This is a genomic window from Clostridium phoceensis, assembly GCF_001244495.1.
Classification (GTDB): Bacteria; Bacillota; Clostridia; order Oscillospirales; family Oscillospiraceae; genus Lawsonibacter; species Lawsonibacter asaccharolyticus.
The window spans coordinates 431,287-486,882 of record NZ_LN866274.1 but is presented as its reverse complement, the minus strand read 5'-3'; the positions used below and the strand labels follow the sequence as shown (position 1 = coordinate 486,882).

Below are 55,596 nucleotides of genomic sequence, written 5' to 3'. Positions count from 1 at the left end.
CCCTGCTGGACAAGGCCGGGATGGACAGGGACCAGATCGACTGGTATGTGCTCCACCAGGCCAACCACCGCATCCTGGAGGGGGTGGCTAAGCGGATGAAGGTCCCCATGGAGCGGTTCTACGAGAACATCGGCCGGTACGGCAACACCTCGGCCGCCACCATCCCCATTGCGCTGGACGAGATGGCGGAGCAGGAGCTGCTGCGGCCGGGACAGTGGATCATGTGCCTGGGCTTCGGCGCCGGGCTGACCTGGGGCGGAGCAATGTTCCGGTGGTGAGGAGCGCCGGGCGCTCTTTCCGCTGGGGACGTGGGGATGACAAACAAACTGCCTCGAGGGGCGGATGCGGGAGGAAACCATGAAATTGAATGAGCTTTTGGGGACGGAGTTCCCCTTTATCCAGGGCGGCATGGCCAACATTGCCACCGGTGAATTTGCCGCCGCCGTCTCCAACGCTGGGGCCCTGGGCCTGATCGGCGCGGGCGGCATGACACCGGACAGCCTGCGGGAGAACATCCGCCGGTGCCGAGAACTGACCGACAGGCCCTTCGGCGTCAATGTGATGCTGATGCACCCCCAGGTGGAAGAGATGGTCCGGGTGGTGGCGGAGGAGCGGGTGATGGTGGTCACCACCGGCGCGGGCAACCCCGGCGCCTATATCCCTGTCTGGAAGGAGTACGGCGCCAAAGTGCTCCCCGTGGTCCCCGCGGTGGCGGTGGCTAAGGTGGCGGAGCGGGCCGGCGCAGACGCGGTCATCGCCGAGGGCACCGAGTCCGGCGGACACGTGGGTGAGCTGACCACCATGGCCTTGGTTCCCCAGGTGTGCGACGCCGTGGATCTGCCCGTAGTGGCCGCCGGCGGTATCGCCGACGGCCGGCAGCTGCTGGCCGCCTATGCCCTGGGGGCCTGCGGCGCCCAAGTGGGCACCTGCCTGCTGGTCAGCCAGGAGTGCCCCATTCATGAAAACTATAAGCAGGCCATCCTGAAGGCCAAGGACAGCGGCACCATCGTCACCGGCCGGATCGCCGGCACCCCGGTACGCATCCTGAAGAATCAGATGGCCCGCACCTATGTCTCCAAAGAGCGGGCCGGCGCCACCATGATGGAGCTCGAGCAGTACACCCTGGGCAGCCTGCGCCGGGCTGTCTTTGACGGGGACACCAAGACGGGAAGCCTGATGGCCGGACAGGTGGCCGGGATGCTCCACGAGATCAAGCCCCTGCGGCAGATCTTCGAGGAGCTCTCCGCGGGCTGCGACCGCCGCCTGGCGGAGCTGAGAGGATAAGAATGGAGATACGAGGACATCACCTCTCCATTCCCGTTCTCCAGGGCGGCATGGGGGTGGGCGTCTCCCTGGGCGGCCTGGCGGGCGCGGTGGCCGCCTGCGGCGGCATGGGCACCATCAGCACCGCAGACGCGGGCTATCAGGAGCCGGACTTCCCCACCGACCCCGCCGGTGCCAACCTGCGGGCCCTGCGCCGGGAGATCGGCAGAGCGAAGGAGCTGGCCCGGGGGGCTGGGATGGTGGCGGTCAATGCCATGGTGGCCACCCGGCAGTTTGCCGATGCGGTCCGCACCGCAGTGGCCGCCGGGGTGGACGCGGTAGTCTGCGGTGCGGGCCTGCCCCTGGAGCTGCCCGCGCTGACCCAGGGGAAGACAGCCATCGCCCCCATCGTGTCCAGCCCCCGGGCAGCCCGGCTGCTCCTTAAGACCTGGGACAGAAAGTACCAGACCACCGCCGACTTCCTGGTGCTGGAGGGGAGCAGGGCGGGGGGGCACCTGGGCTTTGGGGAGGAGGCACTGAAGGAGGGGACTTGTCCCTCCTTGGAGGACCTGCTCCCCGGTGTGCTGGCGGAGACGGCCCCCTACGCGGAAAAATACGGGCACCCCATCCCGGTCTTTCCCGCAGGCGGGATCTGGAGCGGGGCGGACATGGCCCGGCTCACCCGGCTGGGGGCGGCGGGGGTCCAGATGGCCACCCGCTTCATTGCCACCTGGGAGTGCGACGCCTCCCAAGGCTATAAGGACGTGCTGCTGGAGGCCCGGGAGGAGGACCTGGCCATCATCCACAGCCCGGTGGGGATGCCGGGGCGCGCGGTGCGCACCCCGCTGATCCGCCGGCTGGAGGCGGGGGAACGGCTGGAACCCCAGTGGTGCGCCCAGTGTATGCAGGGCTGCCGGCCCTCGGAGATCCCCTTCTGCATTACCCACGCGCTGATCCAGGCGGTGAAGGGCAACCGGGAGGAGGGCCTGTTTTTCAGCGGGGCCAGCGTGGGCCTGCTGGACCGGATGTGCTCCGTCCGGGAGCTGATGGAGGAGCTGACAAGAGAATGGAGGGCATTGGCATGAAATTGGCCTTTTTATATGCGGGGCAGGGCACCCAGCACCCGGGAATGGGGCGGGACCTGTACGAGACTTATCCCGCCTTCCGGCAGGTGCTGGACAGCGCCCAGCTGGACTTTGACCTGAAAGAGCTGTGCTTCGAGGGACCGGAGGAGAAACTGTCCCAGACCCAGTACACCCAGCCCTGCATGGTGGCCTTTGCCGCCGGGGTGACGGCGGTGCTGCGGGAGAAGGGAATCATCCCGGAGGTGGCCGCCGGCCTGAGCCTGGGCGAGTATTCCGCCCTCCAGGCCGCCGGGGCGTTCGACTCCAAGACGGCGGTGGAGCTGGTTGCCTTCCGGGGGAAAGCCATGGCCCAGGCGGTGCAGGACCGGCCCTGCGGCATGGCCGCGGTGCTGATGCTGGGCCGGGAGCAGCTGGCGGAGTGCTGCCGTCAGGCCGGGGAGGCCGGTGTGGTGGAGATCGCCAACTACAACTGCCCCACCCAGCTGGTCATCGCCGGGGACGCCGCCGCCGTGGAGAAGGCGGGTGAGCTGGCCCTCCAGGCGGGGGCCAAGCGGGTGGTGCCGCTGAAGGTGAGCGGCCCCTTCCACACCTCCCTGATGGCGCCCGCGGGGGAGGCTTTGGCGGAAAAGTTCCGCAGCGTCGCCTTTGGGGAGATGAGCTTCCCGGTGCTGTTCAACTGCAAGGGCGGTCCCATGGAGGCGGGAGAGACCATCCCGGAGCTGCTGGTGCGCCAGGTTCAGAGCAGCGTCTATCTGGAGGACACCATCCGCGCCATGGCGGGGATGGGCGTGGACACCATCGTGGAGATCGGGCCGGGCAAGGCTCTGTCCGCATTTGTGAAAAAGACGGAAAAGGGCATCAAGACCTACGCGGTGGAGACGGTGGAGGACATCGAGAAGCTGTGTGAGGCGCTGAAAGGAGAGCAGGCATGAGCTTGAAGGGAAAAGTGGCCCTGGTCACCGGCGGGAGCCGGGGGATCGGCCGGGCGGTCTGTCGGGAGCTGGCCCGCCAGGGGGCGGACGTGGCGGTGAACTACGCCGGGAACGAGGCTGCGGCCCAGGAGACGGCCCAGGCGTGCCGGGAGCTGGGCGTGCGGGCAGTGGTCCTCCGGGCCGATGTGGCTGACGCTGCGGCCTGCGACGCAATGGTGGCTCAGGTGCTGGAGCAGCTGGGCCGGCTGGACATCCTGGTGAACAACGCAGGCATCACCCGGGACGGCCTGATGCTGCGGATGCCCGAGGCAGACTGGGACGCGGTGCTGGACACCAACCTAAAGGGGGCCTTCCACTGTATGCGGGCCGCCTATAAGACCATGATGCGCCAGAAGAGCGGCCGGGTAGTCAACATCAGCAGCGTAGTGGGCCTGCGGGGCAACGCCGGCCAGACCAACTACTCCGCCAGCAAGGCGGGTCTCATTGGTCTGTCCAAGTCCCTGGCCAAGGAGCTGGCCACCCGGAACGTCACCGTCAACGTGGTGGCCCCTGGCTTTATCACCACCGATATGACCGATGCCCTGCCGGAGGGGGCGCGGGAGGCCCTGCTGTCCACTATCCCCATGAAGCGGCTGGGCGCGGCGGAGGACGTGGCCCGGGCGGTGGCCTTCTTTGCTGGCGAGGGCGCCGGCTATGTCACGGGCCAGGTGCTGTGCGTGGACGGAGGAATGGCGGTTTGAGCCGCAGAAAGGAAACTGCTATGGAAAAAAGACGAGTAGTTATCACCGGCCTGGGCGCGGTCACCCCCCTGGGCCATACCGCCCGGGAAACCTGGGAGGCGGCCAAAGCGGGTGTGTGCGGTATCGCCCCCATCACCCTCTATGACCACTCCGCCCAGAAGGTGTCCCTGGCCGGCGAGGTGAAGGAGTTCGACCCCTCCGGCGTGCTGGAGAAGAAGGAGATCCGGCGGATGGACCGCTTCGCCCAGTTTGCCGTGACGGCGGCCGCGGAGGCCATGGCCCACAGCGGCCTGGACCTGGAGCGGGAGGACAGGGCCCGGATCGGCGTCGCCCTGTCCAGCGGCATCGGCGGCATCGGCACCCTCCAGACCTCCTGCGAGACTGGGCAGAGCCGGGGCTTTGACCGGGTCTCCCCCTTCTTCATCCCCATGGTGATCACCAACCTGGCGGCCGGCCATATCGCCATCCGCTTCGGACTGCACGGCATGTGCATCTGCCCGGTGGCGGCCTGCGCCGGCGGCGCCAATGCGGTGGGTGACGCTTTCCGCCACATCCGGGACGGCTACGCCGAGGTGATGGTGGCCGGCGGAGCCGAGGCCTCCATCACGCCCCTGGCCATGGGCGGATTCACCTCCATGAGCGCCCTGACCGACGCCTCCGATCCCAGCCGTGCCTCCATCCCCTTTGACAAGGAGCGCAGCGGCTTCGTCATGGGCGAGGGGGCCGCGGTGCTGATCCTGGAGGAGCTGGAGCACGCCAGGGCCCGAGGGGCCCAGATCCTGGGCGAGATCACCGGCTACGGCGCCACCTGCGACGCCTACCACATCACCGCCCCCGACCCGGAGGGCGCCTGGAGCGCCGCCTGCATGGAGCAGGCCCTGGCCGATGCCGGCCTGGCCCCGGAGGCGGTGGACTACATCAACGCCCACGGAACCTCCACCCCCCTCAACGACAGCGGGGAGACCGCCGCCATCCGCCGGGTGTTCGGCGCCCACGCGGACCGGCTGATGGTCAGCTCCACTAAGTCCATGACCGGCCACCTGCTGGGAGCCAGCGGCGCGGTGGAGGCTGCCCTGTGTGTGTTGGCCCTGAAGGATGGGTTTGTCCCCGCCACTATCAACTATCAGGTCCCGGACCCGGCCTGTGACCTGGACATCGTGCCCAACGAGGGCCGGGAGGCGGACATCCGCTGCGCCATATCCAATTCTCTGGGCTTCGGCGGGCACAACGCCTGCCTGGTGTTCCAGAAGTGGGAGGGCTGAGACATGGAGCTTGACGCCAATCAGATCCAGGAGATCCTGCCCCACCGCCCGCCCTTTCTGCTGGTGGACCGCATCACCGGCGGAGAGCCCGGCGTCTGGGCCCAGGGCATCAAATGCGTCACTGTGAACGAGCCCTTCTTCGCGGGCCACTTTCCGGGGTATCACGTGATGCCCGGAGTGCTCATTATGGAAGCGCTGGCCCAGGTGGGGGCTGTGGCTATCCTGTCCCTGCCGGAGAACAAGGGGAAGCTGGCCTTCTTCGGGGGGATCAAGAACGCCCGGTTCAAGCGCCAGGTGGTGCCCGGAGACGTGCTGGAGCTGCGCTGTGAGCTGACCCGCCAGGTGGGCAGCGTGGGCTTCGGCAAGGCGGAGGCCCGGGTGAACGGCAAGCTGGCGGCCCAGGGAGAATTGACCTTCGCTGTTGCACAGCCGGGCGATCCCTGATAAAATGGACTCCAGCAGAGAAAACAGGGGAAAAGAGGAGGGGTCCATCTTGCTGGAGAAGGATTTTAACGAGGTGTACACCAAATTCAAGCTGCATTTTTACCGGGCGGTGTTCGGGCGTTTCAAGCGGCGGGAGGCCACGCTGACCACAGTGGAGACCTTCTGCATGGAGATCATCCTGGCCCTGGGGGAGCCCACGGTGAACGAGTTTTCTAATTTCGTGGGCATCTCTCCCCCCAACGCGGCCTACAAGATCAACAGCCTGGTCCAGAAGGGGTATGTAGAAAAGCGGCAGTCCCAGGAGGATAAGCGGGAGTACCACCTGGTGGCGACCCAGAAGTATCTGGATTATTACAACATCAGCTATCATTATCTCAACACTGTCATGAGCCGTATCCGGGCCCGCTTTTCCCCGGAGGACGTGGCCAAGCTGGAGGGGATGCTGGAGATCATCTCCCGGGAGCTGATGCCCGAGATCCCCCTGGGGGACCAGATCCATCAAGCAGAACAGGCATAAAAAACCCGGCGATCACAGGATCGCCGGGTTTTTATCCATATAAAACTCGATCAGTCAGTGACGTAGGGCAGCAGGGCGACCTGACGGGCGCGCTTGATGGCCTCAGTCAGCTGGCGCTGATGCATGGCGCAGGTGCCGGTGGTGCGGCGGGGCAGGATCTTGGCCCGCTCGGAGATATAACGGCGCAGCTTGGCGGCGTCCTTATAGTCGATACACTCCACCTTGTCCACGCAGAAGGCGCAGACCTTGCGGCGCTTGCGGCCGCGAGGGCCCCGGTTATCACGATCCATAGGCATGAGAGAAACCTCCTTTTCAGACCATATCGGTCAAAGTATCACGGGTGTCCCCTCTCAGAAGGGCAGCTCCCCGTCGTCATCAGAAAGCTCGGCAAACTGGTCGCCCATGTCGGGGGCGCCGAAGCCGGAGGGGGCGGGAGAACGCCCGCCGGAAGGGGCGGAATAGCCTCCGCTGTACGGGCCGGCGGATTCCGCGTCCCGCTTGGAGTCACCGAAATAGACGTTATCGGCAACCACCTCGGCACTGCGGCGCTTGTTGCCGTCCTTGTCCGTCCAGTCGCGGATCTGGAGGCGGCCCTCCACCACGGCCATGCGGCCCTTGGTGAAGTAGCGGCTGACAAACTCGCCGGTCTGCCGCCAGGCAACCACATCAATGAAATCGGTGGTGCGGTCGCCGGTGGCCTTGTCCTTAAAGTCCCGGTCCACTGCCAGAGAGAAGGAGGCCACAGCCGTCCCGGTCTGGGTGTGCCGGAGCTCGGGGTCACGGGTCAGACGACCCATGAGGATGATCTTGTTGAGCATATGCCCGCCTCCCTCACTGGTCCTTGCAGACGATCAGGGAACGCATCACGCTGTCGTTGATCCGGAACAGACGGTCCAGCTCGTGGGGAATGGCGGCGGCGGCATTGAAAGTCATCAGGACGTAGTAGCCCTCGTTCAGGTCGTTGATGGGATAAGCCAGACGGCGCTTGCCCCACTGATCGATCTCAGAGACGGTCCCGTTGGCCTCCACCACACCCTTGAACTTCTCCACCAGAGCGGTGATCTCCTCCTCGCCCAGGGCGGGGTCCAGGATGTAGAGCGCCTCGTAGTTCGCGTTGATTTTTGCCATAGTTCTTGCACCTCCTTATGGACATATGGCCCCCGGAAGACCCGGGAGCAAGGATATCTCCTGTCTCATCAGAAAGACAGGCTTAATTATTATATAGGAAATCCCCGGGATGTCAAGAGAAAATCCCGGGGATCTGGCAAAAATTTTATTTCAGAGGCAGGAAAAACACCTGGGCGGGACTCAGTAGCGGCGGACTACCGCCACCACCTTGCCCAGGATCTCGGCCCGGTCGCCGTCGATGGGGGTATAGTCGTCGTTGGCCGGCATGAGCCACACATGGCCGTCCTTCCGGCGATAGGTCTTGACGGTGGCCTCATCCTCAAACAGGGCCACCACGATCTCACCGCTGTGGACTTCCTGCTGGCGGTGGACCACCACTAAGTCCCCGGGCAGGATGCCGGCGTCCAGCATAGATTCCCCCCGCACCCGCAGGGCGAAGTGCTCCCCGGACAGGCCCTGGGTATCAAAGGTGAGGTAGTCCTCAATGCACTCCTCCGCCAGGATGGGGGAGCCGGCAGCCACACTGCCCACCACCGGGATCTGATCGGCGCGGGGGTCCTGCTCCTCCGCCACCGGCCGGCCGGTGCCGGACAGGGTGATGGCCCGGGTCTTGCCCTCTGCCTTGATGATGACGCCAGCCTCCTCCAGCCCCTTCAGATGGAAATGGACGGTGGAGGGGGACTTGAGACCCACAGCCGCGCCGATCTCACGGACAGAAGGGGGATAGCCATGTTCCGCGGAAAAGGTCTGGATGTAGTCGTAGATCTTCTGCTGCTTCGCAGTGAGTTTCTCCATGGTCTGACTCCTTTCCACAGATGGGCGTCGTCGGTTCATTTAATAAAAGCATAGCACAGGAAAGCAAAAAAGTCAAACGAATGTTCCAAATAAGCTTTCTGAAAATGAAATAAATGGAGGATGGGGAGCGGTGGGGCCTGTATCCCGTGCAGGGCCGATGGGGGCACTACGCCCTACACGGGGACGCAGCCTCCGCAGAGGCGAGGGCCGGTCCATTTATGAACAATTTTTGAAACATACAGGGCTCCCCTTGACTTTTTATGGCCGAATGCTAAAATAATCAGCATGTTAATTATTAAGCCGTTAATGATTGAAAAATATTCCGTAAGGGGGCGGAGATATGTCCAGTCTGAACATGGATCTGGGTGTGTTGGAACACCAGATGCATCAGGCGCATCGGAATGCGGTGCAGGCGGAATTGAGCGCGGCGGGACTGCAGGAAGTGGGCCATCCCCTTCTGCTGTGCATCCTGCGCAGCGCGGGGGAGCGCTGCCCGGACGGGCAGGCCCAGAGGGAGCTGGCGGAGCTGCTGAACATTTCGCCGCCCGCAGTGGCAGCATCCCTGAAATCCCTGGAGAAAAAGGGGTATATTCACCGGGAGCCGGAGCCTGGGGACGCCCGGAGGAACCGGGTGCGGCTGACCGCCAAGGGGGAGAAGGCGGTGGACGACTGCTTCGCCTGCCTGCAGCGGGTGACCCGCAGAATGTTCACCGGCTTTACCACCGAGGAGCAGGCAGTGATGCGGGGCTTCTATCTGCGGATGCTGGAGAACCTCCAGGCTCCCCTGGCCGGCGTGCGGGCTTCTCCCCTTGCCTGAGGGCGGGAACGATGAAGCGGCGGGCGCGCGGCTGGATTTCTCGTCATTTTGACCATAAGCTTCTTAAAAAACCAAGAAAGGAAGATGATCGATTTGCTTCAGTTGTTTCTGACCCACCTGCAGGGCTACAAGCGGCAGGCGGTCTGGTCTCCCATCCTCATCGTGGTGGAGGTCATCTGTGAGCTGCTGCTGCCCCTGGTCATGGCAGAGATCGTGGATACGGCCATCCCAGCCGGCGACGAGACTTACATTTTTCAGCTGGGTGCGGTGATGCTGGTGCTGGCGGGCGTGGCCATGCTGTGCGGTGTGCTGGCGGCCAAGTATTCTGCCTTTGCCAGCCAGGGCTTTGGCGCCAATCTGCGCCAGTGCCTCTTCGACAAGGTGCAGGAGTTCTCCTTTGCGGACATTGACCGTTTCTCCTCCGCCTCCCTCATCACCCGTATGACCAACGATGTCAATGCCATGACCATGATGCTGGCCATGGGTCTGCGGATGCTGGTACGGGCTCCAGTGATGCTGGTGGCCGCCCTGTGTATCAGCTTCTATCTGAACGCCAGGCTGGCACTGGTGCTGGTGGTGGTCATTCCTCTGATGGTGCTGGTGATCGGCATTCTGATGAAGGTGTGCACCAAGCTCTTTGAGACCATGCAGACCAAGATCGACAACCTGAACAATACGCTCCAGGAGAATCTGGTGGCCATCCGAGTGGTGAAGGCCTTTGTCCGGGAGGGCTACGAGCGCATCAAGTTCAAGAAGTCCAACGATGAGCTGATGGACGCCGCTCTGGCGGTGGGCCTGCGGATCATTGCGATCATGCCGGTGATGATGCTGGCCCTCAACGGGGCCACAGTGGCGGTGCTCTACTTCGGCGGAGGCATGGTCATGGGGGGCACCTTTGAACTGGGCGACCTCCAGGCCTTCATCAACTACATCGTGCAGATCCTCATGAGCGTGATGATGGTGGCCATGTCCCTGCTCCAGCTCTCCCGGGCTCAGGCCTGCGCCCACCGCATCAAGGAGGTGCTGGAGACAGAGCCCTCTGTGGAGAACAAGCCGGAGGGGGAGATCTGCCGGGCGGCCCTCCCCGGGGAGGCGGCGGACGGAACGGACCACGTCCTGCCCGCCCCCAGGGGCGAGGTGGAGTTCCGGGACGTCTCCTTCAAATATGTGGCCTCGGGCAGCGGGGACGACGTGCTCTCCCACATCAGCTTCCATGTAAGGCCGGGGCAGTTCGTGGCCATCGTGGGCGGGACCGGCACGGGCAAATCCACTCTGGTCAACCTGATCCCCCGGTTCTACGATGTCACCGGCGGCCAGGTGCTGCTGGACGGGGTGGATGTGCGGGACTACCCCCTGGAGGAGCTCCGGGGCCGCATCGGCATGGTGCTCCAGACCAACATCCTCTTTTCCGGCACCATTCGGGAGAACCTGCTGTGGGGCAACCCGGAGGCCACAGAGGAGGAGATGATCCAGGCGGCCAAGGACGCCCAGGCCTATGACTTCATCATGTCGTTCCCCGACGGCTTCGACACCAGCCTGTCCCAGGGCGGCGTCAACGTGTCCGGCGGCCAGAAGCAGCGACTGTGCATCGCCCGGGCCATGCTCCGCAAGCCGGCGGTGCTCATCCTGGACGACTCCACCTCTGCCGTGGACTCAGCCACAGAGGCGGCCATTCGGGAGTCCTTCGCCGCCAACCTGAAGGACACCACTGTCATCATCATTGCCCAGCGCATCTCCTCGGTGCAGTACGCCGATGAGATCCTCATTCTGGAGGATGACCACATTGCGGCCCGGGGCACCCATGAGGAGCTGCTGGCTACCAGTCCCATCTATCAGGAGATCTATCAGTCTCAGCAGGAAGGAGTTGGTGAATAATGCCGGGACCCAATCGCGCCCCCCGGGGGGGCTATCAGAAGCCCAAGGATCTGGGCAAGACCATATCCAGGCTGCTGGGTTATCTCACCCGCAGCAAGCTGCCCCTGATGGCCGTGTTCGGATGCCTGCTGATCTCGGTGTTCACCAACATCGGCGGCTCCTACATGATGCGGGGCATCATCAACGACTTCATCTGGTCGGGCTGCACCGACTTCGCCGGCCTGGGCCGGGCCATCCTGGTCCTGGTAGGCATCTACCTCATCGGCTGCGCGGCCACCTACGGACAGTCCGCCGTCATGGTGCGGCTGGCCCAGCGGGGGATCAACCGGCTGCGCAAGGACCTGTTCGACAAATTGCAGGACCTGCCGCTTTCCTACTTTGACAAGCACCCCCACGGCGAGTTGATGAGCCGCTTCACCAACGACGCGGACAACGTGCAGCTGGCCCTGGAGCAGAGCGTGGTCTCCATGTGCTCCAGCTGCCTGATGTTCGTGGGCTTGGTGGCCATGATGCTTTTCATCAACTGGAAGCTGTTTCTGGTCACCGCCCTGGTGCTGGCGCTCACCATGGTGCTGTTCAACAAGCTGGGCGGGCGCAGCCGCCGCTTCTATCAGAAGCAGCAGGCAGCCCTGGGCGACGTGAACGGCGACATCCAGGAGATCATCGAGGGGCTGAAGGTGGTCAAGGCATTCACCCACGAGGAGCAGGCCAAGGATCAGTTCCGCAAGCTCAATGAGACCTACCGGGACGCGGCACAGAAGGCCAACTTCTACTCCACCATGATCATGCCCGTGTCGGGCAACCTGATGAACATCAGCTACGCCCTCACCGCCGCATTCGGCGGACTGCTGTCTGTCATCCAGGGCTTTGACCTGGGCGGCCTGGTGGTCTATCTCAACTACTCCAAGCAGGTGGGCCAGCCCCTGAACCAGATCTCCCAGCAGATGACCACCCTCCTCTCCGCCCTGGCGGGCGCCGAGCGGATCTTTGAGGTGATGGACACCCAGCCCGAGGTGGACGAGGGGACCGTCACCCTGGTGGGGGCGGAGAAGGACGCCAACGGCACCCTGTCCGTCTTTGACGGCGCAGGCCGGCCCCGTGTCTGGGCCTGGAAGACTCCAAGGACCGCGGCCATGGCGCTGGTCCCCGTGCTGGTGGGAGCAAAGGATGCCCTCACCGAGCTGGGCCAGGCGGAGCGGACCGAGAGCGGCGGCCTGAAGCTGCTGCCTCCCAGCGTGGACTCCTCCCAGGGCATCTGGGTGGAGGTGGCTTCTGACGGCAGGCTCACCGAAGTGACCGACCTGGCCGCCCTGGCCGGCCACGGCTGGGCCTGGAAGTACCAGGACCACACGGGCAAGCCCTCCCTCCACCTGATCCGGGGCACCGTGCGCAACGTACCCGGGGAGGACTACTACCTCACCGAGCTGAAGGGGGCCGTCCGGTTCAGCCATGTGGCCTTCTCCTATGTGCCCGGCAAACGCATCCTGAAAGATGTGACCGTCTACGCCAACCCGGGCCAGAAGATCGCCTTCGTAGGCTCCACCGGCGCGGGCAAGACCACCATCACCAACCTGATCAACCGCTTCTATGAGATCGAGGGAGGACTCATCACCTATGACGGCATCGATGTGAAGGCCATCCGCAAGGACGACCTGCGCCGCTCCCTGGGGGCGGTGCTCCAGGACACCCACCTGTTCACCGGCACCATCATGGACAACATCCGCTACGGACGGCTGGATGCCACTGACGAGGAGTGCGTCGCCGCCGCTAAGAGCGCCAATGCCCACTCCTTCATCCGCCGCCTGCCGGACGGCTACCAGACCATGGTCACCGGGGACGGGGCGAACCTGTCCCAGGGCCAGCGCCAGCTGCTGGCCATTGCCCGGGCGGCCGTGGCCGATCCCCCGGTGATGATCCTGGACGAGGCCACCTCCTCCATCGACACCCGCACCGAACGGCACATCGAGCAGGGGATGGATGCCCTGATGGAGGGCCGCACCGTCTTTGTCATCGCCCACCGCCTGTCCACGGTCCGCAACTCCAACTGCATCGTGGTCATCGAGCATGGCGAGATCCAGGAGAAGGGCGATCACCAGGAGCTGCTGGACCAGAAGGGACGCTACTATCAACTCTATACCGGTCAGTTCCAGCTGTCCTGACCCCCGGACGTGGGCGGAAGGCACCGGAGACAGGAGGAGCGCCATGTCGCAGATCACAAAGCGGGCCCTGGCCTCTGCGCTGAAGGAGCTGCTGGAGCACAAGCCGCTGAATAAGATCACCATCGCCGACATCACCGAGCAGTGCGGGGTGAACCGCCAGACCTTTTACTACCACTTTCAGGATATCTACGCCCTGCTGGAGTGGATCTACACCACCGACGCCCAGCGCCTGCTGGAGGGAAAGCGGGACGGGGACACCTGGCAGCAGGGGTTCCTCCAGGTCCTGGAGTACATCCGGGACAACCGGGCCCTGGTCCGCAATACCTACCACTCCGTCAGCCGGGAGCTGCTGGAGGGCTACCTGTACCGGGTGACCTACCAGCTGATGCGGGACGTAGTGGAGGAGAGGGCGGCGGGGACCCAGGTCCCGGAGGAGGACCGGGCCTTCCTGGCCCACTTCTACAAGTACGCCTTTGTGGGGCTGACGGTGGAGTGGATGCAGGGGGGCATGAAGGAGGAGCCCGCCAGGCTGGTGAGCCGGGTCAATACCGTGATGGAGGGAAATATCGCCGCGGCCCTGGAGCGCATGGCCCGGCGGAAAGAGCCCTGAGATCCAGACAAAGGGGGCCCGCTGTCGCAATTTGCGACAGCGGGCCCCCTCTATCCATTGGCAGGCAGGGCCGGGGGCGCTATACTGACCTCACAAACTCGATCTGGAGGTCATGGATATGTATTACAGCAGCGGAAATTACGAGGCATTTGCCCGCCCCCGTAAGCCGGAGGGCGTGGAACGGAAATCCGCCTGGCTGGTGGGTTCCGGCCTGGCCAGCTTGGCGGCCGCCTGCTTCCTGGTGCGGGACGGGCAGATGAAGGGGGAGAACATCCACATCCTGGAGGAGCTAAAGCTCCCCGGCGGGGCCTGCGACGGCATCCAGGACCCCACCCGGGGCTTCGTGATCCGGGGCGGCCGGGAGATGGAGAATCACTTCGAGTGCCTGTGGGACCTGTTTCGCTCCATCCCATCCCTGGAGCACCCGGAGAATTCTGTTTTGGACGAATACTACTGGCTGAACAAGGAGGACCCCAACTATTCCCTGTGCCGGGCCACGGTGGATCGGGGAAAGGACGCCCATACAGACGGGAAGTTCACTCTGAGCGACAAGGCCGCCCTGGAGATCATGAAGCTTTTCCTCACCCGGGACGAGGACCTGTACGACAGGACCATCACCGACGTGTTCACCGAGGAGTTCTTCCGCTCCAACTTCTGGCTCTACTGGCGGACCATGTTCGCCTTCGAGACCTGGCACTCTGCCCTGGAGATGAAGCTGTATCTCCAGCGGTTCATCCACCATATCGGCGGCCTGCCCGACTTCTCGGCCCTGAAATTTACCCAGTACAACCAGTATGAGTCCCTGATCCTGCCCATGGTGCACTACCTGAAGGAGCACAATGTGCAGTTTCAGTATGACACGCAGGTCACCAACGTGATCTTCGACATCGCCCCGGGCCGAAAGGTGGCAAAGCAGCTGGTGTGGGTCCGGGAGGGCCGGGAGGAGGTCAGGGAGCTCACTGAGGACGACCTGGTGTTCGTCACAAACGGCTCCTGTACGGAGAACTCCTCTCTGGGCAGCAACGACCGCGCCCCGGAGTTCCTCACTGAGCCGGTGGGGGGCTGCTGGCAGCTGTGGCGGAACATCGCTGCCCAGGACCCGGCCTTCGGCCGCCCGGACAAGTACTGCACCAAGCCGGGCCTTACCAACTGGGAGTCGGCCACCGTCACCACCCTGGACGACAAGATCCCGCCCTATCTGGAAAAGGTATGCAAGCGGGACCCCTTCTCCGGGAAGGTGGTCACCGGCGGTATCGTCACGGTGAAGGACTCCGCCTGGATGATGAGCTATACCTTCAACCGCCAGCCCCACTTCAAGGCCCAGCCGGAGGGACAGCTGGTGGGGTGGATCTACGGCCTGTTCACCGATGTCCCCGGGGACTATGTGAAAAAGCCCATGCGGGCGTGTACCGGCCGGGAGATCTGCATGGAGTGGCTGTACCACCTGGGGGTGCCGGAGGAGGAGATCCCCCTGCTGGCGGAGCAGTCTGCCAGCACCATCCCCTGCATGATGCCCTACATCACCGCCTTCTTCATGCCCCGGACCCGGGGGGACCGGCCCGACGTGGTGCCGGAGGGCTGTGTGAACTTCGCCTTTATCGGCCAGTTCGCCGAGACGGCACGGGACACCATCTTCACCACCGAGTACTCCGTCCGAACCGGTATGGAGGCCGTCTACACCCTGCTGGACATCGACCGGGGGGTGCCTGAGGTGTGGGGGTCTTGCTACGATGTGCGCTGTCTGCTGGATGCCGCATCCAAAATGATGGACGGCAAAAAGCTGACGGAGATGGACTTGCCCTTCCTGTATGGATTCGTGGAGAAGAAGGCCCTGAAGCATGTGTCCGGGACCGTGATAGAGGAACTCCTCCTCCGCTACCACCTGATTTGATGGCTCCCGCCCCAGCCTAGTGCTGGGGCGGGACTTTTTTTGCCTTTTTTATTGACAAAAAGGGATATAGGTGATATGGTTAATTACACAAGTAATGAACCAATAAACCGAAGGACAGGAGGCGGTGAGATGCATGGGACCCTCAGCGATCAGTCACTGATCTATCTCCAGATCGCTCAGATGCTGGAGGACGACATCCTGCGGGGCGTCTACCGGGAGGAGGAGCAGGTGCCCTCCACCAATGAGCTCTCCCGGGTCTATCACATCAACCCGGCCACGGCGGCCAAAGGGCTCAACCTCCTCTCGGCGGAGGGGATCCTGTATAAGCGCCGGGGCATCGGCATGTTCGTGGCCCCGGGGGCGGAGCAGGCCGTGCGGGCCAAGCGGAAAGCGGCGTTTTACGACAGCTATGTGCGGCCCCTGGTAAAGGAGGGGGCCTCCCTGGCTGTGACCGGGGAAGAACTGCTGGCCATGGTGCGCCGGGCCATCGAGGAAGGAGAAGCCAAATGAATACAGGCATTTTGAAAGCGGAGGGGCTGTGCAAGTCCTATGGGAGCAAGCGGGTGCTGGAGGGGCTGGACCTGACCATCCAGCCGGGCAGGATCTATGGGCTGATCGGACGAAACGGGGCGGGTAAGACCACCCTGCTGGGCATCCTCACAGGCCAGAACACCAAGGACAGCGGGCAGGTGACCTGCGATGGAGAGCCGGTGTGGGAGAACTGCAGGGCGCTGGAGCAGATCTGCTTTTCCCGGGAGCTCCAGCCCACCCTGTTCTCAGGTCCCAACAACCAGAAGGTCCGGTACTACCTGAAGTCGGCCGCCATATTCTACCCCAACTGGGACCAGGAGTATGCCGACCGCCTGCTGAACGAGTTTCAGCTGGAACCAAAAAAGAAGATCAGTCAGCTGTCCAAGGGGCAGATGTCTATGGTGACCATCCTGATCGCCCTGGCCAGCCGGGCACCCATCACCATTCTGGATGAGCCGGCGGCGGGGCTGGATGTGGTGATGAGGGAGCGGTTCTATCAGCTGCTGCTGGAGGACTTTGCCCAGACGGGGCGGACCTTCCTGGTCTCTACTCACATCATAGAGGAGGCCGCCTCCGTCTTTGAGCAGGTCATCATCCTGGACCAGGGGCGCATCCTGGAAAACAGCCCCACAGAGGAACTGGTGGAGCAGTTCCGCTATATCTCCGGCCGGGAGGACGTGGTGGACCAGGCCTGTGCCGGCCTGGAGGTCCTCTCCGTCCAGCAGATGGGGCGGCACAAGACCGCTGCCGTCCGGGGGAGCGACGCCCAGTTCCGTCAGGCCCGGCAGGCCGATGTGGATGTGTCCCCCATGAACCTTCAGAACGTGTTTGTGGCCCTGTGCGGCCACGGCGATGCCCAGTAAGGAGGGGAAGGTATGAGAAAGGAATTCCGCTTCCTGCTTCAGTCGGCCAGGATCAATCTGGCCCTGGTGGCGGGATATGCGGCGGTGCTCACCTTGGGAGCCATCCTGTTCCCGGCCCCGGAGGGCGAGCGAAATCTGTTCTACAATTATTTCATTTCCGCGCCCATCACCGTCTCGTTCATCCTGTTTATCATGAGCTTTTCCATGGGCGCAAACAACCTAAACATCTCCCTCACTCTGGGCGGGCGGCGGCGGGACTACTTCTGGGCCCTTCAGCCGGTCCTGGCGCTCTATGTAGGGACCAGCTGGGCCATCCAGCTGCTGATGTCGGCGGTGCCCAAGGCGCTCCGGTGGACCGATCCCTGGGGGTGGGATCTCTCACTGCTGGGAGGCTGGCCCCTGTGGGTGTACCCCCTGGTGTGCTGGACAGTCCTGGCCTTTGGGACCCTCTGCGGTCTGCTGATGGTAGAGTCCAGGGTATGGAGGGGGATCGTGGTTGCCCTGGCCGCAATGGTAATGACGGCAGCCCTGATTTTCCTGATGGTGATGGCGGCGGGGCCCAAGATCCCTCTGTGGGGCGATCTTCCCTATATCCTGGGGGGTGTTCTGGCAGTGGTCCTGGCGGTCAGCGAGTTCTTCCTGTGGCGTAGGATCACCCGTTTTTCTGTGAGGTGAGCATATGATGATGAAAATGATCCGGGCCAACTGGGTGGATCTGGCCCAGGGCTGCGGAGTGGTGGCGGGGATTTTCCTGGCCATCCACCTGATCACGGCGGGGGTGCTCTTCTGGGGCCATCCAGACAGCAGCGTCACCATCTCCGGGATCGCTCTGCCCGCGGCGGCGGGGCTGATGATCCTGGTCGTTACCGCCACCTATCTGGCCATCACCTTTGACCAAATGGTGCGCTTCAGCCTGACACGCCGCCGGGCACTGGGGCTGCTGATGGGGATGGCCGGGGCACAAGCGCTGTGCTCCATGGGGCTGGCCGCCCTGTTGACCTGGGTGGAGCGGGCCACGGCGCCCATGCTGTGGAAGGCCATTTCCGGCGCAGCGTCGGTGACGCTGGAGCGGAGCGGACAGGTGATCCCGGAGCTGGGGAGCACGGCGGCAGCGGAGGCGGTGCCCTCCCTGCTGGTGGTGGATATGTATTTGGAATGGTGGTGGTATCCAGCCATCGTCCTGGCCGCCATTGCGCTGGGGCTGATTATCGGAGGCGTGATCCAGCGCTTTGGAGGAAAAGGAGGCTGGTTCCTGTGGGCCATCTGGATGGCGGTCATCTTCGGTGATTCCCTCTTCGGCGGCTTTGTGTTCCTGAAGGATCTGGTCCCCCTGATGGTGGTCCTGCTGGCGGGGTCCCTGGTCTGGTCCGTGTGGTCCCTGCTCCACGCAGTGGTGAAAAACTGAAAGGAGGGGGAGGCCATGATACCGGCGGGTGCCATCCGAAAGAGAGCCATCATCAGGCAGTTCCTGGAGGCGGGGGCGGTCTCGGAGGAGACGGCCAGAACGCCGGAGGAGGCGGGGGTCTTCCAGGGGCTGGGCATCAAATTTGACCAGCTGGTGGAGCGGGGCGTTCTGGTCCCCTGTGCTGGAGGACGGTATTACGTGGACCAGTGCAAAAGCGGTTGAAAAAGGGAGGCGCTTCCGCCGGAAGCGCCTCCCTTTTTTCATTATGCCGGTATTCCCCGGCGCCGCAGTCATTTCCCGCGCCGGGACCAGACTTCTATGGTATCCAAGGGATGGATCGAATGCTCTGAAAGCCGCTTATTTGATGGCCTTGGTCCGCACGTCCTCGGCCAGAAGGGCCTGGAACTGGACGCAGGACATGGCGCCCAGGTCCTCACCGGAGCGCATGCGGACAGAGACGGTCTGACCCTCCATGTCCCGGTCGCCCACCACCAGCATATAGGGGACCTTCTCCATGGTGGCCTCCCGGATCTTCTTGCCGATCTTCTCGTTGCGGTGGTCCACCTCTACCCGGAAACCGGCCTCATCCAGGTCCTTGGAGATCTGGTCGGCGTACTGGGCGGCCCGGTCGGTGACAGGCAGGACCTTCACCTGGACGGGGGCGAGCCATGCGGGGAAAGCGCCGGCAAAGTGTTCGGTGATGACGCCGATGAACCGCTCGATGGAGCCCAGCACCACCCGGTGGATCATCACGGGGCGGTGCTTCTGGCCGTCCTCGCCGGTGTACTCCAGCTCGAAGCGCTCAGGCAGCTGGCTGTCCAGCTGGATGGTGCCGCACTGCCAGGTGCGGCCCAGGGAGTCGGCCAGATGGAAGTCCAGCTTGGGGCCGTAGAAGGCGCCGTCCCCCTCGTTGATGACGAAATCCTTGCCCATGGCGGTGATGGCGTTTTTCAGGATGTCCTGGTTGCGCTCCCACTCCTCCACGGTGCCGATGTGGTCCTCTGGCATGGTGGACAGCTCAATGGTGTAGCTCAGGCCGAAGACGGAGTAGACCTCGTCGAACAGGCGGACGGTCTCCTGGATCACGTCCTGCATCTGGTCCCGGGTCATAAAGACATGGGCGTCGTCCTGGTTGAAGCAGCGCACCCGGAACAGACCGTGGAGGGCGCCGGACAGCTCGTGGCGGTGGACCAGGCCGATCTCGCCCACCCGCAGGGGCAGCTCCTTATAGGAGTGGGGCTGGCTGGCATAGACCAGCATCCCGCCGGGGCAGTTCATGGGCTTGACGGCGAAGTCCACATCGTCAATAACGGTGGTGTACATATTGTTCTTATAGTGGTCCCAGTGGCCGGAGCGCTCCCACAGCTGACGGTTGAGCATGATGGGGGTGGAGATCTCCACATAGCCGTACTTCTTGTGGACCTGACGCCAGTAGTCCAGCAGGGTGTTCTTCAGGGTCATGCCCTTGGGCAGGAAGAAGGGGAAGCCGGGGCCCTCGTCCCGGAGCATGAACAGGCCCAGCTCCTTGCCCAGCTTCCGGTGGTCCCGCTTCTTAGCCTCTTCGATCTTGGCCAGATAGGCGTCCAGCTCGTCCTTCTTGGGGAAGGCGATGCCGTAGATGCGCTGGAGGGTCTCCCGGTTGGAGTCACCGCGCCAGTAGGCGGCATTGCAGGCAGTGAGCTTCAGGGCGTTGCCCTTGATGCGGCCGGTGGAGTCCAGGTGGGGACCGGCGCACAGGTCGGTGAACTCGCCCTGCTTATAGAAGGAGATGTGGGCGTCTTCGGGCAGATCCTGGATCAGCTCCACCTTGAAGGGCTCTCCCTTCTCCTCCATAAATTTGACAGCCTCCTCCCGGGGCAGCTCGAACCGCTCCAGCTTCAGCTTCTCCTTGCAGATCTTCCGCATCTCGGCCTCGATCTGCTCCAGGTGCTCGGGCGTGAAGGCGAAGGGGGCGTCCATGTCGTAGTACCAGCCCTCGTCGATAGAGGGGCCGATGGCCAGCTTCACCTCGGGCCACAGGCGCTTGACCGCCTGGGCCATCACATGGGAGCAGGTGTGCCAGTAGGTCTGGCGGTACTCAGGGTTTTCAAAGGTAAATTCATTTTTGACTTCTTCGGACATCAAAATACCTCCTTGCGTCCGCGGGGGTGCGCAGGGCGCGCCCCCCAAAGGCTCTGAGGGGCAAAACAAAAGCGCCTCGCCCCTGAATCTCCATCAGGGGTGAGGCGCAGTAAGGCGCTCCACGGTTCCACCCTGCTTGCGGTTTTACAGAAAACCGCCGCTTGTGACCGCTGTAACGGGCGGGCCCGTCCCGGTCATCCCGGGCGGCTCAGGAGTGGTACCAGCCGCGGCAATGTCGCAGGACGCTTCCAGCCTTTGCGTCCCTCTCTGGGCGAGTCCCGCGGCCTCTTCTCCATCAGTGCTCATTTGACAAACGCACTATATCACCAAACGCCCGACCTGTCAAGTGGGGAATGGAAGAAGGAAAGGAGCCGATCTCAGCCCAGCACCTCGAAGAGCGCGCCCCACACGTAGTCCAGGTCCTCAAACCGGACAGAGGGGGCAAGGCGGAACACGGCGTCCTCCCCATCCTGAAGGACGGTGACACCCCAGTCCCGCTCCAGCCGGTCCAGCACCCCGCCGGTGTCCTGGCCGGGGAAGCGGGCGGTAACGGTGCCGGACGCCTCATCCACCCCCGTCACTCGGGGCCCGCCGGGGCCGAAGTCCTCCAGCCGGGCCTTCAAGTGCCGGGTCAGGCGGGCCACCCGGGCCCGGTCACCAGAGGGGGCTCCGGGCCGGGCCAGATCCACCCGCCTCACAGCTTGGTCTCCATCGGGGTACTGACCACGTACTCCCGATAGTTCAGCTGACGAAGCAGGGCGGGGAGAACATCCGCGGTCTGCCGGCTGTCATCCAGGGTAACATAGGCGCTGTTCAGGGCAGCCCGGCCCAGCTGGCGCAGAACGCCGTAGGAGTAGGAGGCGGCGCTCTGCTCCCCGTCCAGAGGAACGGCGTCCAGGCTCTCCTGCCAGCAGACCCAGCCCTCCGCCTCCAGCCCCTCCCACAGGGCCTCTCCGCAGTAGACATAGCGGGTGCAGCTGCGGGTCTGCTCCGCCAGGGCGCGGTTCCCTGCCTCCAGCTCCGCTCGGGCCCCCTCCGGGGTGCCGGCCTGGACAAGGATGCCAACGCTGTGCCCGGTGCCCAGCAGGCGGCGGACCATGTCCCCATGGACAGAGAGCTCCTCCGGGGCGAAGAAGAAGACGCCGGATTTTCCGGATTTCTCCAAAGTGGTGAGGATGCTGTCCAACGCCTCCCCCGTCTGGCAGCGGAAGGCCAGATAGGTGGGGATGGAGGTGGGGTCCAGCTCCTGGCCCGGGGGATCGGCGGGGACCGCTGGGGTGACGTCAGGGGTCTCAGGTTCCTCCACAGGGAGCAGGCTCTTTTGGTACTCCTTCAGCTGGAGGTTCATCTGGTTGCCGGCCGAGTCGATGAAGACATCGTCGGTGAGGATGGAGCGCCGCCCGTTGGAGGCGGTGTCGTCCCGGTTCTTGATGCGGACCAGATAGCCGTAATCGGTGTGGAGATAGGAGCTCCGCAGCCCGAAAAAGTCCACCACGATGTTCAGGGGGAGGTAGATGCGGCCGTTGCGGGTGATGGCCCGGCCGCTGAGCAGCTCGCCGGTCTGCTGGTCCACGCAGATGCCGGAGTTCAGGTCAAAGACCAGGATGCCGCTGAGGCTGTAAAGGGTGATGGTGCCGCTGCTCTGGCTCTGAGTGAGGCTGACCCCCAGGGTCACGCCGTAGCTGGCGTTGGTGGCGCTGCCGTCGAACAGGGAGGCGGGCACATAGAGGACGCCTCCGGACCAGAGGGGCATGGTGTCGGAGGCCAGGGGCAGCAGCTTGTTGTTCAGGGAGGTAAAGCACACCTCCTCCAAAGCCGAGGCGGGGGACAGCAGGGCCAGACACATGACCAGGGCGCACAGCAGGGCGCCGAGACGCTTTTTCAAGGGGCACACCTCCGTTTCCAGTTGATAAGGGGATTATAGCATAGTATAATGAGAATCACAAGCAGCCGCGGGAAAGGCGTTTTCATCCATTTTTAAGAAAGGCTAAAGGACACTTCAAGCCCGGGCGGTTATACTGACGTCAGAACAGGCAGACTGCCCGGAAAGGAGCGATTCAGGATGGAGATCACAGTGGAGATGGTAGAGCGCCTGCGGGAGAAGGCCCCCGTGTCCTACGCCCAGGCCAAGGAGGCCCTGGAGTACAGCGAGGGGAATCTGCTGGACGCCCTGATCTATCTGGAGGAGAAGGGGGCCATCCCCCAGGCGGAGGGGACCCGGTGGTCGGGCCGGGAGGAGAAGGAGTCCCAGCCCACGGCGGCCGAACTGGTGGTCCAGGAGACACCGGAGCCGGGAAAGAAAAAGAAGCACAGGAGCCCGCTGGGCGTGGTGGTGGTGTGGCCCAAGGGGGAGAAGCGGCGGGGCCGCTCCCTGCGGGAGCTGCTGTCCCGGCTCTACCGGGTGCTGGTAGATAACGAGCTGGAGGTGTGGCGCCGGGATGAACCGGTGACCTCCCTGCCCCTGCTGATCCTGTTGATCCTGTTTGTGTTCGCCTTCTATGTGACCATTCCCCTGCTGCTGATCGGGCTGTTCTTCGGATTCCGCTACCGCTTTTCCGGCCCCGAGCTGGAGCGGGACAGCATCAACGACGTGATGGAGAACGTGGCCAGCACCGCCGCCGACATGGGGCGCCAGGTAATGGATGAGCTGCACCTCCAGTATGAGAAGCGGACCCGGGACCGGGACGGCAAGGAATAGATCTCCGGGGGAGTGCCCGGATGTTGAGGTGAGAGAGGATATGGAAGAAAAGATCCTTCTGGTGGAGGATGAGGAAAAGCTGGCTCGGATGGTGGAGCTGGAGCTGCGGTATGAGGGCTATCAGGTGCACAAGAGCTTCGACGGCCGCTCCGGCCTGGAGCGGGCCCTGTCGGGGGAGTACGACCTGGTGCTGCTGGACATCATGCTGCCCCAGCTGTCCGGCATGGAGGTGCTGCGCCGCCTGCGGAAGGAGGGGGTACAGCTCCCCGTCATCATGCTCACCGCCCGGGACAGCGTGGTGGACAAGGTATCCGGCCTGGACTCCGGGGCGGACGACTATATCACCAAGCCCTTTGCCATCGAGGAGCTGCTGGCCCGCATCCGGGCGGCCCTGCGGAAGCGGGGGAGCGGAGAGCGGCCGGAGGAGCCGCTGCTGTCCGCCGGTCCCCTGACCATGGACGTGGAGCGCCACACCGTGGCAGTGTCCGGGACGCCGGTGGAGCTGACCCGCCGGGAGTTCGACCTGCTCCACCACCTGCTGGAGAACAAGGGCAGGGTGCTCAGCCGGGAGGCCCTGCTGGACAGCGTGTGGGGCTTCGACTTCGTGGGGGAGACCAACTCGGTGGACGTATATATCCGTTTCCTCCGCAGCAAGATCGACGAGGCCTTTGACATCAAGCTGATCCACACTGTACGGGGCGTGGGCTACGTCATCCGGGAGGAGTAAGGCCGGGAAGAAGGGGAGCTGATTCATATGACGATCGTTTATACCTCCAAGACCGGTTTTACCCGGGAGTACGCCCAGATGCTGGGCCGGGCCGCCGGGCTGCCGGTCTGTGCCCTGGACGAGGCTACGGGAAAGGTGGGGCCCGGGAGCGACATCCTGTACCTGGGATGGCTGATGGCCGGGCATATCAGCGGCATCGACCACGCAGTTAAGCGCTTTCATGTCCGGGCCGCCTGCGGCGTGGGCATGACGCCGCCGGGGGACAAGGTGCTGCAGGACCTGGCCCGGTCCAACTATGTGCCAAACGCCCCCATCTTCTACCTTCAGGGCGGTTGGGCCCCGAAAAAGGTGGGGTGGCTCCAGCGCCGGATGGTAGGGATGGCCACCAGGGGGCTGCGGCAGTCCCTCCAGCAGAAGCGGGAGCGGACCCCTCAGGAACAGCGGCAGCTGGATCTGCTGCTCCGCGGGGGCAGCTGCGTGGCCTTCCGGAATCTGACGCCCCTGCTGGAGTGGCTGAAAAAGCAGGAGGGCTGACCGGCTGCGGCATGGAAGGAGAGGAGGGGGCCCGGTGGGAAAACGGGACATGAAGAACAAGACGCCCCCCAGCGGGGCCAAGTCCCAGTCGCTGGTCCTGCGGCTGAATACCCGGCTGTTTTTCCGGCAGCTGGGGATCTTTCTGTGTATGGACCTGCTGCTGGTGGTGCTGGCCCTGATGGGGCAGCTGATGTGGGCGGAAAAGCGCTGCGCGGACGTGGCCCAGCTGGTCCAGGAGCGGGGGGTGCCCACCGCGGAGGCCGTCCCCTGGATGGCGGCCAGCGACTACACCATCATCCCCCTGGACCGGGAGCCCAAGGGAGTGGACGTAGGGGAGCTGGGGTGGTTCTCTGGCGGGGAGGCAACAGCGGACGGCCTGCGCACCTATGTGCTGTTCTCCTACTACACCGTGGAACTGCCCAACGGCGGGGAGCCCTACGCCATTACGGTGGATCTGTCCGGGATCGGGCGGATGTTGAAGTGGGCGGGCTTTATCCTCCTCACGGTGCAGATCATCTCCCTGATTGCCAACCTGTTCCGCAATGCCGGGACTATCCGCCGCACCCTGAGGCCCATCCAGGAGCTGGCGGCCACTGCCGCCCGGCTCAACTCCATGACCCACATGTCCAGGCGGGAGCTGGAGGCCCTGGCCGGTGAGCTGAGCAAGATCAACGCCACCCACCTGGACAGCCGCATCGACCTGCCCGGCACCCAGAAGGAGCTGAAGACCCTGGCCAAGGCCATCAACGACATGCTGGACCGGGTGAACGCGGCCTACTCCGCGCAGATGCAGTTCGTCTCTGACGCCAGCCACGAGCTGCGCACCCCCATCGCGGTCATTCAGGGTTACGCCGCTCTGCTGGACCGGTGGGGCAAGGACGACCCGGAGGCCCGGCAGGAGGCCATCGACGCCATCCGCTCCGAGTCGGACGCCATGGAGCGTCTGGTGGAGCAGCTGCTGTTCCTGGCCCGGGGAGACAACGACACCCAGCCCATCCGGCCGCAGCTGATGGACCTGACCGCGGTGGCGGAGGACGTGCTGCGGGAGGAGCAGATGATCCACCCGGAGCGGGCCTTCCTGGCCCGGTGGCAGGGGCCGGTGGTGGTCCGGGCCGACCCGGGGCTGGTGAAGCAGGTGATGCGCATCCTGATGGACAACAGCGTCAAGTACAGCGGCCCGGAGGGGCGGGTCTATCTCCGGGTGTCGGCCCAGAAGGACTATGCCAGGGTCACGGTCCAGGACGAGGGGATGGGCATCGTGCCCCAGGCCATCCCTCATATCTTTGACCGCTTTTACCGCACCGACAGCTCCCGGGCCCGCCAGACCGGGGGGACCGGGCTGGGGCTGTCCATCGCCCGGTGGATCGTGGACCGCCACGGCGGCTGGTTCGAGGTGGTCTCCCGGGAGGACGTGGGCACCCGCATCACCTTTGTGCTCCCCCTGGAGGGGACGGCATGAGCTGGTGGGTCTATCTTCTCCGGTGCGGGGACGGCACCCTCTACACCGGGATCACCGACGATCTGGACCGCCGTCTGGCCGCCCACAACGCGGGCCGGGGAGCGAAATATACCCGGAGCCGCCGCCCGGTGACGCTGGTGTGGCGGGAGGAGCAGCCGGACAAGTCCGCAGCCCTGCGGCGGGAATACGCCGTCAAACAGCTGACCAGGGCCAAGAAGCTGGCTCTGATCGAAGGCGGGCCGCTTGTGTAGATGGTGTTTTAAGACCTTCACTGCTTATGGCGCTGAAACCAAGGATGTCCGTTCAGCTTCCGATGAACCTCTTGATTTGCCAAAATTCTAAAGTGAAGGTGAGCTTATGGAAAAACACAATCATTTTAGTAAACGACGCTGCTTTGACACGAAACATACTGTTCTCCAGGCTTGATTTATCAAAAGACCCCGGCCCCTTCCGAATGGAAGGGGCCGGGGTTCTCATTTCTATTTAGCTCTTCAGCCTCTGCGTGAGAGCAGGGATGCGGCCGGCGGCGGCGATCATGCCGATGCTGGTACCGTCCGTTTGGGACGACCAATTTTGCCTTCTTCTTTATGTTTGGGAATAGCCCTCATAATTGGTTATTTGTGATATATCAGATATATCATATTCTACCCTGGATCACAAACGCATTTTCTCCCAGAGTGTGTTGAGCTTTCATCAAAAAGCGTCTGTTTCACCCCAAAAGGTGCGATTTTCCGGAGCAGGATGACAGATACAGCTGGATATGGTAAAATAGGGGAGCCGATCTTAGGAGGGCGCCATGCTGATCTATTTGACCATGATCGAGGCAGAGGAGGACCGACACCGGTTCCTGTCCCTCTACCGCCGATACAAAAAGCTGATGCTGTATATCGCCCACGACATCCTGCACGACCCCCACGACGCGGAGGACGCGGTGCACGAGGCTTTTTTGCGCCTTGCGGAAATGATCGAGAAAATTCATGAAATTGACTGTCCTGAAACCAGGTCTCTGATCGTTATGATTACAAAGAGCAAAGCCATCGACCTGTACCGGAAGAAAAAGCGGCGGGCGGGGACGGTCCCACTGGAGGACTGGACCGCCGCCGCACCACCCCAGGCCGAGGGTGTGGAGCGGGGGGACGGGGTGGCTCGGGCCATTGCGGCCCTGCCCCGGCGTGAACGGGATGTGCTGCTGCTGAAATACGACCAGGGATATGGCAATTCCGAGATCGGGAAACTTCTGGGCCTGCGGCCGGATCACATATCCCAGATCGCCCACCGGGCCAAAGAGCACCTGCGCAAAAATTTGGAGGAAATGGGGGTGGAGGTATGACCGATCAGGAGCTGGACCGCCTTTTGTACGCCCACGCCGGGGCGGCCCGGGACCTTGTGCTGGCCCAGCTGCCCCCGGAGGGCGAGCTGCCCGACATCCCCACCTCCCCCCGGTTCCAGCGGCGCATGAAGGTCCTCATCCGCCGGGCCGACCGCCCGGGCTGGGCCAAGGCCGCCCTGCGCTGTGCCCGCCAGGCGGCGGTCATCCTTCTGGTGTGCGGGACCCTCACCTTCTCCGGCCTGATGGTCACCTCCCAGGCCTTCCGGACCCAGGTCATTGCGGTCATCACCCGGGTGTTCCAGGAGTTCACCGAGTTCCGCTTCTCCGCCCGGGAGGAAACGGCGCGCGGGGCCGGGGACGTCGCCCTGACCTATCTGCCAGAGGGGATGGAGGAAATCCGCCGGAGCGGCAATCATATCAACCTCCACATCTTCTTTGAGGACGCGACAGGAAACACCATGCGGCTGACCCACACCGTCATCGGCGATAAAACCTCTCATGTTTCGATGCTGGACACCGAGGACGCGGAGGTGGAGAACTTCTATATCCAGGGTGAACAAGCTATTGCAGTCAGCAAAAAGGGCGTCAGCACCATCCAATGGACCAACGGCAACAGCGTCTATAATCTGCGAGGGACTATCCCCATGGAGGATCTGAAACGGGTGGCTGCGGGGGTCCAATGACCCAGTAAAAACTTTTCAAAAAATTTTTGGATTTTTTTGCGTTAACTGTCAAAAACAGCCTCCCCCCGTCGTTATGATATATGAACGCACGGAGGGAGGTGATTTTTATGCGTATCAAAGCAAGCAAGCTGCTGGCGGCGGTGCTGGCCCTGTGCCTGACTCTGGGGACCGCCCCCGCCGCCAGCGCCGCCGCTCTGCCCCAGTCGGCTCCCGGCAGCCAGGACATTACCCCGTACTCTCTATACATCGGCGATTCCAACTGCTCTCTGGACATCTCGGGCCGGACGGCGTACCTCAGTGCCTGGGTAGAGGGCTATCCCGGCGAGGCCACCAAGTGCAAGGTCCGGGCGGAGCTGCAGGAAAAGTCGGGCACTTACGCCTGGACCACCGTGGATTTCTGGACTGACCAGCAGAATGGAACCTGGGCCGAGGTGGACGAGACAGCGGCTGTGACCTCCGGTAAGACCTACCGGGTCAAGGCCACTGTCACCGTCTGGGCCGGGAGCCAGTCAGAGAGCAAGACCTTCTATTCCGACGAGGTGGAGGCGTAAGGCACACAACCAAACTCAAATGAATAAATGTCAGGAGGTTCTGTATGAAAAAGCAATTCGTAAGTATCCTCGCCGCAATAACCATCTTATGTAACTTGTGTTTTACAGAAGTTTACGCATTTGAGGATAGTACCTCGGCTTTGAAAGAATTTACGTTAACTGAGAACACCACATTTTTTAAATCATCCCATAGCACCGTAGCCCAGGATGATTCAGAGAACTACGCCAATATAAGTATTGACTCGGCTGGACAGGTTGCCTCTATTACGTTTTCTATCGATGAGCACGTCTATACCGTCAATATGACCGGTATGCTTGACGCAATCTCCTCTGGAACAAACACCGGATATGTTGGTGTATTTGAAGGCACATTTGATCCCGATTCAAATGACCCCACTTTTGCACCCTTATCTAAATCTGATTTACCCATTATTGCCGATATTGTATTCACGGGAAATGAATCCTTCTGTGCTTTGACTTTTGGAGATGCCTCCGAAAATAAAAACCCCATAATTTATCATTTTGGCATTTATTCTGACTCCATTCGTAATATCTCCAAGGCATACATAGTCAGCCTTGAAAACGATAATATCGCCATTGCCGCCAAGAGTACTTCCCGTGCCACCGTTGATGCAGAAATGCGTGTGCAAGATTACGCCGCAATTAAAAGCGGTACATACTCTCTGGGTGAAGTCAGTATTTTTCATGCAAATCAATTGCGAAACCAAAATACTATGACTGTGGCTGCAAAAGTAAATTCTGATAAAGATAATGCGGTTTCGTACATTAACACCAGCTTAGGTTATCCTGCTAGCAAGTACACCGTAGTTGCCTACCCTGATACAGCGTATATCTCTATTCAGGGAAATCATTCAAATTTCCATGCAGCGTCCGGTAGCATCACTCCCGACAATAACGAGACCCGTGTTAGTCTTCCCATCTATTTTTACGCTGGAGAATTCCTTGGCATACAATCGGTATCCCTATCTCTTGTAACTAGTAAGACCTCCGTTACTACTTCTCCTTATGGTTCAAACTCTCCCCATGATGATAACAAGGTATCTTGGGAAATCTATCGCCAAGGTGGTTTCAATGCAGATGGCTCTTATGAAGATAAAACAGGTATCGGTGTAAAAGCGAGCTATCAGTTCGAAGGTACCGTACAAAATTCTATGTACACCTCCCTTACTACGACTGGCAAGCTCCGTTACACCTATGTGGTAGAAGAAAAGAGTTCTTCTGGAAACACGGATGCTTTTGTTTATCATTTTACGACAGCAAGCAAATCCCTCTATACTGATGTTGAGATTCTGCCTTGATTAAGGTATGAATGTGCAAAATATGATCAAAAAATGCGTCTTCCCTTTGACCCTGTTTCTTCTCTTGATCTTCTGTTTGTTCACCGGAAAACAGCTTTCTCAGTTTTCTGATTTAGACAGCGCAGATTTAATTCCCAAACAATGTGAAATTGGAGTGATTTTCGAATATCAGAACGATCTCCCCGATTCCTTTAAAATCAATGACGGAAACAGCCTGGCTAGGTATTTTAACTCCCTGAGATTGGAAAAAGCTGATTCCGATTTTGATGAACCATGGGTTTTCCGTATCACGTTTTCTTCTGCGCTGGGCGGTTTTGGTGCTGTCAGTGGCGAATATGTTTCGATCCCCCCCGATGCTGAGACCCTGACTGTTTTAGTCGGCGATAGCAAAATGCTGATTGGAGATGTCTCTTACAGGCTTCCTTCTCCCGATTTCCTGGATATCTTAGAAGTAAAATACAATTATTTTAGTGAACGACTCTACTTTGATACCAAACACACTGTTCTCCAAGATTGATTAAGCCCCCCCGGGCCCTTTCATTTGGAAGGGCCCGGGAAGGGGCATTTTTATTTGGTTTTTCAGGCTCTGTATCGGCGATAAAACTACTCATGTTTTGGGGTGGACAGGTGAAGCAGTTCTTCACCCACGGCGAGCAGGCCGCCGCTGTCTCCAAGGGACTGGACCGCACCATCCTCTGGACCACCGGAAACTCCGTCTATCGGCTCACCGGGACCATTTCAATGGATGAATTGAAGCAGGCAGCTGAAGCGATCCAATGAGCCAAAAAAACGTTTCACAAAAATTTCCGGATTTTTTCTTCCCTTTCAACTCCCTCCGCCGGTATAATAGATAGATCGATACGAAGGGGGGTTTTTAGTATGGCAGGACAGATGTTCTCAAAAAACAATTTCAAAAATCTTTTTCTGCTCTTTTTTATCATCTGCCAGTTTGGCGCAATAGTTTCCGACAGCCATATCTGGGACTGGGGCGTTTATCTGGCCCTGAATATCCTGATCGTTCTGTACGTCTATCTGCGTCCAGGTGAAGCACGCACGAAGTCCTCCCAGCAAAAACTCCTGATCGCCGTGCTGATCCACACCGCAGTCATCATATCCACACTCTGGCGCGCCTATCGGGTCAGTTTTATCATGGATATCTTTTTTGATATTTTGGACTTCTGGGCAATTTTGGGATTTATTCTGATCCTGAAATTTGGCTTGTCAAAGAGATAGAACTGCTGCCGGGATGTAAGAGAACGGAACGGTCGCACAAAACCAGTATGGCAAACACATAGTCATACAAATTTTCAGAAGGTTTATCTTAACGGATTCGCTTCAATGGAATATTCAGCGGTCTATCCCAGCAAGGGCAGGCCGCTGAATATTTTAAAAATACAGAAACTATAACTGCACATCTGTTCCGCCGGGTGCAGGGTGAGTCCTATGAAATTTATTATGGAATTATTTACCATCCTAAGTTATTGTATCCCTTTCGTCACAATACCTGTATTCGCGGTAAGTGCCATCTTGATGATACGTACTTTTTTTGCTGAGCAGGCTCCCGAGCAAAGTAAGAAAAGGAGACGGTATCTTGGTTACATGCTGGTCTCCTTTCTTTTTTTCTGCCCTATTTTTTGGGGGGGAGTTTACTTCTCATTTTACTGTATCCCTTTCTTCACAATACCTGCATTTGTAATAAGTGCCATTTTGATGATACGTACTTATTTTGTTGAGCAGACTCCCGAGGAAAGCAGAAAAAGGAGACGGTATCTTGGCTGTATGCTGGTCTCTTTTCTCCTTTTCCTGCTCTTTTTTGGGGGAGTTATCTTAATGCTGTCATGTGTGATCGATTGATTTTCAAAGGAGTTTAGTAAGCAACTTGCAATTTGCATAAAATTATGGTGAATTGTCATCTGGACAACTCACCATAATTTTTTAACCACTGATTCTTTTTATTTAGTTTTTCAGGCTCTGCATCGGCGCCGGAATTCTGCCGCCCCGGTCCACGAAGGCCTTGGCGGAGAAGGGATGGACCGGCTGTACCGGGGCGGAGCCCAGCAGGCCGCCGAACTCCACCGTGTCCCCCACCTGTTTGCCGGGGGCGGGGATGAGGCGGACGGCGGTGGTCTTGGAGTTGACCATGCCGATGGCTGCCTCGTCAGCGATGATGGCGGAGATGGTCTCGGCGGTGGTGTCCCCGGGGACGGCGATCATGTCCAGACCCACCGAGCACACGCAGGTCATGGCCTCCAGCTTGTCCAGGGTGAGGGCCCCGGAGCTGGCAGCGGCGATCATGCCCTCGTCCTCGCTGACGGGGATGAAGGCGCCGGACAGGCCACCCACCGAGGAGGAGGCCATCACGCCCCCCTTCTTCACCGCGTCGTTGAGCAGAGCCAGGGCGGCGGTGGTGCCGTGGGTGCCGCACACCTCCAGCCCCATCTCCTCCAGGATGCGGGCCACGCTGTCCCCCACAGCGGGGGTGGGGGCCAGGGAAAGGTCCACGATGCCGAAGGGGGTGTCCAGGCGGCGGCTGGCTTCCTGGGCCACCAGCTGGCCCATGCGGGTGATGCGGAAGGCGGTCTTTTTGATGGTCTCGGCCACCACATCGAAGGGCTGGCCCTTCACGCTCTGAAGGGCGTGGTACACCACGCCGGGGCCGGAGACGCCCACGTTGATGACCCGCTCCGGCTCGCCCACGCCGTGGAAGGCGCCGGCCATGAAGGGATTGTCCTCCACAGCGTTGCAGAACACCACCAGCTTGGCGCAGCCGAAGCCGCCCCGGTCCGCGGTGCGCTCCGCCAGCTCCTTGATGGTGCGGCCCATGAGGGCCACCGCATCCATGTCGATGCCCGCCTTGGTGGAGCCCACGTTGACGGAAGAGCACACCAGGTCGGTGGTGGAAAGAGCTTCTGGGATGGAGGCAATGAGCTTCCGGTCTGCGTCGGTCATGCCCTTCTGGACCAGGGCGGAGAAACCGCCGATGAAGTTGACGCCGGTAGCTTTGGCCGCCCGGTCCAGGGCGGCGGCAAAGGGGGCGTAGTTGTCTGTCTCCGCCGCAGCGGCCACCAGGGCGATGGGGGTGACGGAGATGCGCTTGTTGACGATGGGAATGCCGAATTCCTTCTCGATGGCCTCGCCGGTGGCCACCAGATTTTCGGCGCAGCGGGTGATCTTGTCGTAGATGGCGTCACAGGCCTGCCTGGGGTCGCTGCGGGCGCAGGACAGCAGGGAGATGCCCATGGTGATGGTGCGCACGTCCAGATGCTGCTGGTCGATCATCTGGATGGTCTGCATGATCTCGTGTTGATTGAGCATAGTTTCCTCCTGTAAAAGGCGGTGTGGCCCCGCGGGGATCGCGCTGGGCGGCCGGTCCGCGGCGGTCCTCCGCCCTCAGATTCGGTGCATGGCGTTGAAGATGTCCTCCCGCTGGATGCGGATGGACAGCCCCTGTTCCCTGCCCGCCTGCTCCAGCAGGTCGGACATCTCGCCGATGGAGGCGGTGCAGGCGGAGAGATCCACCAGCATGACCATGGTGAAGTATTCCTGGAGTACGGTCTGGCTGATGTCCAGGATGTTGATGCTGTGCTGGGCCAGCAGGGCGCAGACGGCGGCAGTGATGCCCACCTTGTCCCGGCCGATGACAGTGACGATGGCCTTCATAGAAGACTTCCTTTCCACAGTAAATTTTGAGGAATGCGGAGAGACGGGGGAGGAGAAAGCCGCTGCGCGGCGGGGCCGGAGGCAGGCGCTGCTCCTCAGCTCAGCTCGTCCAGAGTGAGCTCAAAGCCGGGGAGGAACTCCTCCATAAAGCAGCGCAGGGCGGGCAGCGGGTTCTGAAGGAGCGCGGCGTAGGTCTGCTCCTTGGCCTTGCGGAACTCGGTGTTCCCCGCCTTCAGCTCCTCCAGGCACTTGAGGTAGGCGGAGAGCTTGTCCGCCGCCTTTACCAGGTCCCGCACATGGGGGTCCGGGATGGTGATGGCCTCGTCATAGGCGGGGCGCAGGTCGGGGGGCAGCATGGACAGCAGCTTCTGCTCCGCTACGGCCTCTACCGCCTTGTAGGCGGTCTGGATGTCCGGGTTGTCGTACTTGATGGGGGTGGGCATATCGCCGGTAAGGATCTCACTGGCGTCGTGATACAGGGCCGCCACCGCCACCACGCCCGGGTCGGTCTGCCCGCTGAAGCGCTCGTTCTCAATGACGGCCAGGGCATGGGCCAGCACTGCCACCATGTGGGAGTGCTCCTGGACGTTCTCAGGGTCGGTGTTGCGCATCAGGCCCCAGCGGCTGATGTAGCGCATCCGGGCGATCATGGGGAAGAAATGATAGGGCACGGGGCGCCCCTCCCTCTGTTGAGATAAAAGTTATTTTATCATAGCCCGCCCCGGATGTAAACTGTTAAAAGGGGAGGCGGGGCGGCAGTTGACGGATGGGCGGGAATCGGAGATAATAGATCAAAGGCTCAGGGTCTGCCGCTTCCGGGGCGGAGGGGGCCAGGGGCCGGAAAGGGGAGAGCCGCGATGGCAAAGAAAAATTCCCGCAATACCAAGGGGCGCATCATCCAGGCGGCATGGCAGCTGTTTTACCAGCAGGGCTATGACGATACAACGGTGGAGGAGATCATCGAGGCATCCGGCACCTCCCGGGGCTCCTTTTACCACTATTTCGAGGGCAAGGACGCCCTGCTCTCCTCTGTCTCATTCCTGTTCGATGAGAAGTATGAGGAGCTGATGGCCTGCATGGACCCGGAAAAGGACCGGTTCGAGGTGCTGATGGAGCTGAACCGGGAGCTGTTTGCCATGATCGAAAACTCCATCTCCCTGGACCTGCTGGCCCGGCTGTACTCCTCCCAGCTGGTCACCCGGGGGGACAAGCATCTGCTGGACCACAACCGCACATATTACAAGCTGCTGCGGCAGATCGTCCTTCAGGGGCAGCAGCGGGGAGAGCTGAGGGGAGATGTGACGGTAAATGAGATGGTGCGGGTCTACGCCCTGTGCGAGCGGGCCCTCATCTACGACTGGTGCCTGTCCGGGGGGGACTACTCCCTGCTCCAGTACGGCAGGATCATGATGCCCATGTTTTTGGGAGGATTTCGGACAAGTCAAAAGAATTTTGTACAAAATATCTAAAGGATGATTTTAGAAAGTGTACGGCTGAAATCCCGCAGTATAAAAGAGAAAAATGGGAAATAGAGAGAACACAGTATAGAATTTATTCTATACTGTGTTCTGTATTTTGTTCTTAAGATCTCCATGCTATAATAAAAAAACGCCGTGCGCTGCCGGCGGCCGTCCTGCTCCTGCTTTGTGTGTGGGGGAGCCGGAGGGTAACAGAATATGAGGAGAGATACTATGACCATTTCGCAGATCTGCATCTGCCTGGCCATCGCGGTCTATCTGATCGCCATGCTGGGCGTAGGCGTCTGGTTCTCCAAACGCAACAACTCCGTAGACGACTTCTATCTGGGGGGACGGAAGCTGGGCCCCTTCGTCACCGCCATGAGTGCGGAGGCCAGCGACATGTCCTCCTGGCTGCTGATGGGGCTGCCCGGCGTGGCCTACCTCTCCGGCCTGGCGGAGGCCAGCTGGACCGCCATCGGACTGGCTGTGGGCACCTATCTGAACTGGCTCATCGTGGCGCGGCGCATCCGCCGCTACTCCCACCAGATCGACGCCATCACGGTGCCCCAATTCTTCTCCAAGCGCTGGGGGGATGAGCGAAACCTGCTCTCCGCCATCGCCGCCGTGGTCATCATGATCTTTTTCGTGCCCTATCTGGCCTCCGGCTTCTCCGCCTGCGGAAAGCTGTTCGCCTCCCTGTTCGGCATCAACTATGTTTCCGCCATGCTCATCAGCGCCGCTGTCATCGTCATCTACACGGTCATGGGCGGGTTCCTGGCGGCCAGCTTTACCGACCTGGTCCAGTCCATTATCATGACGGTGGCCCTGGTGGTGGTGCTGGGCTTCGGCGTGGCGCAGGCTGGCGGCATGGAGGCGGTGATGGACAACGCCCGCTCTCTGGCGGGCTACCTGTCCCTGGTCAACATCCACGACCCGGCCACCGGGGGCTCTGCCCCGTACAGCCTGCTCACCATCTGCTCCCTGCTGGCCTGGGGCCTGGGCTACTTCGGCATGCCCCACATCCTGCTGCGCTTCATGGCGATTGAAGAGGAGAAAAAGCTGGCCCTCTCCCGGCGGGTGGCCACTACCTGGGTAGTCATCTCCATGGGCGTGGCGGTGTTTATCGGTGTGGTAGGCAACGGCATGACAAAAGCGGGGGCCATGGAGCAGCTGTCCGACGCGGAGACAATCATCGTACAGATCGCCAACCTGATCAGCTGCTACGGTGTTCCAGCCGCTCTGCTGGCCGGCGTGATCTTGGCGGGTATCCTGGCCGCCACCATGTCCACTGCCGACTCCCAGCTGCTGGCCGCCTCCTCCTCTGTCTCCCAGAACCTGGCGGTAGAGTTCTTCCACCTGAAGATCAGCGGAAAGAAGAGCGTGCTGGTGGCCCGGAGCACCATGGTGGTCATCTCCCTGATCGCAGCATTCCTGGCCCGAGACCCGGACAGCTCTGTCTTCCGGGTGGTCTCATTCGCCTGGGCGGGCTTCGGCGCCGCCTTCGGGCCGGTGGTGCTCTTTGCCCTGTTTTGGAAGCGGTCCAACAAGTGGGGGGCACTGGCAGGGATGGTCACCGGCGGCGTGATGGTCTTCGTGTGGAAGTATCTGGTGGCTCCTATGGGCGGCGCGCTGGCCATCTATGAGCTGCTGCCCGCTTTTCTGTGCGCCTGCGTGGCCATCGTGATGGTCAGCCTGCTGACCCCCGCCCCGGAGCAGAGCATCCTAGAGGCTTTTGAGTGCTTTAAGTCCAAGCAAAAGCAGAAATAACGATAGAGGAAAAAGCCTCGCAGAGTTCGCGCCCGCAGGCGCGAATCCAGTTGTGATCTGTTTTCGCCGGCGGCATGTGCGTCGGGGAAAACACTTCTCAGGCTGCAAGTGTGGGGTTTGTCCGCTTGCGGCGGACCAATCCCGCGCGCGGCAGGCTGCTGCTTTCTCAAAAAAGTGGCAAAGCCGCTTTTTCGACAGTCTCAGGAAAAAAGGGCCTTTGGCCCTTTTTCTTTTTGTCCCAGCGCGGGTCTTAGAGGAGTTTTTTGGAAAAAGTAAGAGCGGATCGCCCTGGAGTGGGGAAGGACATCCGGCAGCTGAACCCAGGAAGGAATGTGTCTGGGAAGAGAGCCCTGGAGACTGCCCTTGTAAGAGAGAGCGTCGGACCCGCTGGGCCCTGCGGGGGGCGGACTGTAGGACCGGCTCGCCGAGTTGCAGCGCCTGGCCTGGAATGCATAGACCGTCTTACTTGCCCAGTCATGACACGTGCCCCTCTGCCCCAAACATGCCGCGGTACAAAAGCTTCAGTCAAAATATTATTGACATATGACGAAAATGGAGCTATACTAAAGGGGAAAGAGAGGGGGCGGTCCCATGGCGCGGCCGGTAAAGCGGAGAAGGGTATGCGGGCTGCCTCCTGTGGGGGCGTTCCGGCCTGAAGGAGGGCCAGGCGGCCCAGTGATCGAGGTGACAGTGGACGAATATGAGGCGGTGCGGCTCATCGACCTGCTGGGGCTGACTCAGGAGGAGTGTGCTGCCCAGATGAATGTGGCCCGGACCACGGTGCAGGCCATCTACGACTCTGCCCGGGAGAAGCTGGCCTGCATGCTGGCGGAGGGCAGGCCCCTGACGGTCCAGGGGGGCACTTACGACCTGTGCGGTCAGGCGGAGCACTGCTGCGGACGGCGCTGCCGCCACCGGGGCGGGGGAGGGGGCCGGTGCGAAAACGGCCGCCTGACCTGCCGGGAGGAGGGCCGCNCTCTGCCCGGGAGAAGCTGGCCTGCATGCTGGCGGAGGGCAGGCCCCTGACGGTCCAGGGGGGCACTTACGCCCTGTGCGGTCAGGCGGAGCACTGCTGCGGACGGCGCTGCCGCCACCGGGGCGGGGGAGGGGGCCGGTGCGAAAACGGCCGCCTGACCTGCCGGGAGGAGGGCCGCTGCCCGGGACGGTCTGGAGTGGAACAGAACAGGATGAAACAGGAGGGACAGAACATGAAAATAGCAGTGACATATGAGAATGGACAGGTCTTTCAGCATTTTGGGCACACGGAGCGATTCAAGATCTATGAGGTGGAAGACGGAGCGGTGACTGCCAGCCAGGTGGTGGACACCGCCGGCAGCGGCCACGGGGCGCTGGCTGGATTCCTGCGTGAGCGGGGCGTCCAGACGCTGATCTGCGGCGGCATCGGCGGCGGGGCCAGAACAGCCCTGGCCCAGGCGGAGATCCAGCTCTATCCCGGCGTATCGGGGGCGGCGGACCAGGCGGTGGCCGACCTGCTGGCAGGCCGATTGGCCTATGACCCGGATACAGTGTGCAGCCACCACCACGAGGGGGACGGAGCCCATCAGTGCGGCGGCCACGGAGAGGGGGAGGGCCACTCCTGCGGCCATTCCCACGGGGCTGGCGGCCAGGGCTGCGCCGGACATCAGGGATAAAAACGTCCCGGCATCCAATCAGGATGCCGGGACGTTTTTTACTTACAGTTTGCCAGATGGAGCTCAGCCCAGATTCAGGGCTTCCTTCACCTTGGCGATGATGTGGGCACCGATGTCGCGGGAGGCGTCGGTGCTCTGGGCGCCCAGGTGGGGGGAGACCAGGAAGTTCTCGCACTCGAACAGGGGGGAGTCAAAGCCGGCACCCTCGGTCAGGCCGCCGCCGGCCAGCTCGTTCTCCATAACGTCGGAGGCATAGCCGCCGATCTTGCCGGCCTTCAGGGCCTCGTACATGTCCTGCTCATTGACGATGCCGCCCCGGGCCATGTTGAGGACCACGGCGTCATCCTTCATCTCGGCCAGAGACTTGGCGTTGAACAGATCCTTGGTCTCGGGGGTGAGGGGCATGTGGATGGTGACGAAGTCGGAGACCTTCAGCAGCTCGTCGATGCCCATGCTGGTGGCCTGCTGCTCCTCGAACACGTGGGCGGGCAGGTAGGGGTCATAGGCCACGATGTTCATCTTGAAGGCACGGCCCAGTTCGCCAACGCGCTGGCCGATGCGGCCGAAGCCCAGGATGCCCAGGGTCTTGCCCCGCAGCTCGCGGCCCACGAATTTATACTTGTCCCAGGTCTTGTTCACCTTCACGTCGTAGTTGGCGGGGATGGTGTGGCGGGACAGATCCAGCATCTTGGAGAAGGTCAGCTCGGCCACGGCGTTGGCGTTCAGGCCGGGAGCGTTGAAGACCTGCACGCCCTTTGCCTTGCAGGCGTCCATGTCCACGTGGTTCAGGCCCACGGAGCACACGCCGATGACCTTCAGGTTGGCGGCGGCGTCAATGATCTCCTTGGTGATCTTGGGGTCCACGCGCATGATGAGCACATCGTAGTCCGGGATGAGCTTGACCAGCTCCTCCTGGGTGGGGAGCATGTGGGTGTCCACCTGCATATACTTGCCCAGCTCCTCGGCGATGGCACTGTGGACGGCATCAATGATCAGACATTTCATGGGAAATCTTCCTTTCTTCTTCATATTGGGGCTCTTTGGCGACTCAGGTCGGAAGATGCCCGTTTCCGCCCGGCATTGGTAAAATAGGCAGAAAATCTTCCAGTTATCATGATTATAGCATGACAGACTAAACAGGGACATCACATTTTTCCTGAGGGTTGCCACAGTCGTTCAACTGTGATAGAATACTTGCAGGAAGAGAATGGAACAGAGGGGCGCCCGGAACCGAAGGGCGGAAGGAGCGGCTTTTGGAGGTAGACACGTGAATTTTTTACATCTGAAGTATTTCCTCATGGTGGCGGAGGAGCTGAACATCACCCGGGCTGCCGAGCGGCTGTATATCTCCCAGCAGTCGTTGAGCAACCACATCAGCAACATGGAGCGGGAGCTGAATGTGAAGCTGTTCACCCGCTCCCCCAAGCTGGCGCTGACCTATGCCGGAGACCTGCTGGTGGACACGGCCACCCAGATCCTGGATCTGCACAGCCAGTACCTCAACAAGGTGGGGGATATCAACCGGCACTATATGGGGGTGCTGCGGGTGGGGATCTCCTACACCTGCGGCTTGGCGGTGCTGCCTGAGATCCTGCCCCAGTTCCGCAGAGAATTCCCCATGGTGGAGTTCTCCATGTTCGAAGGCAACTCCTCCGAGCTGGAGGACGAGCTGGCCCACGGCCGGGTGGATCTGGTCATCGCCTTCCACCCCATCATGCTGGAGGGGGTGGAGACCGTCCCCCTGACAGAGGACCGGCTCATCATGGTGGTGCCCAAGGTCTTCACCGACCAGGTGTTCGGTCCCCGGGCGGAGGAGATGCGGGCCCAGTACGCCCAGGGGGCGGATATCACCGCCTTCCGGCAGATGCCCTTCATCCTGCTCAAGCGGGGCAACCGGGTGCGGGGCATCGTAGACCAGTACCTGAGCCGGTGCTACTTCAAGCCCAAGATCATCCTGGAGACGGAGAACACGGTCACCACCCTGGCTATGGCCCGGGAGGGGATGGGCATCGTCATCTGTCCCCAGCTGTTCCTGCGGACCATCCACCTGCCGGGGGTCAAGCCCGCCCCGGAGGATGTAGACCTGTTCCCCCTGGCCGACCCCTCCACCCTGAGCCGGCTGGTGGTGGGCTACCGCCGGGACCGGTATCTGTCCCACTTCGCTGAGCGCTTCATCCTCATCGCCCAGGACGTGCTGAGAAAATAAGCGGCGTATTCCTGGCAGACAGCCGATCCTTCCCTGTAATGGAGATGACCAGAGGCCCCAGTCCGTACTGCACACGGGCTGGGGCCTCTGGTTTCAGATCCGTTCATTCCAATGGGAGACTGTGGGCACAGATATCCAGGAGCGGCGCGATTCGCCTGGCAGAATATCACCGGCTCCCGGCGGGGCAGTCATTCCCGGGCCTCTAAATATGCGTCATAGGTGTTCAGGCGAATGATGGTGGAGATCTTCAGCACCTCCTCTGATGTGGGGGGGCCGGTGAGCCCATTCAGATAGGCGGTGATCTTCTGCATCTCCCTGGGTGGGATGGCGGTAAAGGCGATCTCATTTTCCAGCTCCACCAGCACTTCGCCCAGCTGGCCCCATGTGGGCTGCTGCGCGTGCTGAGCCGTCTCGTCAAAGCGGGCGATGGCGTCGATGGTCATGTAGTCATAAGTTCCCCGCTTCAGATGGGTAGCCAGCCGGTCTGCCGCCCCCAGACAGTCCCACCCGTTTTGAGCGGCGATGTCCTCCAGGCGGGTGTCGGCCCTCTGATACCACTGAAAGAGGGAGAGGAAGAGGAGAAGGAGCAGGAGAAAGACCGCCGCCAGCGCGGTGCGGACCTGCCGGGGGGTAATGTGTGTTCCCTTCATCTCTTCATGCTCCAAAAGCCACGCTTGGCCAGAGAAATTTCGGTCATCAGTTCGGAGAACCGATAGGAGGGACCGAGGTGGTGGTTGGCGGTGTGGGTGATGGCCTCCCGGGTGCTCTCGTCGATGCGGTCCACTTGGATGTCCCAGAGCTCCTCGACCAGGGCAATCTCCTTGGGGTAGCGGGCCAGGAGGTCAGCCTGCACCTCCGGGCTCAGGTCCCAGCGGTCCTGGTCCGCCTCTGCCAGTTGGACAGCCAGAAAGACGCCTGTGGTCAGGGAGAGGACCAGCAGGGGCAGAAGGATGCGTTTTCTCAAATGAGTACGGGCCATAAGAAGCTCCTTTCGCTGTTCAGAACGATCTGGCACGGGGGCGGAGAATGAGCGAAGAGATGCTCCGCCGGCGGCCTTTATGAGCTCTTCCCCTTGTGCTTGTCGTAAATGAGGTGAGCGCAGAGGATGACCGGGACGGCCAGCAGGATCAGGTTTTGACGCCCGTCGGGAGCGGGAGCATGGGGGCGGTGCGGGGCACAGGGGGCCGCCGTTCAGTCCTGCCGCTCCAGCGCCCCGGCCAGACAGTCCAAGACCTCCGCCGTGTCCTCCGGCTCCAGCACCGGGTCATTCTGATAGGAATAGTCGTTCAGAAAAGCGGCCAGGGTCTCCCGCTCCTGAGGGGTGAGCTGCTGAAAGGATTCCGGGCTTTGGACAAACTGACTCAGCTCGGAAAAGACCTCCAGCCAGGCGTCATCCGCTCCGAACCCGGAACTCTGAAAATAATATCCACAAGACGCAATGGTCCGCAGCTGTTCGGCCTCCCAGATCATGGAGTCATGATAGTCCGGGGAGGAGAGATTGCCGGCCAGAAAGTCCTTCGTGCTGGTGAACTCCATCTCCAGATGGTGGTCCAGCTGGGCCAGCTCGCTCTGGAGGACATGATTTTCGTGGCGTTCCCCGTTCAGCAGGAAGAAAAAGTACAGGAGAGCAATAAGAGGAGCGTATTTTTTGGCCTTTTCTCTCACCTTTGCCCAGCGCATAAGATACAACTCCCTTTATTTCTCATGGTTAGGTCCTGGACAGCCTGCCCCGCGTCTGCCAGCCGGACAGTTTGTACTTGTCGTGAATGAAGTGGACGCAGAGGATGACTGGGAGGAGGAAGGAGCCGGCCAGCAGCATCCGGCGGTATAGGTGCGGCCCCGTCCCGCCGGATGCCTCCAGGTCCAGGGTGATAGCTCAGAAGGTCTTGCTATTATGTATCCCAGACAACGCCGTCGATGAGGGTGATATAGAGATTGCTGAGAATAGGAAGCGGCTCATTGGAGACGGTGGAAGGGACCTCCTCCTCCGCCATCATAATCAAGATACTGGCATCCTGGGAGACGCCCCGCCACTCAAACCCACCCCATTCAAAGGAAAAAGGAGGTTCTTCGCCGCCGCTCAGGCTCCGATAGGAGAACCCGCACTGCTTCAGCTGGTTGATGTAGCTGATGACGTCTGGGATACTGGCGCCCCGAATATAGATATTCCAGCAGGGCGCATCCTGATAGACGCCGGTGCCATCCGCATAGTGCTCTCTGTACTGGGTATAGACCACCTGACCGCTGCGGAAATACCCCATCTCCTTGGGAAATTTTTCATCCTGGGGCCAAACATAGGCCTCCCCATCCTGAACCCCAAAGGGAGATAAGACACCCCCCAGACAGAAGGAGCACAGGAACAACAATACCAGGAGCATAGACCGAAGGAAAGGCTTCCTATCTAACTTTTTCATTGAGGTTCTTCAGTCCCGTCATTGTAATAGATACAGTGCTCTTCTCCACGAGGACCGACATCAGATCCAAGTATTGTGGTAGAGGCAGAGATGCTGGCAACACCGTAAGAGAATGAAACACTGATATCAACTCCACCTTGATCCGAGGAAAAATATGCTCCTTGAGCACGAAGTGCTTCAAAATAATTTCCACTTATTACGGGTGTAACAGAGTAAGAGACATTACCTCTTTTAGCCCATATACGGGAATCGCCTTCATCATTGATTTTATATTTATCATAGTAGCATACGATATAATTTTGACGGACAGTAGTTGAAGGCGTTTCGTATTTATAATATGTTCCATCTTCATTATAATAATAAACAGATGAGTTTTGTGCAACCTTTTTTGTTTCAATGGATTGGCTATTTTCATTAATTCCAACCATGGTTAAGGCATATCCAGCGGTATCTTCTCCGGCAGGAATTTTGTCCCACTCCCAGCTGTAAACACATGTGTATTGTGTTGATGTATGCTTTGTACAACGAAGGTCGCTGCTCAAGCTTGCAGATGCACGCATGGCTGCTACATCAAAAGAAACACTACCAGACAGATAAGCTTTCATAAGTGAGACTTCTTCACTGCTGTAACCGTTGTTCATGAGCATGTCGGCCGGAAGTTCACATAACTTTTTGAAAGCCCGTTCATAGGCCGCAAGAGGATCTTCTCCGCTTTGTCCAGAACGTTGAAATTGTAGAGATTCTTGGACTGCAATTTCGTATTCAGACATGGTGTTTATAGTTGTAGTGTTCTGATTTTTGTTTTCATAAATAGAGGAAATACTATTAAAAGAAGCAAAAGAGTTTATAGAAAATAAAGAAATCAGGGCTGTGGCACACAAAAATAACGATAAGAGTCTTTTCTTCATCGTGATTCCTTCCTTTCAATATGAAATTTTAATCGTAAGTTGGAAAATAGCGAAAAAGTAGTGTTGTCAAATGTTACGCTGTCTGGATTTCAGAGTAGATGGTTGCGGTTTCTGAGTCACTGCCGGCCCAGACAGTGACCACCGCCTTGACCCGGTAGGTCTCGCCGGGGGTCACAGACACCGTCTCAGAGACAGATGCCCGGGTCCCGTCCTGGCGGTCGGTCCAGGAGTCCACCAGTATCCAGGCGAAGGAGCCGGATTTTTGCTGGAGCTCCACCCGCACCTCACATTCGGTGGAACGCCCGGTCTGTCCACTCACCCAGCCTTCGATAAATGCGGTCCTGTCGGAGATCATCAGGTCACATCCTTGGTTTTTGATATAGAGGGAATAAGGAACGATTTCTTCAAAAACGGGCGTGTCCTGGGGCGGCTGGGCGGCAGAGGCGGCGGGAGTGGTCACCAGGGTCAGGCACAGGGCCATCCCCGCCGCCAGCCAGCGCATGGGTTTCTTGCGCATAAAAATCACCTCCCTTCATCGGTCCTACTAATATACCGACGAAAGGAGGCGATTCCGGACAAGGAAATCAAAATTTTTTTGAAAAATTTTTAAGAAATGGGTTCCAGACCCAATGCGACCTGTTTCAGCTCTTCCATAGGAATGGTCCCGGACAACAAATAGTAGCAGTTGTCTTCGGTCCAAAAAATAGTATGATCCAGATTTTTTGAAATTGCCATGGCTTCTGAGTTATGGATTTTGAAGTACTCAACCTCTGCGTCCTCAGTGTCTACTCCCAGAATACTGGATGCATTGGCGCCCACTACGATGTGGGTTACTTCCAACATATTTCCAGCGTTGTCCTCGAAACAAATATAGTGCCTGATTCTGCTGGACTGCCGTACAGTCTCCTCCATCCCCTGCGGGAGGTAGGTAAGAACAAAATCTCCGGCTGTCCGATCTGTTTCGCCCTCGGCGGAGAAACGGAAGTTGGTGATCTCCTCATAGACCTGGACCAGCACCTCCAGCACCTGGGCCCGGAAGGCCTGGGAGGTGACCATCAGGCCGGAGAAGCCCACCGCCAGAAAGACCAGCGCCACCGCCGCCGCCCGCCGCACCTGGGCCAGGGCACGGACCCGCCGGGGGGAGCGCCCCATCCGGCGGATCAGGCGGTCCATCCGGCGCTGAAAGGCGGGGGAGGGCTGGGCCTGGGGCAGCTCCCCGTCCCCGGGCAGGGAGGAGAGCCACAGGTCCCGGGCCATGGGCGCGGCCTGGCTGAGCAGCCGGTCCAGCTCCTGATCAGTCATACCTCCACCCCCAATCCCTCAAGAGCCTCCCGCAGCCGGGCCTTGGCCCGGGACACGGTGCGCTCCACGGCGGACACGGTCATGTCCAGCACCCGGGCGATCTCCCGGTTGTCCAGTCCCCGGTCATATTTCAGCAGCAGCACCGTCCGCTGACGGGCGGGGAGCCGGGCCATGGCCTGGGCCGTCAGCTCCCGGAGGGAGGACGCCTCCTCCGGGGGGCGGCCGGCCTGCGCCGGGGCCCAGTCCTCCAGGGGCTCCGCCCCCTGCCGCCGCCGGCGGCGGTACAGATCCAGTGCCTTGCCCTCTACTATCATACCGACCAGGGCCTTCGTTTCCGGACAGACCGGGTCATGAATTTTTTCGATGATTTCCGTGATGCGGAGCAGGGCCTCCTGCACCGCGTCCTCCGCGTCCTGCTGACTGCCCAGGATGCGCAGGGCCAGATAGAACATCAGGTCCCGATATTCCCAGTAGAGGAGGGCGAACTTGTTGCGGCCCTCCTCTGTGGGGATCATCGCCAGGTAGACCAGCATGGACTCGCCCCCTCTCCCTCTGTCCAGTGTAACACAGGCGGGGGGAAATGTCACCCCCGGGCGGCCCCGGAGGGAACAGAAACAGGGGGCGGCAGCGGTCAGGCTGCCGCCCCCTGTGGGCGTGCAGGACAGGGGTCAGCGGTCCAGCTGGGCGGCCACTTCCTCCAGGTAATTGCGCTCCGCCCCCTCCACCTTTCCGGCGTCGCAGGCGGCGGCCAGGGCGGGGTCAATGGGCAGGCGGGCCAGGATGGGCAGGCCCAGCTCCCGGGCCACCTCCTCCAGGCGGCTCTCCCCGAAGATGGCGTGACGGGCACCGCAGTCGGGGCACTGATACCAGCTGTAATTTTCAATGAGGCCCAGCACCGGGATGGACATCATCTCCGCCATGTGCACCGCCTTGGAGACGATCATGGACACCAGATCCTGGGGGGAGGTGACCACGATGATGCCGTCCACCGGCAGGGACTGGAACACGGTGAGGGGCACGTCCCCCGTTCCAGGGGGCATGTCCACGAACATATAGTCCACCTCGCCCCACACCACGTCGGACCAGAACTGCTTGACCACGTTGGCGATGACCGGGCCACGCCAGACCACGGGGTCGGTCTCGTTGGCGGTGAGCAGGTTCAGGGACATGAGCTTGATGCCGGAGGGGGTGACGGCGGGGTCGATGCCCGCGTCGGTGCCGGTGGCCCGCTGGTGGACTCCGAAAGCCATGGGGATGGAGGGGCCGGTGATGTCGGCGTCCAGCACGGCCACCTTCCGGCCCCGGCGGGCCATGGCTACGGCCAGGGAGGAGGTGACGGTGCTCTTGCCCACGCCCCCCTTGCCGCTGACCACGGCGATCACCTTCTTGATGCTGGACAGGGCGTTGGCAGGGACGCGCAGGTCCCGCTCGCTGCAGCTCTCGCCGCAGGTAGAGCAGTCATGGGTGCAGTTTTCAGGCATGATCGATTCTCTCCTTCATATGGTTGGGATCACTTGCCGTCCTGACGGCCGGCAAAGGTCTTGTTGATGCGCTCGCCGGTGGTGTGGACCAGCTGGAACATGGACTGGTAGAGCACCGGGTAGTCCCGGGCCAGGATGTCGTGGCTCAGCTCGGGCATGCGGCTCTTGTCCTTGCCCTGGCCGGCCAGGGCCTCGCACAGCTCCACTTCGCTGCACGCCATGTCAGCCTCGGGCAGGCCGGCGGCGAACTGCCGGGCCGGGACGGAGAAAAAGTCCGGGTTGTTGGACGGGTTGGCCTGATACAGGCGGCGGAACACCTTATAGACAGCGGTGGACAGGTAGTTGGAGGCGGCGCGGATGGCCTCCCGGCTGCCGGTCTTGCCCAGCAGGTCGAAGAGCATGCCCACCGAGTTCACCAGCAGCTTTTTGGACAGCAGGGCCAGTACGCTGCCCCTCATGGAGTTGTCCTTCTCATCGCTCAGGTCATAGAGCTCCTCCGGGGCAATGGTGGTGCCGTCCCGGGTGAGGGTGCGGCCCAGGAGAAAGTCGGCGGAGACCCCATAATAGTCACAGGCCCGGACCACGAAGGCCAGGCCGGGCTCCCGGATGCCGTTCTCATAGTGGGACAGCAGGGCCTGGGAGATGCCCAGGGCACCCGCTGCGGTGCGCTGGCTGACCCCCCGCTCCTGCCGCAGCAGGGAGAGGGTGCGGGAAAATTCTGCGTTCAAATTTCTCACCTCGAGGGGCGGCCCGCAGGCCGCCGTTTCTGGATCTCATCTCGATCTGCAATACATACAGTATAGTATAACGGAAGCATTACGCCACGTAAAGAGAAAAATGAAAATTTTCGCGGAAATTTGACATGGGTGGACAACGGCCGCCAAAACAGGGCTGTTATTCCCGGAAGGAGCGGGGAAAACTGAAAAAAGAGGTCCCACAGGAATTTTATGCGCTTCTGCAGCGGATAAGCCTTGAAATTTCTGGCTGAAAATGCTACCATAAGGGACAGAAAAGCGGCCTTACGGCCACGAATCGAAAAGTTGGAGGGATCACCCATGCACATGTTTCAGAATCTGATCGACAAACTGAAGGCTCATCCCCGCAAGATCGTCTTTACCGAGGGCACCGACCCCCGCATCCTGGAGGCATCCGCCCGGTTGCTGTCCGGGACCTTCCTGACCCCCGTGCTGGTGGGCAACGAGGAGGAGGTCCAGGCCGCCGCCGAGAAGGCCGGCTTCAATATCCGCGGCGCCATCATCATTGACCCGGAGAACTATGACGGCATGGACGCCATGGTGGAGAAGATGGTGGAGCTGCGCAAGGGCAAGATGACCGCCGATGAGTGCCGGGCCGCCCTGAAGAAGGGCAACTACTTTGGCACCATGCTGGTGAAGATGGGCGTGGCCGACGCCCTGCTGGGCGGCGCCACCTACTCCACCGCCGACACCGTCCGCCCCGCCCTGCAGCTGGTCAAGACCAAGCCGGGCAACAAGATCGTCTCCTCCTGCTTTATCCTGGTCCGCGCCTCCGCCACCGGCGACAACGATGTGCTGGCCATGGGTGACTGCGCCATCAACATCAAGCCCGAGGAGGACGAGCTGGTGGAGATCGCCGTGGAGACCGCCAAGTGTGCCAAGATCTTCGGCATCGCCCCCAAGGTGGCTTTCCTGAGCTACTCCACCAAGGGCTCCGGCAAGGGGGAAGATGTGGACAAGATGCGCAACGCCTGCGAGAAGGCCAAGGCACTCATGCCCGATATCCCCGTGGACGGCGAGATGCAGTTTGACGCCGCCGTGTCCCCCACCGTGGGCCAGCTGAAGTTCCCCGGCTCCCCCGTGGCCGGCTACGCCAACACCTTCATCTTCCCTGACATCAACGCGGGCAACATCGGCTACAAGATCGCCCAGCGTCTGGGCGGCTTTGAGGCCTATGGCCCCATCCTGCTGGGCCTGAATGCCCCCATCAACGACCTCAGCCGCGGCTGCAACGCCCAGGAGGTCTACTCCATGGCCATCATCACCGCCGCTCTGGCGGAGTAAACGGCCAGACGACCACAGACTGCGACGGCGGGCCCCGGTGGGGCCCGTCGTTTTACAGAGCGGGGGCCATGGAGTAGACCTGGGGCCCCATCGAAGATGGGGACGGCGCTTGCGCCGTACAAGCGTTTTGCCGGAGGCAAAACCTTGGCGGAGGGGCGGCTGGGCCGCCCCGAGCAATGAGATCCCGAAGGGAACCCGCAAAATGGAAACATTTTGTGGGGCTACTCCATGGCCATCATCACCGCCGCTCTGGCGGAGTAAACGGCCAGACGACCACAGACTGCGCCGGCGGGCCCCAGTGGGGCCCGTCGTTTTACAGAGCGGGGGCCATGGAGTAGACCTGGGGCCCCATCGAAGATGGGGACGGCGCTTGCGCCGTACAAGCGTTTTGCCGGAGGCAAAACCTTGGCGGAGGGGCGGCTGGGCCGCCCCGAGCAATGAGATCCCGAAGGGAACCCGCAAAATGGAAACATTTTGTGGGCCTGCTCCATGGCCATCATCACCGCCGCTCTGGCGGAGTAAACGGCCAGACGACCACAGACTGCGCCGGCGGGCCCCAATAGGGCCCGCCGTTTTGCGTCTTGTGAGGGGACAGGGAAGAAACGGCAGGCACATGGGAGATGCGGTTTTATAAAATCGTTTCGGGGGCCTGTACCGCTTTTTAAGATGCCCACCTTGAAAGGACTGGGAAAAAAACGGCGGATTTTTTCCCTCTGTGTTGCATTTTCTCTGCGGGTAAGGTATGATAATAAAAGCGCATTCTCCCAGTTTTAGGAGTGTTGTCATGAGAAAAGATATCGCTTTGCCCGTGCTGGCCCTGGCGGGGGGCGGCGNTGGGGCCCGTCGTTTTACAGAGCGGGGGCCATGGAGTAGACCTGGGGCCCCATCGAAGATGGGGACGGCGCTTGCGCCGTACAAGCGTTTTGCCGGAGGCAAAACCTTGGCGGAGGGGCGGCTGGGCCGCCCCGAGCAATGAGATCCCGAAGGGAACCCGCAAAATGGAAACATTTTGTGGGTCTACTCCATGGCCATCATCACCGCCGCTCTGGCGGAGTAAACGGCCAGACGACCACAGACTGCGACGGCGGGCCCCGTTGGGGCCCGTCGTTTTACAGAGCGGGGGCCATGGAGTAGACCTGGGGCCCCATCGAAGATGGGGACGGCGCTTGCGCCGTACAAGCGTTTTGCCGGAGGCAAAACCTTGGCGGAGGGGCGGCTGGGCCGCCCCGAGCAATGAGATCCCGAAGGGAACCCGCAAAATGGAAACATTTTGTGGGCCTGCTCCATGGCCATCATCACCGCCGCTCTGGCGGAGTAAACGGCCAGACGACCACAGACTGCGCCGGCGGGCCCCAATAGGGCCCGCCGTTTTGCGTCTTGTGAGGGGACAGGGAAGAAACGGCAGGCACATGGGAGATGCGGTTTTATAAAATCGTTTCGGGGGCCTGTACCGCTTTTTAAGATGCCCACCTTGAAAGGACTGGGAAAAAAACGGCGGATTTTTTCCCTCTGTGTTGCATTTTCTCTGCGGGTAAGGTATGATAATAAAAGCGCATTCTCCCAGTTTTAGGAGTGTTGTCATGAGAAAAGATATCGCTTTGCCCGTGCTGGCCCTGGCGGGGGGCGGCGCCTGCCTCGCCCTGCGCCGCTGGCAGCTGGCCGCCGCGCTGGACCCAGAGACCGAACTGTTCCGCTCCGTCCCGGCCACGCCGGTGCTGATCGGTGTGCTGGCCCTGCTGGCGCTGCTGTTCCTGGTCCTGATCCAGGGGGGAGGGAAGCCGGAGGACTATCCCGCAGCCTTCCGCTGTCCCAGCTCCCTGTATATGACCCTGGTGACGGCGGGGAGCCTGCTCCTGCTGGCCGCCGCGGCGCTGGGAACCCTGGGCTTTTTCCGGGCGTTTCAGCTGTGGCGGGACGGACTGGGCCAGGGACTGCCCGTGATGGAGCTGCTGGCTGCCGTATTGTGCATCCCCTCCGCTGCGGCGCTGATGATCCTGGGGCGGGGCCATTACCGGGGAGGCCTGCCCGCCTGTTATCCCGGCCTGACCACCCTGCCCGGCTACGCCGCCCTGCCCTGGCTGGTGGGGATCTATCAGGAGTACTCCCGGGACCCGGTGGTGCTGCGGTTCGCAGATATGATCCTGGCGGTGGTGTGTGCGGTGCTGGCGCTGTACTTCGCCGCCTCCTTCGCTTTCCGCCACCCCAGGCCCAGGCTGTGCCTGTTTTTTTCCCTGATGGGGATCGTTCTGAACCTGGAGGCGCTGGCCAACGGACAGTCCCTCTTCTTTACCGCGCTGACCGCTGCTGCGGTGCTGGTCCTGCTGGCCCAGAGCTGGGCGCTGCTGCGCACCTGTTTCGGCCCGGCTTGGCCGGAGTGCCTGCTGGAGGATCGAATGCCCAGCGGGGCATTGGAACGGGCAGAAGGGGACAATGCCCCGGGAGGAGCCGGGGTCGAGAATCATCATCGGGAGGACGACTGAATATGGAACGCAAGAGATTTTATATCACCACCCCTATCTACTATCCCAGCGACAAGCTGCACATCGGCCACACCTACTGCACCGTGGCCACCGACGCTATGGCCCGGTATAAGCGTCTCACCGGCTGTGAGGTCATGTTCCTGACGGGCACCGACGAGCACGGCCAGAAGATCGAGGACAAGGCCAAGGAGGCCGGCGTCACCCCCAAGGAGTATGTGGACCGCATCGTGGAGGGGGAGCGGGGCGTGCTGGATCTGTGGAAGCTGATGAACATCAGCAACGACCGGTTCATCCGCACCACCGATGACTACCACGTGTCCGCCATCCAGAAGATATTTAAGAAGATGTATGAGAAGGGGGACATCTACAAGGGCAAGTATGTAGGGAAATACTGCAAGCCCTGCGAGTCCTTCTGGACCGAGAGCCAGCTGGTGGACGGCAAGTGCCCTGACTGCGGCCGGGATGTGGTGGACGCGGAGGAGGAGGCCTACTTCTTCCGCCTGTCCAAGTACGCCGACCGGGTACAGCACCTGCTGGAGGACACCGACTTTTTGGAGCCCCGCAGCCGGGTGAATGAGATGGTGAACAACTTCATCAAGCCCGGCCTGGAGGACCTGTGCGTCAGCCGCACCTCCTTCACCTGGGGCGTGCCGGTGGACTTTGACCCGGGCCACGTGGTCTATGTATGGGTGGACGCCCTGTTCAACTACACCACCGCCCTGGGCTTCCTCAACGACCGGTATGACGACTATGAGAAGTTCTGGCCCGCGGACGTCCACTTTGTGGGCAAGGAGATCGTCCGGTTCCACTCCATCATCTGGCCCGCCATGCTGATGAGCATGGAGATGCCCCTGCCCAAGAAGGTGTTCGGCCACGGCTGGCTGCTGCTGGACGGAGGAAAGATGTCCAAGTCCAAGGGCAACGTGGTAGATCCCTATATCCTGGCGGAGAAGTTCGGAGTGGATGCCCTGCGCTTCTTCCTGATGCGCACCTTCCCCTTCGGCTCTGACGGCAACTTCTCCAACGAGCTGCTGATCCAGACCATCAACACGGACCTGGCCAACGACCTGGGCAATCTCCTCTCACGCACCGTGTCCATGGTGGGCAAGTATTTCGGCGGCACCCTGCCTGAGGAGCAGGCGGCGGACGAGGAGAAGGATGGGGAGCTGGTGGAGCTGATCTCCTCCCTGCGCACCAGGTATGAAGAGCAGATGGAGCACTACGCCTTCCAGAACGCCCTGGCGGAGATCTTCAAGGTGATCGGCCGGGCCAACAAGTATATCGACGAGAACACCCCCTGGACCCTGGCCAAGGACATGGAGGCCAACGGAGCCCGGCTGGCCCGGGTGATGTACAACCTGCTGGAGGTGCTGCGGGTCTCCGCTATCCTGCTCACCCCCTTTATCCCCCAGTCTGCTGCCGAGGTGCTCCGGCAGATCGGCGCCTGCGAGACCTGCTCTACCTGGGAGAGCGCCGCCGGCTATGGGGCCCTTTCTCACACTGTCACTGTCTCCCGGGGCGAGAACCTGTTCCCCCGCATCGATGCAGAAAAGGCCCTGTCCGAGCTGGAGGAGGCTGCGGCGGCGGCCAAGAAGGCAGCTCTGCCCGATTTGGAGGTGGAGCCTCAGCTCACAGAGAAGGTGGATTTTGACACCTTTTGCAAGAGCGATTTCCGGGCCGTTAAAGTCAAGGCCTGCGAAACAGTGAAGAAGTCCAACAAGCTGCTGCGCTTCACCCTGGACGACGGCACCGGCACCGACCGGCAGATCCTCTCCGGCATCGCGATGTGGTACAAGCCCGAGGAACTGGTGGGCAAGACCCTGGTCGCCATCGTCAACCTGCCCCCCCGGAAGATGATGGGACTGGAGTCCAACGGTATGCTGATCTCCGCCGTCCACACCGAGAAGGGCGAGGAGCAGCTCAACCTGCTGATGATCGACGACAAGATCCCCGCTGGGGCCAAGATGTGCTGAACGGGGCTGTGGGACAGATCGAAAAAGATCTGCGTCATTTTAATGGGGCGGGCCGTTGGCCCGCCCCATTTTTGTGCTATACTGAAAGCAGACGCCGGGGGGAGAAACTGGCTCCGGCCCGCCTCCGGGTACCGGAACGGGAAAGCATCTTGAGAGGGGAAGGCTGAACATGTACAGATATGAATATGTGACCTATCGCACCGGGGGCGGCTTCTGGATGGACAACAGCGCCTGTGAGCACCGGGAGATCATAGACGAGTACGCGGCCAAGGGTTGGCGTTACGTGGGATATCTGCCCACCATGTTTTCCGGGGAGGGCGGCACCAAGGAAGTGGACCTGATCTTTGAACGGGAGGAGCCCTGAGCCATGTGGTCCAACTGTTTGTTCGTGGCCCTGGGGGGCGGCCTGGGCGCCGTGGGGAGGTATCTGCTCAGCCTGATTGCCGCCCCATGGTCCTTTCCGGTGATGACCCTGCTCACCAATTTTCTGGGGGCGGTGGTCATCGGCGCCGTGGCCCAGGCGGCGGGACAGCTGCCCATGTCCAAAAGTGCAGTTCTGTTTTTGAAGACCGGACTTTGCGGTGGTTTTACCACCTTTTCCACTTTTTCACTGGAGACGGTGGAGCTGCTGGAGCAGGGGAGATGGGCCGCCGGGGGCGGGTACATCCTGGCCAGCGTGGGTCTGTGCCTGGCGGGGGTGCTGCTGGGGCGGGCCCTGGTGTGGAAGATCCTTTGAGGATGGAGACCCGCATCTGAGGGCGGCTCCTCTATCCAAATGAGGGCTGCCGTGGGGAGAAAATCGTGCGGACGGGGTTGACAGAGAAAGGATCTTCTGCTATATTAGTTAAGCAAATTTATATAAATTCGCTTAATGAAATGAGGGGATCGGATGGACCTGCGGGATAGCCTGAACCGGTATTACTACGATGTAACGGTCAGTGATCTGAGGCAGATCAGCCGCACCGGCGGCGGAGAGCTGTCTTATAATAGCATCATGTATCTGGATGTGATCTCCTACCAGCGGGCCCAGGGGGAGTGTACGGTGAGCACCCTGGCCAATACCCTGCACATCACAAAGTCGGCGGTGACCATCAAGGTCAACGAGCTGGAGCGGCTGGGGATGGTGACCAAGACCCGCAGCGAGACCGACCGGAGGGTGATCCAGTTGGACGTATCCCCGCAGATGACACAGTCGCTCCGAGCCTATGAGGGCCCGTTTGAGCGGGCGATCCGACTGGTGGAAAGGAGCTTCACACCGGAACAGATCGCGGTGTTCTGTTCCATTTTGAATACGTTTACTTCGGAATATATAAAGGATTTTTAAAATGACACAGCATGAAAAATTATTTGAGAGCCTTCCGCCCACCCGGCTGTTTTTCCGGTGCGCCTTGCCCAGCATGATAAGCATGGCGATGCTCTCCCTGTACACAGTGGCGGACGGCATCTTTGTGGGGCGCTATGTGGGCCCCAACGCTCTGGCGGCGGTCAATCTGGTGATGCCGCTGATCATGATGAGTTTCGCACTGGTGGACCTGGTGGCGGTGGGGTCCTCCGTTCAGATCTCTATCCGCCTTGGGGAAAAAAATGAGAGGGCGGCCAACCGGATCTTCAGCTTCTGCACCGGGCTGATTGTGGCGCTGTCCTGCGTCATCGGGCTGGGCGGCTTTTTCCTGGCCGGGCCGATGGTGTCCCTGATGGGGGCGGAGGCGGAGGTCACCGCCATGGGGGCGGAGTATATGCAGGTATATGCCGTATTCGCGCCCGTCATTATGGTATTCTTTGCGGTGGACAACTATCTGCGCATCTGCGGCCGGGTGCGGTACAGCATGATACTCAATGTGGTTACAGCACTGTTGAACATCGTGCTGGATTTTCTATTTTTGGTAGTTTTCCGCTGGGGGGTGGCCGCGGCAGCGGCGGCCTCCTGTCTGAGCATTGCCCTGGGTACAGTGCTGGGCTTCCTGCCCTTTGTGATGGGCCGTCTCCCTCTGCGTTTTGTTCGGGGGACCATCTCTGCCCGTCAGCTGGGGAATATTTTGGCCAATGGCAGCTCGGAGTTCTTTTCCAGTATTGCGGGATCTGTAATGATGGTCATTCTCAACAGCGTACTGCTGAGGCTGTCCGGGTCTATGGCGGTGGCGGCTTTCTCTATCGTGATGTATGTGGACAGCATCGTGGGCTCTCTGCTGTTTGGTATGGCAGATTCCATTCAGCCCGCCATCAGCTACAACTACGGCGCCCGGCGCCGGGACAGGATGCTGGCCCTGGAAAAGAGGGTGCTTTTGACAGGCGCGGCGGTGTCGCTGGCGGCTTTGCTGTGGATGCAGCTGGGGGGACAGTATGTCATCCCTCTCTTTATCCAGGGGGATGACCCTGCCCTGCTGGAGATGAGCTTGCGGGCCATGAGGCTGTTCTCCCTGTCTTATCTGCTGGGCTGGGCAGGGACCTGTCTGAGCTCCTTCTTCACCGCATTGAACCGGCCGGGACGCTCCCTGATCCTGGCCTTCAGCAAGAC

General features: G+C 61.1%; 63 protein-coding genes (2 of these 63 cut by a window edge). 42 read left to right on the top strand and 21 right to left on the bottom strand.

Annotation, left to right across the window (positions count from 1 at the left end; all coding sequences use genetic code 11):
- The 8 genes from BN1969_RS03165 to BN1969_RS03130 all read left to right on the top strand — a co-directional run.
- Positions 1-278: the 3' end of a beta-ketoacyl-ACP synthase III gene (locus tag BN1969_RS03165; protein WP_050622965.1), read on the top strand. 661 nt of this gene lie to the left of the window's left edge; 278 of the gene's 939 nt are visible here — the last part of the coding sequence; its start codon lies beyond the left edge, outside the window; it ends in the stop codon at positions 276-278.
- A gap of 79 nt (positions 279-357) precedes the next feature.
- Entirely contained in the window at positions 358-1,284 is a 927-nt protein-coding gene (locus BN1969_RS03160) for a nitronate monooxygenase (RefSeq protein ID WP_050622964.1), read from the top strand.
- A gap of 2 nt (positions 1,285-1,286) precedes the next feature.
- On the top strand, positions 1,287-2,348 hold the full coding sequence (locus BN1969_RS03155; RefSeq protein WP_050622963.1) for an NAD(P)H-dependent flavin oxidoreductase: 1,062 nt from the start codon (positions 1,287-1,289) through the stop codon (positions 2,346-2,348).
- Complete coding sequence (gene fabD / locus BN1969_RS03150) at positions 2,345-3,280, top strand: ACP S-malonyltransferase (protein WP_050625378.1); 936 nt, start codon at positions 2,345-2,347, stop codon at positions 3,278-3,280. The genes BN1969_RS03155 and fabD overlap by 4 nt, the downstream gene beginning before the upstream one ends.
- Positions 3,277-4,020 (top strand): 3-oxoacyl-[acyl-carrier-protein] reductase, encoded by a 744-nt coding sequence (gene fabG, locus BN1969_RS03145; RefSeq protein ID WP_050622962.1) that lies wholly within the window; start codon positions 3,277-3,279, stop codon positions 4,018-4,020. Before fabD ends, fabG begins: the two co-directional genes overlap by 4 nt.
- 20 nt (positions 4,021-4,040) lie before the next feature.
- Entirely contained in the window at positions 4,041-5,282 is a 1,242-nt protein-coding gene (gene fabF, locus BN1969_RS03140) for a beta-ketoacyl-ACP synthase II (protein ID WP_050622961.1), read from the top strand.
- Between the two features lie 3 nt (positions 5,283-5,285).
- Positions 5,286-5,726 carry a 3-hydroxyacyl-ACP dehydratase FabZ gene (gene fabZ, locus BN1969_RS03135; RefSeq protein ID WP_050622960.1) on the top strand — a complete coding sequence of 147 codons (441 nt, stop codon included), beginning with the start codon at positions 5,286-5,288 and terminating at the stop codon, positions 5,724-5,726.
- 49 nt (positions 5,727-5,775) lie between these two features.
- A complete protein-coding gene (locus tag BN1969_RS03130) occupies positions 5,776-6,243 on the top strand; it encodes a MarR family winged helix-turn-helix transcriptional regulator (RefSeq protein ID WP_050622959.1) in 468 nt (155 codons plus the stop codon).
- Between the two features lie 50 nt (positions 6,244-6,293).
- Here BN1969_RS03130 and rpsR read toward each other — a convergent pair whose 3' ends face one another.
- From rpsR to lexA, 4 genes are all read right to left on the bottom strand, one after another.
- Complete coding sequence (rpsR, locus tag BN1969_RS03125; protein WP_050622958.1) at positions 6,294-6,539, bottom strand: 30S ribosomal protein S18; 246 nt, start codon at positions 6,537-6,539, stop codon at positions 6,294-6,296.
- Positions 6,540-6,593: 54 nt separating this feature from the next.
- A complete protein-coding gene (locus BN1969_RS03120) occupies positions 6,594-7,061 on the bottom strand; it encodes a single-stranded DNA-binding protein (protein ID WP_050622957.1) in 468 nt (155 codons plus the stop codon).
- Positions 7,062-7,074: 13 nt separating this feature from the next.
- The gene (gene rpsF, locus BN1969_RS03115) at positions 7,075-7,371 is read right to left on the bottom strand and encodes a 30S ribosomal protein S6 (RefSeq protein WP_050622956.1); all 297 of its coding nucleotides are present in this window, start codon (positions 7,369-7,371) and stop codon (positions 7,075-7,077) included.
- A gap of 180 nt (positions 7,372-7,551) precedes the next feature.
- Positions 7,552-8,166, bottom strand: coding sequence for a transcriptional repressor LexA (gene lexA, locus BN1969_RS03110; RefSeq protein ID WP_050622955.1), 615 nt, complete (start codon positions 8,164-8,166; stop codon positions 7,552-7,554).
- Between the two features lie 340 nt (positions 8,167-8,506).
- On the opposite strand from lexA, the gene BN1969_RS03105 reads away from it, so the two are divergent.
- From BN1969_RS03105 to BN1969_RS03060, 10 genes are all read left to right on the top strand, one after another.
- A complete protein-coding gene (locus BN1969_RS03105) occupies positions 8,507-8,983 on the top strand; it encodes a MarR family winged helix-turn-helix transcriptional regulator (protein WP_050622954.1) in 477 nt (158 codons plus the stop codon).
- A gap of 93 nt (positions 8,984-9,076) precedes the next feature.
- On the top strand, positions 9,077-10,858 hold the full coding sequence (locus BN1969_RS03100; RefSeq protein WP_082203481.1) for an ABC transporter ATP-binding protein: 1,782 nt from the start codon (positions 9,077-9,079) through the stop codon (positions 10,856-10,858).
- Positions 10,858-13,017 carry an ABC transporter ATP-binding protein gene (locus BN1969_RS03095; protein ID WP_050622952.1) on the top strand — a complete coding sequence of 720 codons (2,160 nt, stop codon included), beginning with the start codon at positions 10,858-10,860 and terminating at the stop codon, positions 13,015-13,017. Before BN1969_RS03100 ends, BN1969_RS03095 begins: the two co-directional genes overlap by 1 nt.
- A 43-nt stretch (positions 13,018-13,060) precedes the next feature.
- Positions 13,061-13,627 (top strand): TetR/AcrR family transcriptional regulator, encoded by a 567-nt coding sequence (locus BN1969_RS03090; protein WP_050622951.1) that lies wholly within the window; start codon positions 13,061-13,063, stop codon positions 13,625-13,627.
- A 118-nt stretch (positions 13,628-13,745) separates the two neighbouring features.
- On the top strand, positions 13,746-15,518 hold the full coding sequence (locus BN1969_RS03085; protein WP_050622950.1) for an oleate hydratase: 1,773 nt from the start codon (positions 13,746-13,748) through the stop codon (positions 15,516-15,518).
- A 129-nt stretch (positions 15,519-15,647) separates the two neighbouring features.
- Positions 15,648-16,028 (top strand): GntR family transcriptional regulator, encoded by a 381-nt coding sequence (locus BN1969_RS03080; RefSeq protein ID WP_050622949.1) that lies wholly within the window; start codon positions 15,648-15,650, stop codon positions 16,026-16,028.
- A complete protein-coding gene (locus BN1969_RS03075; protein ID WP_050622948.1) occupies positions 16,025-16,912 on the top strand; it encodes an ABC transporter ATP-binding protein in 888 nt (295 codons plus the stop codon). Before BN1969_RS03080 ends, BN1969_RS03075 begins: the two co-directional genes overlap by 4 nt.
- 12 nt (positions 16,913-16,924) lie before the next feature.
- Entirely contained in the window at positions 16,925-17,587 is a 663-nt protein-coding gene (locus BN1969_RS03070; protein ID WP_050622947.1) for a hypothetical protein, read from the top strand.
- Positions 17,588-17,591: 4 nt separating this feature from the next.
- Positions 17,592-18,317, top strand: a complete 726-nt coding sequence (locus BN1969_RS03065) for a hypothetical protein (protein WP_050622946.1) — start codon at positions 17,592-17,594, stop codon at positions 18,315-18,317.
- A gap of 15 nt (positions 18,318-18,332) precedes the next feature.
- A complete protein-coding gene (locus BN1969_RS03060) occupies positions 18,333-18,539 on the top strand; it encodes a hypothetical protein (protein WP_050622945.1) in 207 nt (68 codons plus the stop codon).
- Positions 18,540-18,674: 135 nt separating this feature from the next.
- Here BN1969_RS03060 and thrS read toward each other — a convergent pair whose 3' ends face one another.
- The 3 genes from thrS to BN1969_RS03045 form a co-directional block, all read right to left on the bottom strand.
- Positions 18,675-20,438 (bottom strand): threonine--tRNA ligase, encoded by a 1,764-nt coding sequence (thrS, locus tag BN1969_RS03055; RefSeq protein WP_050622944.1) that lies wholly within the window; start codon positions 20,436-20,438, stop codon positions 18,675-18,677.
- 377 nt (positions 20,439-20,815) lie between these two features.
- Complete coding sequence (locus BN1969_RS03050) at positions 20,816-21,136, bottom strand: hypothetical protein (RefSeq protein ID WP_050622943.1); 321 nt, start codon at positions 21,134-21,136, stop codon at positions 20,816-20,818.
- Positions 21,133-22,323, bottom strand: a complete 1,191-nt coding sequence (locus BN1969_RS03045) for a polysaccharide deacetylase family protein (protein WP_050622942.1) — start codon at positions 22,321-22,323, stop codon at positions 21,133-21,135. Before BN1969_RS03045 ends, BN1969_RS03050 begins: the two co-directional genes overlap by 4 nt.
- Positions 22,324-22,500: 177 nt before the next feature.
- On the opposite strand from BN1969_RS03045, the gene BN1969_RS03040 reads away from it, so the two are divergent.
- The 12 genes from BN1969_RS03040 (at position 22,501) to BN1969_RS02990 (ending at position 30,972) form a co-directional block, all read left to right on the top strand.
- On the top strand, positions 22,501-23,136 hold the full coding sequence (locus tag BN1969_RS03040) for a UBA domain-containing protein (RefSeq protein ID WP_050622941.1): 636 nt from the start codon (positions 22,501-22,503) through the stop codon (positions 23,134-23,136).
- Between the two features lie 40 nt (positions 23,137-23,176).
- Positions 23,177-23,863, top strand: coding sequence for a response regulator transcription factor (locus tag BN1969_RS03035; protein WP_050622940.1), 687 nt, complete (start codon positions 23,177-23,179; stop codon positions 23,861-23,863).
- A gap of 27 nt (positions 23,864-23,890) precedes the next feature.
- A complete protein-coding gene (locus BN1969_RS03030) occupies positions 23,891-24,397 on the top strand; it encodes a hypothetical protein (protein ID WP_050622939.1) in 507 nt (168 codons plus the stop codon).
- 34 nt (positions 24,398-24,431) lie between these two features.
- Positions 24,432-25,856 carry a sensor histidine kinase gene (locus tag BN1969_RS03025; protein WP_242850272.1) on the top strand — a complete coding sequence of 475 codons (1,425 nt, stop codon included), beginning with the start codon at positions 24,432-24,434 and terminating at the stop codon, positions 25,854-25,856.
- A complete protein-coding gene (locus BN1969_RS03020) occupies positions 25,853-26,107 on the top strand; it encodes a GIY-YIG nuclease family protein (protein ID WP_050622938.1) in 255 nt (84 codons plus the stop codon). The genes BN1969_RS03025 and BN1969_RS03020 overlap by 4 nt, the downstream gene beginning before the upstream one ends.
- A 545-nt stretch (positions 26,108-26,652) precedes the next feature.
- Complete coding sequence (locus tag BN1969_RS03015; RefSeq protein ID WP_050622937.1) at positions 26,653-27,186, top strand: RNA polymerase sigma factor; 534 nt, start codon at positions 26,653-26,655, stop codon at positions 27,184-27,186.
- On the top strand, positions 27,183-27,869 hold the full coding sequence (locus tag BN1969_RS03010; RefSeq protein WP_050622936.1) for a DUF4367 domain-containing protein: 687 nt from the start codon (positions 27,183-27,185) through the stop codon (positions 27,867-27,869). The genes BN1969_RS03015 and BN1969_RS03010 overlap by 4 nt, the downstream gene beginning before the upstream one ends.
- A gap of 107 nt (positions 27,870-27,976) precedes the next feature.
- Entirely contained in the window at positions 27,977-28,420 is a 444-nt protein-coding gene (locus tag BN1969_RS03005; RefSeq protein WP_050622935.1) for a hypothetical protein, read from the top strand.
- 44 nt (positions 28,421-28,464) lie between these two features.
- Entirely contained in the window at positions 28,465-29,739 is a 1,275-nt protein-coding gene (locus BN1969_RS03000) for a hypothetical protein (protein ID WP_050622934.1), read from the top strand.
- Between the two features lie 22 nt (positions 29,740-29,761).
- Complete coding sequence (locus BN1969_RS02995; RefSeq protein WP_050622933.1) at positions 29,762-30,256, top strand: hypothetical protein; 495 nt, start codon at positions 29,762-29,764, stop codon at positions 30,254-30,256.
- Positions 30,257-30,366: 110 nt separating this feature from the next.
- Positions 30,367-30,519, top strand: a complete 153-nt coding sequence (locus BN1969_RS17790; RefSeq protein ID WP_154669720.1) for a hypothetical protein — start codon at positions 30,367-30,369, stop codon at positions 30,517-30,519.
- Positions 30,520-30,618: 99 nt separating this feature from the next.
- Positions 30,619-30,972 (top strand): hypothetical protein, encoded by a 354-nt coding sequence (locus BN1969_RS02990; protein ID WP_050622932.1) that lies wholly within the window; start codon positions 30,619-30,621, stop codon positions 30,970-30,972.
- A 723-nt stretch (positions 30,973-31,695) separates the two neighbouring features.
- Here BN1969_RS02990 and BN1969_RS02980 read toward each other — a convergent pair.
- From BN1969_RS02980 to yfbR, 3 genes are all read right to left on the bottom strand, one after another.
- Positions 31,696-33,054, bottom strand: a complete 1,359-nt coding sequence (locus BN1969_RS02980; RefSeq protein WP_050622930.1) for a PFL family protein — start codon at positions 33,052-33,054, stop codon at positions 31,696-31,698.
- Between the two features lie 75 nt (positions 33,055-33,129).
- Positions 33,130-33,399: an ACT domain-containing protein gene (locus tag BN1969_RS02975; RefSeq protein WP_050622929.1), complete on the bottom strand. Its 270-nt coding sequence runs from the start codon at positions 33,397-33,399 to the stop codon at positions 33,130-33,132.
- A 95-nt stretch (positions 33,400-33,494) separates the two neighbouring features.
- The gene (yfbR, locus tag BN1969_RS02970; RefSeq protein ID WP_082203480.1) at positions 33,495-34,070 is read right to left on the bottom strand and encodes a 5'-deoxynucleotidase; all 576 of its coding nucleotides are present in this window, start codon (positions 34,068-34,070) and stop codon (positions 33,495-33,497) included.
- Between the two features lie 186 nt (positions 34,071-34,256).
- Here yfbR and BN1969_RS02965 point away from each other — a divergent pair, with 186 nt between their 5' ends.
- The 4 genes from BN1969_RS02965 (at position 34,257) to BN1969_RS02950 (ending at position 38,278) form a co-directional block, all read left to right on the top strand.
- On the top strand, positions 34,257-34,868 hold the full coding sequence (locus BN1969_RS02965; protein ID WP_050622928.1) for a TetR/AcrR family transcriptional regulator: 612 nt from the start codon (positions 34,257-34,259) through the stop codon (positions 34,866-34,868).
- A gap of 222 nt (positions 34,869-35,090) precedes the next feature.
- Positions 35,091-36,626, top strand: coding sequence for a sodium/proline symporter (locus BN1969_RS02960; RefSeq protein WP_050622927.1), 1,536 nt, complete (start codon positions 35,091-35,093; stop codon positions 36,624-36,626).
- 591 nt (positions 36,627-37,217) lie between these two features.
- The gene (locus BN1969_RS02955; RefSeq protein ID WP_077138683.1) at positions 37,218-37,652 is read left to right on the top strand and encodes a DUF134 domain-containing protein; all 435 of its coding nucleotides are present in this window, start codon (positions 37,218-37,220) and stop codon (positions 37,650-37,652) included.
- A complete protein-coding gene (locus BN1969_RS02950) occupies positions 37,628-38,278 on the top strand; it encodes a NifB/NifX family molybdenum-iron cluster-binding protein (protein WP_187120363.1) in 651 nt (216 codons plus the stop codon). Before BN1969_RS02955 ends, BN1969_RS02950 begins: the two co-directional genes overlap by 25 nt.
- A gap of 63 nt (positions 38,279-38,341) precedes the next feature.
- Here BN1969_RS02950 and BN1969_RS02945 read toward each other — a convergent pair whose 3' ends face one another.
- Positions 38,342-39,283: a D-2-hydroxyacid dehydrogenase gene (locus BN1969_RS02945; protein ID WP_050622926.1), complete on the bottom strand. Its 942-nt coding sequence runs from the start codon at positions 39,281-39,283 to the stop codon at positions 38,342-38,344.
- Positions 39,284-39,545: 262 nt separating this feature from the next.
- Between BN1969_RS02945 and BN1969_RS02940 the strand changes: the two genes are divergently transcribed.
- A complete protein-coding gene (locus BN1969_RS02940; RefSeq protein WP_187120325.1) occupies positions 39,546-40,484 on the top strand; it encodes a LysR family transcriptional regulator in 939 nt (312 codons plus the stop codon).
- 188 nt (positions 40,485-40,672) lie between these two features.
- On the opposite strand, the gene BN1969_RS02935 is transcribed toward BN1969_RS02940, so the two are convergent.
- From BN1969_RS02935 to BN1969_RS02885, 10 genes are all read right to left on the bottom strand, one after another.
- Positions 40,673-41,134, bottom strand: coding sequence for a hypothetical protein (locus BN1969_RS02935; RefSeq protein ID WP_050622924.1), 462 nt, complete (start codon positions 41,132-41,134; stop codon positions 40,673-40,675).
- Positions 41,131-41,463, bottom strand: a complete 333-nt coding sequence (locus tag BN1969_RS02930; RefSeq protein ID WP_050622923.1) for a hypothetical protein — start codon at positions 41,461-41,463, stop codon at positions 41,131-41,133. The genes BN1969_RS02935 and BN1969_RS02930 overlap by 4 nt, the downstream gene beginning before the upstream one ends.
- Before the next feature lie 212 nt (positions 41,464-41,675).
- Positions 41,676-42,164, bottom strand: a complete 489-nt coding sequence (locus BN1969_RS02925) for a hypothetical protein (RefSeq protein ID WP_050622922.1) — start codon at positions 42,162-42,164, stop codon at positions 41,676-41,678.
- A gap of 212 nt (positions 42,165-42,376) precedes the next feature.
- The gene (locus BN1969_RS02920; protein ID WP_133248274.1) at positions 42,377-42,898 is read right to left on the bottom strand and encodes a hypothetical protein; all 522 of its coding nucleotides are present in this window, start codon (positions 42,896-42,898) and stop codon (positions 42,377-42,379) included.
- On the bottom strand, positions 42,895-43,806 hold the full coding sequence (locus BN1969_RS17785; RefSeq protein WP_133248273.1) for a hypothetical protein: 912 nt from the start codon (positions 43,804-43,806) through the stop codon (positions 42,895-42,897). The genes BN1969_RS02920 and BN1969_RS17785 overlap by 4 nt, the downstream gene beginning before the upstream one ends.
- Positions 43,807-43,879: 73 nt before the next feature.
- Complete coding sequence (locus BN1969_RS02905; RefSeq protein ID WP_050622918.1) at positions 43,880-44,323, bottom strand: carbohydrate binding domain-containing protein; 444 nt, start codon at positions 44,321-44,323, stop codon at positions 43,880-43,882.
- Between the two features lie 89 nt (positions 44,324-44,412).
- Positions 44,413-45,108: a DUF4367 domain-containing protein gene (locus BN1969_RS02900; protein ID WP_050622917.1), complete on the bottom strand. Its 696-nt coding sequence runs from the start codon at positions 45,106-45,108 to the stop codon at positions 44,413-44,415.
- A complete protein-coding gene (locus BN1969_RS02895; RefSeq protein ID WP_050622916.1) occupies positions 45,105-45,641 on the bottom strand; it encodes an RNA polymerase sigma factor in 537 nt (178 codons plus the stop codon). The genes BN1969_RS02900 and BN1969_RS02895 overlap by 4 nt, the downstream gene beginning before the upstream one ends.
- A 135-nt stretch (positions 45,642-45,776) precedes the next feature.
- Positions 45,777-46,589 (bottom strand): Mrp/NBP35 family ATP-binding protein, encoded by an 813-nt coding sequence (locus BN1969_RS02890; protein WP_050622915.1) that lies wholly within the window; start codon positions 46,587-46,589, stop codon positions 45,777-45,779.
- A gap of 29 nt (positions 46,590-46,618) precedes the next feature.
- The gene (locus tag BN1969_RS02885; RefSeq protein WP_242850270.1) at positions 46,619-47,326 is read right to left on the bottom strand and encodes a helix-turn-helix domain-containing protein; all 708 of its coding nucleotides are present in this window, start codon (positions 47,324-47,326) and stop codon (positions 46,619-46,621) included.
- Between the two features lie 324 nt (positions 47,327-47,650).
- Here BN1969_RS02885 and pta point away from each other — a divergent pair, with 324 nt between their 5' ends.
- The 7 genes from pta to BN1969_RS02845 all read left to right on the top strand — a co-directional run.
- Positions 47,651-48,628 (top strand): phosphate acetyltransferase, encoded by a 978-nt coding sequence (gene pta, locus BN1969_RS02880; protein ID WP_336454715.1) that lies wholly within the window; start codon positions 47,651-47,653, stop codon positions 48,626-48,628.
- 1,580 nt (positions 48,629-50,208) lie between these two features.
- A complete protein-coding gene (locus BN1969_RS02870; protein ID WP_050622911.1) occupies positions 50,209-51,108 on the top strand; it encodes a hypothetical protein in 900 nt (299 codons plus the stop codon).
- A 2-nt stretch (positions 51,109-51,110) separates the two neighbouring features.
- Positions 51,111-53,081: a methionine--tRNA ligase gene (gene metG / locus BN1969_RS02865; RefSeq protein ID WP_050622910.1), complete on the top strand. Its 1,971-nt coding sequence runs from the start codon at positions 51,111-51,113 to the stop codon at positions 53,079-53,081.
- A gap of 169 nt (positions 53,082-53,250) precedes the next feature.
- Positions 53,251-53,445 carry a DUF4177 domain-containing protein gene (locus BN1969_RS02860; protein ID WP_050622909.1) on the top strand — a complete coding sequence of 65 codons (195 nt, stop codon included), beginning with the start codon at positions 53,251-53,253 and terminating at the stop codon, positions 53,443-53,445.
- A gap of 3 nt (positions 53,446-53,448) precedes the next feature.
- Positions 53,449-53,817: a fluoride efflux transporter CrcB gene (crcB, locus tag BN1969_RS02855; RefSeq protein WP_050622908.1), complete on the top strand. Its 369-nt coding sequence runs from the start codon at positions 53,449-53,451 to the stop codon at positions 53,815-53,817.
- A 153-nt stretch (positions 53,818-53,970) separates the two neighbouring features.
- Entirely contained in the window at positions 53,971-54,405 is a 435-nt protein-coding gene (locus tag BN1969_RS02850; RefSeq protein WP_050622907.1) for a MarR family winged helix-turn-helix transcriptional regulator, read from the top strand.
- A 1-nt stretch (position 54,406) separates the two neighbouring features.
- Positions 54,407-55,596: the 5' portion of an MATE family efflux transporter gene (locus tag BN1969_RS02845; protein WP_050622906.1), read on the top strand. Its footprint extends 184 nt past the window's final position; the window shows 1,190 of its 1,374 coding nt (coding positions 1-1,190); its start codon is at positions 54,407-54,409; the stop codon falls past the right edge of the window.

Bases quoted from the DNA above. Each gene is read 5' to 3' on its own strand.
- fabD (WP_050625378.1), top strand. From the start codon at position 2,345: ATGAAATTGGCCTTTTTATATGCGGGGCAGGGCACCCAGCACCCGGGA.
- BN1969_RS03030 (WP_050622939.1), top strand. From the start codon at position 23,891: ATGACGATCGTTTATACCTCCAAGACCGGTTTTACCCGGGAGTACGCC.
- BN1969_RS02975 (WP_050622929.1), bottom strand. From the start codon at position 33,399: ATGAAGGCCATCGTCACTGTCATCGGCCGGGACAAGGTGGGCATCACT.
- BN1969_RS03070 (WP_050622947.1), top strand. From the start codon at position 16,925: ATGAGAAAGGAATTCCGCTTCCTGCTTCAGTCGGCCAGGATCAATCTG.
- BN1969_RS03095 (WP_050622952.1), top strand. From the start codon at position 10,858: ATGCCGGGACCCAATCGCGCCCCCCGGGGGGGCTATCAGAAGCCCAAG.
- BN1969_RS03035 (WP_050622940.1), top strand. From the start codon at position 23,177: ATGGAAGAAAAGATCCTTCTGGTGGAGGATGAGGAAAAGCTGGCTCGG.
- BN1969_RS02860 (WP_050622909.1), top strand. From the start codon at position 53,251: ATGTACAGATATGAATATGTGACCTATCGCACCGGGGGCGGCTTCTGG.
- rpsF (WP_050622956.1), bottom strand. From the start codon at position 7,371: ATGGCAAAAATCAACGCGAACTACGAGGCGCTCTACATCCTGGACCCC.
- BN1969_RS03060 (WP_050622945.1), top strand. From the start codon at position 18,333: ATGATACCGGCGGGTGCCATCCGAAAGAGAGCCATCATCAGGCAGTTC.
- BN1969_RS03090 (WP_050622951.1), top strand. From the start codon at position 13,061: ATGTCGCAGATCACAAAGCGGGCCCTGGCCTCTGCGCTGAAGGAGCTG.
- BN1969_RS02995 (WP_050622933.1), top strand. From the start codon at position 29,762: ATGATCAAAAAATGCGTCTTCCCTTTGACCCTGTTTCTTCTCTTGATC.
- BN1969_RS02945 (WP_050622926.1), bottom strand. From the start codon at position 39,283: ATGAAATGTCTGATCATTGATGCCGTCCACAGTGCCATCGCCGAGGAG.
- BN1969_RS02925 (WP_050622922.1), bottom strand. From the start codon at position 42,164: ATGCGCTGGGCAAAGGTGAGAGAAAAGGCCAAAAAATACGCTCCTCTT.
- BN1969_RS02920 (WP_133248274.1), bottom strand. From the start codon at position 42,898: ATGAAAAAGTTAGATAGGAAGCCTTTCCTTCGGTCTATGCTCCTGGTA.
- BN1969_RS02965 (WP_050622928.1), top strand. From the start codon at position 34,257: ATGGCAAAGAAAAATTCCCGCAATACCAAGGGGCGCATCATCCAGGCG.
- BN1969_RS03155 (WP_050622963.1), top strand. From the start codon at position 1,287: ATGGAGATACGAGGACATCACCTCTCCATTCCCGTTCTCCAGGGCGGC.
- BN1969_RS03020 (WP_050622938.1), top strand. From the start codon at position 25,853: ATGAGCTGGTGGGTCTATCTTCTCCGGTGCGGGGACGGCACCCTCTAC.
- BN1969_RS03075 (WP_050622948.1), top strand. From the start codon at position 16,025: ATGAATACAGGCATTTTGAAAGCGGAGGGGCTGTGCAAGTCCTATGGG.
- BN1969_RS02930 (WP_050622923.1), bottom strand. From the start codon at position 41,463: ATGGCCCGTACTCATTTGAGAAAACGCATCCTTCTGCCCCTGCTGGTC.
- BN1969_RS03080 (WP_050622949.1), top strand. From the start codon at position 15,648: ATGCATGGGACCCTCAGCGATCAGTCACTGATCTATCTCCAGATCGCT.
- BN1969_RS03040 (WP_050622941.1), top strand. From the start codon at position 22,501: ATGGAGATCACAGTGGAGATGGTAGAGCGCCTGCGGGAGAAGGCCCCC.
- BN1969_RS02990 (WP_050622932.1), top strand. From the start codon at position 30,619: ATGGCAGGACAGATGTTCTCAAAAAACAATTTCAAAAATCTTTTTCTG.
- metG (WP_050622910.1), top strand. From the start codon at position 51,111: ATGGAACGCAAGAGATTTTATATCACCACCCCTATCTACTATCCCAGC.
- BN1969_RS02980 (WP_050622930.1), bottom strand. From the start codon at position 33,054: ATGCTCAATCAACACGAGATCATGCAGACCATCCAGATGATCGACCAG.
- fabG (WP_050622962.1), top strand. From the start codon at position 3,277: ATGAGCTTGAAGGGAAAAGTGGCCCTGGTCACCGGCGGGAGCCGGGGG.
- BN1969_RS02870 (WP_050622911.1), top strand. From the start codon at position 50,209: ATGAGAAAAGATATCGCTTTGCCCGTGCTGGCCCTGGCGGGGGGCGGC.
- BN1969_RS17785 (WP_133248273.1), bottom strand. From the start codon at position 43,806: ATGAAGAAAAGACTCTTATCGTTATTTTTGTGTGCCACAGCCCTGATT.
- BN1969_RS02850 (WP_050622907.1), top strand. From the start codon at position 53,971: ATGGACCTGCGGGATAGCCTGAACCGGTATTACTACGATGTAACGGTC.
- BN1969_RS02890 (WP_050622915.1), bottom strand. From the start codon at position 46,589: ATGCCTGAAAACTGCACCCATGACTGCTCTACCTGCGGCGAGAGCTGC.
- BN1969_RS03085 (WP_050622950.1), top strand. From the start codon at position 13,746: ATGTATTACAGCAGCGGAAATTACGAGGCATTTGCCCGCCCCCGTAAG.
- fabZ (WP_050622960.1), top strand. From the start codon at position 5,286: ATGGAGCTTGACGCCAATCAGATCCAGGAGATCCTGCCCCACCGCCCG.
- BN1969_RS03065 (WP_050622946.1), top strand. From the start codon at position 17,592: ATGATGATGAAAATGATCCGGGCCAACTGGGTGGATCTGGCCCAGGGC.
- thrS (WP_050622944.1), bottom strand. From the start codon at position 20,438: ATGTCCGAAGAAGTCAAAAATGAATTTACCTTTGAAAACCCTGAGTAC.
- rpsR (WP_050622958.1), bottom strand. From the start codon at position 6,539: ATGCCTATGGATCGTGATAACCGGGGCCCTCGCGGCCGCAAGCGCCGC.
- BN1969_RS03015 (WP_050622937.1), top strand. From the start codon at position 26,653: ATGCTGATCTATTTGACCATGATCGAGGCAGAGGAGGACCGACACCGG.
- pta (WP_336454715.1), top strand. From the start codon at position 47,651: ATGTTTCAGAATCTGATCGACAAACTGAAGGCTCATCCCCGCAAGATC.
- BN1969_RS03000 (WP_050622934.1), top strand. From the start codon at position 28,465: ATGAAAAAGCAATTCGTAAGTATCCTCGCCGCAATAACCATCTTATGT.
- BN1969_RS02905 (WP_050622918.1), bottom strand. From the start codon at position 44,323: ATGCGCAAGAAACCCATGCGCTGGCTGGCGGCGGGGATGGCCCTGTGC.
- crcB (WP_050622908.1), top strand. From the start codon at position 53,449: ATGTGGTCCAACTGTTTGTTCGTGGCCCTGGGGGGCGGCCTGGGCGCC.
- BN1969_RS03120 (WP_050622957.1), bottom strand. From the start codon at position 7,061: ATGCTCAACAAGATCATCCTCATGGGTCGTCTGACCCGTGACCCCGAG.
- BN1969_RS03105 (WP_050622954.1), top strand. From the start codon at position 8,507: ATGTCCAGTCTGAACATGGATCTGGGTGTGTTGGAACACCAGATGCAT.
- BN1969_RS03010 (WP_050622936.1), top strand. From the start codon at position 27,183: ATGACCGATCAGGAGCTGGACCGCCTTTTGTACGCCCACGCCGGGGCG.
- BN1969_RS03005 (WP_050622935.1), top strand. From the start codon at position 27,977: ATGCGTATCAAAGCAAGCAAGCTGCTGGCGGCGGTGCTGGCCCTGTGC.
- BN1969_RS02900 (WP_050622917.1), bottom strand. From the start codon at position 45,108: ATGACTGATCAGGAGCTGGACCGGCTGCTCAGCCAGGCCGCGCCCATG.
- BN1969_RS03160 (WP_050622964.1), top strand. From the start codon at position 358: ATGAAATTGAATGAGCTTTTGGGGACGGAGTTCCCCTTTATCCAGGGC.
- BN1969_RS02960 (WP_050622927.1), top strand. From the start codon at position 35,091: ATGACCATTTCGCAGATCTGCATCTGCCTGGCCATCGCGGTCTATCTG.
- BN1969_RS02935 (WP_050622924.1), bottom strand. From the start codon at position 41,134: ATGAAGGGAACACACATTACCCCCCGGCAGGTCCGCACCGCGCTGGCG.
- lexA (WP_050622955.1), bottom strand. From the start codon at position 8,166: ATGGAGAAACTCACTGCGAAGCAGCAGAAGATCTACGACTACATCCAG.
- BN1969_RS02895 (WP_050622916.1), bottom strand. From the start codon at position 45,641: ATGCTGGTCTACCTGGCGATGATCCCCACAGAGGAGGGCCGCAACAAG.
- fabF (WP_050622961.1), top strand. From the start codon at position 4,041: ATGGAAAAAAGACGAGTAGTTATCACCGGCCTGGGCGCGGTCACCCCC.
- BN1969_RS02950 (WP_187120363.1), top strand. From the start codon at position 37,628: ATGCTGGCGGAGGGCAGGCCCCTGACGGTCCAGGGGGGCACTTACGCC.